This is a genomic window from Thalassotalea fusca (assembly GCF_053485835.1).
The window spans coordinates 1-57,671 of sequence record NZ_JBQRUN010000013.1 but is presented as its reverse complement, the minus strand read 5'-3'; the positions used below and the strand labels follow the sequence as shown (position 1 = coordinate 57,671).

The window sequence follows — 57,671 nt, the reverse complement described above, 5'->3', positions numbered from 1 at the left end:
CATTGTTTGATGTAGCTCCCAAACTCATGCCTGCGGCCGCAGGTTGCGTTGAAAGAATCTCTTGCACCGATGTATAACCACTTTGCTGAATAAAGTCGGCGTCAATGACTGTTACCGGACTCGCGGTTTCAACATCCGTGCGATTGATACGCGATCCAGTTACTTCAATACGCTCAACTTGTGCTTCCTCATCGGCAGCAAACGAGTGAAATGAATATGTTGATGTGGTAGCAACACCAATCATCAACGCCTTACTTATGCCTTTGTTTAACTTGCTTCTTGAAATCACAGGAGTACCTCGCATTTGTACCAATTGAATTAAATAATCAATCACTTGGCATTCGTTATCATTTGTCAGCCAACATGACTGTGATTTCAGTGTGCGATAGCCACAAACAAAAGTTCGTTATTTATTGTGGGGAAGTTGTTATTCCAGTAACCCAATTGTAATTAATTGAATAAATAGCGGAAAAACCAAACTAATTTGTAATGAAAACTAGACAATTCGGTAGCAGTTCCAAATCATCGGGCACAAAAAAACCGGCTAGTTAGCCGGTTTTTCATAATGGGATGTCTTATTAAATAGACATTGCGCCTTTCAGTTTATTCAACGCGTTTTTTTCAAGTTGTCGTACACGCTCTGCAGATATTTGATACTTATCAGCCAAATCTTGCAGCGTGCTCTTGTCTTCGTCTAACCAACGCGTTTTGATAATATCCTGACTACGTTCATCTAACCCCACCAGCGCAGAAGCAAGTTTTTGGTTAGCATGATCTTCCCAGTTTTGGTCTTCAACCATGGTTGCCAGATCAGAAGCTTTATCTTCAAGATATAAGGCAGGTGAGTAATTACCCGCGCCCGCACTGCTATCATCATCGTCAGAAGATAGTTCAAATGCCTGATCCTGACTGGTCATGCGCGATTCCATTTCAAGGACATCTTTGCGCGTTACACCAAGAGTTTCTGCTACGTTTTCAATTTCTTCGTTGCTGAACCAACCTAAGCGTTTCTTATTCTTACGTAGGTTAAAAAACAATTTACGTTGTGCTTTGGTAGTGGCTACTTTCACGATGCGCCAATTACGCAATACAAACTCGTGAATTTCAGCTTTGATCCAATGAACAGCAAATGATACTAATCGAACACCTACTTCTGGATTAAAGCGCTTAACCGCTTTCATCAGACCAACATTGCCTTCTTGAATTAGATCTGATTGTGGTAACCCATAACCTGAATAACCTTTGGCAACATGAATAACAAATCGTAGATGCGACATAATTAATTCTTGCGCCGCTTGTAGGTTATTTTCTTCGTGTAATTGAGTCGCCAACTCATGCTCACGCTCAGCACTTAGCATTGGAATGCTGTATGCCGATTGCACATAGGCTTCAATACTACCACTGTGTGGGACTGAAAGCGCCATTGATTGCATTGTTTCACTCATTCGAACTAACCTCTTCTTTATTACTGCTCGCGATTTTAGCACAACATCGTAGGTTATGCGAATATCGGGACGACCAACATTAACGTACTAGACAGTACGATACAACATGTGCTTTCATTAAAATGTTACGTATTGTTATCTACACTATACTTAGTTTGGCATTATTCGTTTATAAAGCAGATAGTTAACAACAAATCTAGCCTTTGTTAAATTTTTAATAATTTTGAGGAATCGCCTGTGTACTCATATGTCGCCCGACAACCCATTCTCAATACAGCGAGCGAAGTCATTGCTTATGAGTTGTTGTTTAGAGACGGTGAAGATAACCGTTTTCCTAACATAGATCCCAATCAAGCCACCTCGAGTATATTAACCCATAACCAACTGACCATGGGCATTGAAGATATCACAGGCGAATTGACTGCCTTTATCAACTTTCATCAAGACACCTTAATCAATAATTTCCCTACCTTTCTTGATCCAAAGAAAGTAGTCATTGAAGTTCTTGAAGACATAAAAATATCACCCGCTCTAATCAAAGCTTGTCGCTTACTAAAAGAACAAGGATATCGCCTGGCACTGGATGACTATGACTTTGATCCTAAATGGCGTGTACTCATGCCATATATTGACATCGTCAAAGTAGATGTAATGGAGATAAGCTTACTGAAAATCAGCCGCAGTGTACGTGAACTTGAAAATCATAATGTCACTCTTCTAGCTGAAAAAGTAGAAACTGCGAAGCAATTTGAACAATTAAAGCTGCTCAATTTCACCCAATTCCAAGGTTATTTTTTCGCTAAACCAGAGATTTTGAGAAGAAGAAAAATTGGCACTTCAGAGCGAAGCCTACTCGAATTGATAGAACAATCGAGCCAAAAGTCGCTCGATTTTGCACGCATCAACGAAATTCTTGAAACAGATCCTGGGCTGACCTATAAATTATTGCGCTTTATTAATAGCCCAACGTACGGTTGCAGTCAGGAAATTACTTCTCTCAAACATGCACTAGCATTTATTGGTGAGTCAGAATTACAGAAGTTTATCTCGCTATTAGCCCTATCAAATCTCAACAAAGACAAACCCAGCGAAATACTGCGACTTTCACTCGCCAGAGCTAAGTTTTGTGAGCAGATTTCACTCTATCGCCAAGATGATGAAAATCCGCCTAAAGCATTTCTTACCGGTATGTTGTCACTCATCGATGGCATCTTAAACTATGAATTAAATCAAGTACTCGATATGCTTCCAATACACGGTGATATTAAGGCGGCTATTCGTCAAGAAGACAATAAACTGCACCACTATTTGAGACTGGCTATCGCGTTAGAACAAGGAGATTGGGAAATTGCGGCACGTTATCAGACATTGCTCAATATTGGCGGGCGCGCGTGTGAAAACGCACATAAAATGGCATTTGAATGGGCTGACAATCTCCTAGAAATTAACTAGTCAGCCGTTGGCTCGATCGCACGTATGTGTTTTCTTACCGAAATATAGCTACCCGACAGCCCTAACGCTACCGCGAGTGAAGTCAGTATCATTAGTTCATTAAATGACAAACCAATCAATTGAAATTGGCTATGATAAAGGTCTGTCAGCTCTACCAACGCATAGCCAAAATACCAAGTTAGAATACTGACACAAAGGCTAGCCACTAAGCCGCCAATAACGCCATACCATACACCTGCATATAAGAATGGCCGTTGGATGAAAGCGTCAGTTGCACCAACCAATTTCATCACAGCAATGGCATCCCTCTGATTTAATATGGCTAAACGGATCGTATTGCCAATAATCAGCACCACAGACAGGCATAACAAGAAGCCAATGCCGATGACAATATTTTCGATCAGTGTTGCAATGGCTTGTAATCGCGTTAGCCATTCAACATCTAGCTTTCCCTGATCGACTTCGTTTTCACCTTCTAGCTTGAGTAACAATTCTTGTGCAGCCTGTGGCTGGCTGGCACGCTGCGTTGGCGTTACTAATACGGTCACTGGCAACGGGTTGGTATCAAGATACGCAAGTGCCTCGCCAAAGCCAGACATCACTTTGAAGTCGGCCAATGCCGATTCAGATGAAATGTATTGCACAGACGCAACTTCCGAGTACAGCTTGATTCGCTCAACAAAATGTAACGCAGCCTTCTCGCTGATCCCGGGCTTTAGAAACAAGCTAATTTCAGATGCAGAATCCCATTGTTCAGAGATCGCGTTAGCGTTTTTGACAAACAAATGTAAGGTTGCCGGCAAAGTTAAGCTAATCCCTAACACCATAATAGTCATCATAGAAGAAAAAGGGGTTCGCCATAAATCACCAAGACTGCCAATCGCTTGTTGCAAATGTCTGATAATACGCGCTTGAATTCGCTGAATGAGAGATTGTTTGCCGTTACGTGCAGCATTAATCATGAGTTGGTACCTGCAATCCTTCCATTAAGCCGTCGGTAATCATTACGCCTTGTTTTAACGTTAACGTACGATAACGTAAGCGCGCGATTAGCCCAAGATCATGAGTCGCGATCAAAACGGCGACACCGACGTCATTAAGCTCTTCAAAAAGTTTAATGATCTCTAAGCTCAGCTTAGGGTCTAGGTTTCCAGTGGGTTCATCTGCTAAAAGAATGGGGGGTTTATTGACAATCGCTCTGGCAATTCCTACACGCTGCTGCTCACCGCCAGATAACATGTTAGGTAAACACTTCATTTTGTCGAGCAAATGAACTTTATCTAATGCCGCTTCAACACGCGCTTTGGTTTCTTTGTGAGAAAATCCTTCGATAATTAACGGTAAAGCGACATTGTCAAATACGGTGCGATCCATCAGCAAATTATGATGCTGAAAAATCATGCCAATACCACGTCTTACGTAGGGAACTTGATGATAGTCAACTGAGCCTAAATGTTTGCCGTTAATATAAACACTGCCACTAGATGGTGTTTCCATTAGGCTCATTAACTTCAATAAAGTGCTTTTGCCGGCTCCCGAATGTCCAGTTAAAAACGCCATTTCACCAGCGCCCAACTCAAAGGAGACATTTTTCAGCGCCAGCGACCCACCAGGGTAGGTCTTACTCACATTATCAAAGCGAATCATCTTATTATTATTTTGCTCTTATTTAGTAAAGTGGTGAAAACTACTTCTCGGTAAATAGTGCCTCAATAAAATCGTGACTATCGAATGGCCTTAGATCGTCGATACCTTCGCCCACCCCTAAGTACCGAATTGGAATACCATACTTGTCAGCCACGGCAAATACAACACCACCTTTTGCAGTACCGTCAAGCTTGGTTAAGGTAATGCCAGTCAAACCAACCGCATCGTTAAACAATTCCGCTTGGCTAAGGGCATTTTGTCCCGTGCCCGCATCAATAGTCAACATGACTTCATGCGGTGCATTTTCATCCAACTTCTTAATAACACGCACCACTTTCTTTAATTCTTCCATCAAGTGACCTTTGTTTTGTAAACGTCCCGCGGTATCAGCGATGATCACGTCAACATTTCGTGCTTTAGCAGCGCTAATGGCGTCAAAAATAACAGATGCACTGTCTGCACCGGTATGTTGGGCAATAACAGGTATATTATTACGTTCGCCCCAGACTTCCAATTGTTCAACTGCTGCCGCGCGGAAAGTATCGCCCGCCGCCAACAACACTGATTTTCCTTGCGCCTGAAATTGCTTAGCCAGTTTACCTATTGTTGTCGTTTTACCGACACCGTTTACCCCAACCATCAAGATCACATAAGGGCCATCTTGCTCAGGCAACACTAGCGGCTGGCTCACGGGCTCTATGATCTTGCTTAATTCAACTTTCAATAAGTCGTATAACGCTTCTGCGTCTTTTAACTGACTACGTGACGCCGCTTCAGTCAATGATTCAATAATTTTAGTGGTGGTTTCTACACCAACATCTGCCAACAGCAAATGTGTTTCGAGCTCTTCGAATAACTCGTCATCAATTTTTTTGCCACGGAATAAATCAAAAATGCCGCCACCTAAGTTTTGACGCGTCTTTGACAACCCTTGTTTCAGGCGAGCAAAAAATCCAAGCTTCTGCTCTGGCTCTGGCTCTGGCTCTGGCTCTGGCTCTGGCTCTGGCTCTGGCTCTGGCTCTGGCTCTGGCTCTGGCTCTGGCTCTGGCTCTGGCTCTGGCTCTGGCTCTGGCTCTGGCTCTGGCTCTGGCAAGTCAGTGTTTGTCGCGTCTTGTTGCCCGTCAAGTGTACTTTCAGGCTTTTCTTCAATCGCTTGCTCTCGCGCTGGAATATCAATATCTGATTCCGTAGAGTTTTCCTCTACAGCTTCTTGCGTTTCTTTGTCTTCTTTGCGGCTACCAAAACCTAGCCAGGAAAACATACCTTTTTTCTTCGACATAATTAAACGTTACAACATTAATTCAGGTAATTGTTTGGTACTTGTACCAATCAAGGATAAAATTGCCCGTATAGTATCACTGAAATCTCTTACAACAAACCAAAGCAGCTCAAGATATGCGCAATAACCGTAAAAGTTCTGGCAGTAATCGCCCAAAATCCGCTCCTAAAAGCGCAGGTAGTGGCATGATCCGTATCATAGGTGGTCAACACAGAGGTAGAAAACTCAGTGTCATTGATGCCCAAGGGCTGCGACCTACCACAGATCGCGTCAAGGAAACCGTTTTTAACTGGCTTATGCCATATATTCACGGTAGTCGTTGTCTCGACTGTTTCGCGGGTTCAGGAAGTTTAGGGTTTGAAGCGTGGTCGCGTGGGGCAGAACATGTGATGCTGATCGAAAAAAATCCAACTGCGCACCAACAACTTGAGGCCAACAAGGCACTACTTGATGCCCAAAAGATTTCCATACAAAAGGGCGATGCCATAGCAACTCTCACAAAACCACCTGCGCAGCCGTTTAATATCGTATTTATCGATCCGCCGTTTTTCAAAGGCTTACTCGAAGAAACCTTACGCCAGCTCACGCTTGGTTGGTTAGCTGAAGATGCATTAATCTATATTGAAACTGAACGCGACGCGTCTCTCGATTGTATTCCGCAGGGGTTTACGTTGTTAAAAGAGAAATTCGCCGGTCAAGTACGCTACGCGTTATATCAGGTTTAGTGCCGTCGACGACGTTAGTCAACGACCTCAATACCTAAGTTGGATAAACCTTCTTCGGTTACCAGTTGACGAATCTTATCTAACGTAGCTTTGTTTTCTTTTGACGCCACTAAGATTTCGCACAGTTCCTGCTGGGTTTCTTGTTCCCATTGCGTAAGTGGGTGATCATCGATCATCGCTTGGCTCACTTCACTGTCGACTTCTTGAGCTAACACAAGCTCGACATAGAAATTGACGCTGTTCAGCGATAAACGCGAAACACTATGCGCCCCTTGCTCATCACTGTCTTGCATCGCCTGCAACAGGGACATCATCGCCATTGTGCAATCCAATGCAGGGTAAACACCAAACGAATCAAACATTTCAGGATCTGGCACCAGTGGTTCAAGTTTCGCCAGCTGCGCTTCATAGTTGAGTTTAACTTTTTGTGATTTGTCCAGCTTTTGCCATATCAGATTTAGCTGATTACGTAATATTTTATCGTCGCCAAACTCACTATTTGCACTGAATAGCTGATAATTCGGCAACATGCGCTCTAATAATGCAGCGCTAAAGGCATACTGTTGCCACAGCGACAACTTAGATAATGATTGAACAATTGACACAAATAAATCACTTTTTAAACGTTAACACCGCGCTAGTATAACGATTTTCTTTAGGAAGATTGCAATTTTTCCAGTTGTTTTTGCGCATATTCAAACCGTAAACGGTATTCTCTAATCTGATCTTCTAGTTCAGCGACTTTTTCTGTGAGTTCAGTCTGTAGTTCCTGGTTTTCATCGCGTAGGTACTTAATTGTTTCTCGCGCTTTGCTGTATTCCTCTTCTTGTTTTTCGCGATGTCCATCCACTTTATCTTGCGCTTGAGCCAACTGCTCTTTTGTTGCGGTAAGTTGTGCATTAAGTTTGTCAACTTGTGACTGATGCTGAGCTGACTCTTTCGCCAACTGTTGACTATGTTCAGTTACTTCATTGAGTTTTTCTTGTATAGCAAGCAATGACTGTGCAGTTTTATCGTGTTCCTCGTCCTTAAACTCTATACGCGATTTGAGCTGGGTGTTTTCGTCAGTCAGTGTTGTGATTGCTGACGTGAATTTACTTTTTGATTGAGCAGCGTCTTGTTCAAGTTGTGCTATTTTTTGTTCCGCTTGTTCCATTTGCTGAGTTATTGTCTGGCATTGTTTTGTTCGTTCTTTAAGTTCATGCTGCGTACTCGCCAGTGACTGTTTAAAGCGAGAAAGCTCTATTGTTGCTTCTTTGCCTTTTGAATCTGTTTCATTAAGTGCGGTTGTTAGCTCTTCCACTTTTGCTCTTAGTTGCGCAATTTGTTGGTCTTCGTCTGCCAACGATGCTTTTGATTGCGCGAGGGACTCCTCTAACTGGGTGATGTTATCCGAGAGTTGCGATTTTTCAGTTTGTAGTTGTTGTACTTTTTCTTCAAGAACATCATGTTTTGCCTGCACAGATTCTTTCGCAGCCACTTCCGTTTCTTTGGCTGTTGTCATTTCAGCTAATGCTTGTTGAGCCTGTGCTAACGTTTGCTTCAGTTGCTCTAGTTGCTCATTACCTTTATTGGCTTCTGTTAGTTCAGCTTCTCGCTCCGCTAATTTATCAATGAGTACCTGCTGTTCATCAGTCAATACGTCATTGTGACCTTGAATTGATGCAACCTGCGACTTCAGACTTTCACTTTCTAACTGCAATTCGTGAAATGCTTCTTTATCACTTGCAATTTGACTTTGTAATGCGGTTATCTCTTGAGTGAGTTTATCTATTTCAGCGGACTCTGATGCATGATTAGAAGAAAGCTCGGCAACACTCGTTGATAGCGCCTGTTGTTCAGCAACAAGCAGATCTTGCTCACTTAAGAGAGCTTGATATAAGGCATCCTTATCCGCAAGCTGCCGCGTTAAATCTGCAATCTGTTGATCGTGTTGCTCATTGCTTTGTTCTAACGACGACGATGCATGTTCGTTGCTGGATTTCTCAAGCGATAATTCCGCATTGAGTACATCAAGTTGGTTTTTAAGTTCAGAAATTTGCTGGTTCTGTATATTGAGCGTGGCAGCTTTAGCTTGTTCGTTTTTATTTAGCTTCGCATGCTGTTCTTGCAGCTTATCACGCTCGTCCTTGAGTTCCGCTAACGTTGATTCAAGCGCCGTTTTGCTACTTGCTTCTTCAGTTAACGATTTTTTTAAAACCTTAAGCTCACTGGAAAGTGACGCGATTTCATCAATTTTCTCTTTAAGCACCTGCTCAGTATCGGATAATTGCGCATTGCTAAACGCCTCTGCCGATTCAGCTGCCTGTTGATAAGTGGCAACTTTTGCTTCAAGGTCAGCGATACGCTTAGCATCAGATTCGACTTGGGTGTGTTGGTTATTAAGTTGCTGCTGGCTTGTTTCAATTTGCTGTTCGCTTTGTTTGGCAAGCTTTTGATAGGCCGGATGGTTAACGACTTGTTCTTCTGTGACTTCAATCGATGCTTTCTGAGATTCAAGCAACGACAGTATGCTTTCCTCAACCTGCACATATATGTCACCAGCGAGTTGTTGAATACGTTCATCAACCTCTCTAGAAAGTGGCTTTTCTCCTGCCATAAAGGCTCCACAAATGAATCAGCATTCTTTTAAACTAGCACAGCTTTTACAATTATTGAATAAAAAACAAACAACAAGGTGATATTTGTGTTGATAGGAATAGGGCTAAAGCGGGCGATATATCAGCGCAATAAAAAAAAGGAGCCGGAGCTCCTTTTTGACAAATCATTGATTATTGTTATTTCGCTTCAGCAGGCTGAAAACGAATACCTGTTACTTTCACCGGGTTTTCGCTTTGGTTACGCAATTGCGCTAAGCGATTTACTTGACCTGAAGCACATAGCATCGCGTGAATTGGTACATATAAACCACGCTTGTGGAAATCTAATACTTTATCGTCAGATAATGCGTTTAGTTTCTTTTCGTCAATGCTGTACAAACCAACAAGCTTCTTGTTTTCGTTATTGTTAAAGCTTACTTGTAACTCAAGCTCTAATAGTAAGTCATTATCAAGAAGTTCTTTGATGAACTGCTCAGTTGCCACTTCGTTTTCGTATAAACGGCCAAGCGCGTCACGAACATTTTTTAATTGTTCAGTTTCATTGCCTTCGGCATCAAATAGCGAGAAGTCACCTTCTTCACCAACGTATTTGCTATCTACGTCGATACATGCTGTCAGCGTGTTTTCTTTCTCTGGATCTAAGCCCAACGCAAATGGCAACATTGATACGCTTTGAGGTACAAAAATCGCGTTCCACTTTTCATTGGCATAATAAAGGTTTTCACCTGCTTCCAATCCCAACATCGCGACACTGCGGTAACGTGAAGATTCAGGATCTTTCACAAATACAATCGGGTAGCTAGTTGCTGCTTGCGCGTACTCACGAGCCGATACCGGCATGATGTGTTGGCCTTCAAGGTGTGACATGTCACGTTGATTGGCTACTTTCAAGTTCTGATGTTGTTCTTTTGAAATTGGTACAATATTTGTCATTATTTTTACTCTAATTATTATTCTGTCGCTAGCGCAAACGGTTTAATGAAAACCACAGATTTGTTTCGATAAGAGAAGTATGGAGACGCCAATGTAGGCTTTCAAGGGCAAAAAAACAAATTTATAAAAATAATGTGAAAGCGCGCGACTCCCGTTAGAATAATAGTTATGTATTCGACCCAGTAATTTTTGCGCCAAATTAATGAAAAACATTTTTCATATCAAAAGCCTATTGTTCCCAATTGTTGTCGGTATCTTCATCACCTCATTTGGCACACATGCAAAACCACGCACAGAAAATGTTTATGGTTTTTCGCTAGATGGTTACGCGCGTGTAAAAATTATTAATCGCACCGCTGTTGACCTTGCCTGTTTTGTCGCTATTGACGGCCATAAAATTAAGTTCAAGCTGGCTGCGTTGGCAGAATCTAAATGGTATAAGGCAACAGATAAACGGTTTAGGTATACCGATTTCCATACTTGGTGTGATTACATCGAACTACATCCTGAGTATCAAAAACGCTAAAAACTCACTATGCAAGAGCGTGTTGTTCAATGAGTTGTTTAAGTTCTGGCTTACATGAACCACAATTGGTTCCACACCTTAACTGTTTACCAAGCTGTTCAACACTGTTTACGCCTGCGATTATTTCGTTGTTGATGATATTTTCCCAGACATCAAAACAACTGCAAATCAACTTGCCTTGCGTAAAGTTATCATCAACACGTCCAGATAATAGTGCAGCTAGCAAAGACACTTCGAGTGTCTGTTGTTCAAACGCATAAGTTAACCAAGCCCAATTAATTGGCTGTCGCGTATCAGACAGACTTGCAAAAGCTTCAAGCCGCGAGTCTTGCCAACAACAAAGAGAAATAACATTACCGCATTGGCGATAACTCCATTCACCTTCAACACCAAGCATTTGTTGACACCAATCAATCGGATCCTTGATCGCCTGATAATTTGCAAATTCAGTTGTTGTTCCAAAGCTGGTTGTCGCTTGCTGCCCAAAATCAGCGCCACATTTAACTGCGGATCGGCTATGAAGTTGACCATATTGAGCAAATCGCACTTTGCTTAATTGTACTGCGGTTTGCTTAGTTTGTGCTTGTCCTGAAATAGGATCGGTAATACCTTGATATAAGCGATTAATTGCTGCGGCAGTGGTATTGTGATCACTCCAATGAATCGGTAAGAATAATTGTCCAACTGCCACATCATCGTTAATTCGAGTCCCGACAATCGCTTCGCCCAGAGGATTATGTAATTTAACCAGTTCGTTGTTAGTTATGTTAAGACTTTTCGCGTCTAAGGAATTTAAGTCTAACAACGGAAAAGGGCTGTGCTCAGTGAGCACTGTCGCTTTACCCGTGCGTGTCATGGTATGCCATTGGTCGCGCACTCGGCCGCTATTTAAAACGAATGGAAAGTTATGCTGTTGCTTCAATATGGGGAGTTGCGGCAACACAGGTATAAAACTCGCGCGACCGCATGAAGTCGAAAATTGGCCATGTTGATATAATCGCTTTCGCCCGTCAGGGGAATGTTCGTTAATCGGCCACTGTATTGGCCGTAATCTATCGTAAGCCGATTTAGACAATTCCCCTAAGCCAGACAGATCAAACTGACGGACAGATTCATGGTTTAGCGCCGATAACGCTACATGTTCATTGAAAATGTCATGGACATCTTGATAGTCAAATCCTTCAAACCCCATAGCTTGCGCAACATTTGAGACAATTTGCCAATCAGGCATCGCCTCGCCTGCGGGCTTTACTGCGCTGCGTTGGCGCGATATACAGCGCTCGGAATTTGTCACTGTACCGTCTTTTTCGAGCCACGGCGCGGCAGGCAATTTAATGTCCGCATAGGCCAAGGTGTCATTGTTATTCACACAATCAGACACCACGACCAGTTCACAAGCAGCAAGTGCGCGCTCAACCTTGTTTTTGTCTGGTAAACTCACCAGCGGATTGGTTGCCATAATCCATACTGCTTTGATTTTTCCCGCCAGTATGGCGTCAAACATATCAACCGCTTTATAGCCTTCTTGGCTGGCTATCGTAGGCGATTGCCAGAAAGTTTGTACTTGTTGACGATGTTCAGCGTTTTCCAGATCCATATGTGCAGCAAGCTGATTCGCTAAACCGCCCACTTCCCGTCCTCCCATGGCATTGGGTTGTCCAGTTATCGAAAACGGCCCACAGCCGGGCTGCCCAATTTTACCTGTTGCCAGATGGCAGTTAATTATAGCCTGACACTTATCAACGCCTGTAGCCGATTGATTGATGCCCATCGAATACATGGTAACGGCGGCGGGAGACTGACAAAAAAGCTGATAAGCGTGTAACAGCGCTTGTACATCAACCCGACAAAATGCCGCAACTCGTTCTGTCGTCCAAGATTTTATTGATTCAAGCGTTGTCGAAAAGTCACGCGTATGTGCCTGAATATATGCTTGGTCAATTGCGTTATGCTCATTCATAAAACGGAGCAAACCATTGAAGAAAGCTGCATCAGAACCAGGTGCTAACCCCAGATGTATGTCGGCCAATTGGGTTGTCGCCGTTTTACGTGGATCCAACGCAATAATCTTCATCTCTGGGTTAATTGCCTTCGCGCGTTCTATCCGTTGAAATAACACCGGATGCGTCCACGCCGAATTTGAACCAGCAAAAATCAGTAAATCAGTGACTTCCAAATCTTCATAACATCCCGGTACTACATCCTCGCCAAACGCACGTTTATATGCGGCCACCGCTGACGACATACACAAGCGTGAATTAGTATCGATGTTGGCACTGCCGATATAGCCTTTCATCAGTTTATTCGCGACGTAGTAATCCTCGGTCAACAATTGGCCTGAGACGTAGAATGCAACGGCATCTGGCCCATATTCAGCTATGATCGCGTTGAACCTTTGCGCAACTTGAGAAATCGCACTGTCCCATGGCATCCGCTGACCACGGATTTCAGGGTAGAGCAACCGACCTTCAAGCGATGTCGTCGCCAGCAAATTAGTGCCCTTAATGCACAATTGCCCATAATTAGCAGGGTGACTTTTCATACCTGACAGTGATAGCGAGGTCTCGTCATCAGCACTTGTTAATGAAGAACGAGTTAATTCCACACCGCAACCAACGCCGCAATAGGCGCAAGTAGAGTGCACTATATTTGCGTTGTCCATGCACTCTCCTGTGGTGACACCAGCAATTGCACCATGTTATCTCGCACGCGAACGCTATAGGTTCTTAGCTGAACATCATCTTGTTGCAAACATTGACCACTCGACAGTAAGAACTGCTGTTTAAATAGCGGAGAAGCGACAAATGCTGCGTGCGTTTGCTCACCATTGTCACTGTTTACAATTGCGGTACTGCCGACAATGCCACGATACAGTACATTGGCCTTGCCAATGGGATCATAATTGTCGATCGCATAAAGCGACGGTGAGTGTGCCGGCAAGTAGAAAAGGGCGACTTGGCGCTGATTAGCCAGTAACGCGCACACTCCCGCATTTTCAATTAACGCGTCAAGCGTACAGATTGCCAGCCATTGCAGTTGCTCTGTTTGTGCATTGTTAATGGTCATTAATGTGTCTGCCATTTTCTGCTCCTTATACCGTTTCACTATCGATTACGGGCACTTGTTCAGATGTTTGCGATTCAATAGTTTTTGTTGGAATGATGCCAACAGGGGTTGGTCGAATTTGCCCACGTTCATTGACAAAAGTTATCGATTCATCAGCCTGTTCAGAGTTAACAAACGTCTTAAAGCGTTTGAGGGCGTCAGGATCAGAGAGAGTGGTTTTCCATTCACATTGATAACGTTCAATGAGTATCGCCATTTGTTGCTCAAGTGATTCATTCAGTTTCAAGCTGTCATTGATTACAACATCTTGTAAATGCGCGAGGCCGCCTTCCATGTTTTCCAACCATACTGACGTACGCTGCAAGCGATCGGCAGTTTGAATGTAGAACATTAGCACGCGATCGATATAGGCAATCAATGTTTGGTCATCAAGGTCAGTCGCGAACAGATCAGCGTGACGTGGTTTCATGCCACCGTTACCGCAAACATATAGGTTCCAGCCATTTTCAGTGGCAATCACACCGATATCTTTACTTTGTGCTTCAGCACATTCTCGGGTACAGCCTGACACGGCAAATTTAATCTTATGTGGTGCGCGTATGCCCTTGTAACGATTCTCGATCAAGATCGCCATATTGACGCTGTCTTGTACGCCATACCGGCACCAGGTTGAACCGACACAAGATTTAACGGTTCGCACAGATTTGCCGTAGGCATGGCCAGTTTCAAATCCAGCATCAATCAATTGTTGCCAAATATCCGGTAACTGTTCTTTACGTGCGCCAAACAAATCTACCCGTTGTCCACCGGTGATCTTAGTGTACAAATTGTACTGCTTTGCCACATTGCCCAGCGTGATCAGCTTATCGGGAGTAATTTCGCCTGCGGCAATACGCGGCACTACCGAGTAAGTACCGTTACGCTGCATATTCGCCAGAAAGACATCATTGGTATCTTGCAGCTGCAAATGGGGCTTTTTCAGAATATAATCATTCCACACTGAAGCGAGTATCGAGCCAACTACCGGTTTACATACTTCACAGCCGAGTCCTTTGCCATGCGAAGCCAACAACTGTTCAAATGTCTCGATTTTTTCAATTTTAACGATGTCGAATAACTCAGTGCGGCTATAGGCAAAATGCTCGCAAAGGTCTTTGCTGACCGTGACACCACGTTGGCTTAATTCGGCATCGACTACATTTTTTAATAATGCTGAGCAGCCGCCACATCCAGTGCTCGCCTTAGTACAAGTCGTCACCTGTTTCACATCGCAGGCGCCTTGGTCAATAGCGCTGACAATGTCACTTTTGAGTACGTTATGGCATGAACAAATTGTCGCCGAATCAGGCAAAGCGTCCGCACCCAAAGCAGGCGCATCGGCTGACGAAAGTGGCAAAATCAAGCTTTCTGGAAATTCCGGTAGTTCAATACCATTAAGCATGTATTGAAGTAACGTATCGTATTCGCTATTGTCGCCCACTAATACCGCACCCAGTAAGGTTTTTTGGCTGGCATCAACAACGATTTTCTTATAAATCCCTTTCGGTTGATTTTCATAAAAATAGCACTGTGCACCTTCGGTGTTGGCATGTGCATCACCAATGGAACCGACATCAACGCCCATGAGTTTTAATTTGGTACTCATATCGGCACCGACAAAGCACACCGATTGCCCTTGAATGTGCGCTGCCGCTACTTTCGCCATTTGATAGCCCGGTGCAACTAAGCCAAATACGCGCGCTTGCCATACCGCACATTCACCGATGGCGTAAATATCGGGATCAGATGTTTGGCAGTAGTCGTTAATTGCAATGCCACCACGTGTGCCTAGCTCAAGCTCAAAGTCGCGTGCCAGTTGATCACTTGGACGGATCCCCGCAGAAAACAACACCAGGTCGGTTTCTAACACGCTACCATCACTGAAATTAAGTTGATAACGGCATTGTTGTCCGCGACTGATCGACGAAGTGGCTTTGTTGGTATGGACAGACACACCTAGTGCTTCAATTTTGCTTTTCAGCAGTCGACCGCCTCCCGCATCTACCTGCACAGCCATCAACTGCGGAGCAAATTCAACCACATGTGTTTTTAACCCCAAATTCTTCAACGCATTAGCTGCTTCTAAGCCAAGCAGGCCACCGCCTATTACCGCGCCCACTTTACTTTCGGCTGCACTCGCCTGAATTGCTTCTAAATCATCAATAGTTCGATACACCAAACAATGTGGTTGTTCATTGCCTTCGATTGGCGGTACGAATGGATACGAGCCGGTTGCCAAAACTAACGTATCGTAACCAAATACTTCGCCGCTTTGTGTGGTGACACACTTGGCCTGACGATCTATGTGTGTCACTTTGGCATCTGTTCTGAAGTCGACCTGCCATGCTTGATATTGCTCGGCACTGGTCATTGCTAAGTCATCAGCGGTTTTACCGGAAAAGTATTCCGATAAATGTACCCGATCGTAAGCCAGTCGTGACTCAGCCGATAATACTGTCACACAATATTGCGGATTATGCTGCTGCGCCAATTGTTCGACAAAATGGTGACCGACCATGCCATTGCCAACTACCACGATATTCTTTTTGTTCGACATTTTTAATCTCCCGTTGATTAGTTAGGCGGCCGCCACTTTCGGCTTGGTGGACGATACAGAGCCAGCGATAGCTTCCACTTTGCGCTGTTTTTCATATAAGAAGGTCAACACGGCTGAGCGGCATTGGTTATACACAGGGTCTTTAGCCAGCGCGATACGGTCTCTGGGACGTGGCAAGTCTACAGACAATATTTCACCTACCGTTGCCTCGGGACCATTAGTCATCATGACGATACGATCTGATAACAACACAGCTTCATCAACATCATGCGTTATCATGATCACGGTGTTATTTAACGTGTGTTGGATTTCCATTAGAGAATCCTGCATATGCGCCCGCGTGAGTGCGTCTAATGCGCCAAATGGTTCGTCCATCAACAGTACTTCAGGTTCCATCGCCAGCGCACGAGCAATCCCAATGCGCTGCTTCATGCCACCTGAAATCTCGTCTGGACGCTTGTGCATGGCATGCGTCATATGCACCAGTTCAAGATTGTGGGTGATCCAATCTCGCATTTCAGCTGATGATTTTTGTCGACCAAAAACCTGCTTAACTGCTAACTCTATGTTTTGGTAGGCCGTTAACCACGGCAGTAAGGAATGGTTCTGAAAGACAACAGCGCGTTCTGGCCCCGGTTCCGTCACTTCTTTGTTATTCAGTAGCACGCCACCTTTCGTCGCTTGGGTGAGTCCGGCCACAATATTGAGGACGGTTGATTTACCACAGCCTGAATGACCAATCAGTGAAATAAACTCTCCTTTTTTGATTTTCAAGTTAACGTCTTTTAGCGCGGTAAACGCCCCTTTTGGGGTGGGAAAGACCATATCGATATGACTAATATCTAGATGTACACTCATTTTCTATCTCCTCATTCATCTCGTTGGCTTAACGTTCTGCGGATGCTTTGTTCCATGACAACAAGCGCTGTAATTGCAACATGACCCGATCAAGTAGGTAGCCAATCAAGCCAATCACTAGCACAGCCGTCATGATGCGACTGAGCGATTGCGAACTACCATTTTGAAATTCGTCCCACACGAATTTTCCTAGGCCGGGGTTTTGTGCCAGCATTTCGGCAGCGATCAGCACCATCCACGCAATGCCAAGTGATAGCCTCAATCCTGTGAAAATAGACGGAATGGCAGCAGGTAAGACGATTTTGCGAACATGTACTAAGGCGGGCAATCGCAGCACGCGACTGACGTTTTGCCAATCTTGGTTGATCGAGGCGACACCAACAGAGGTATTGATAATCATCGGCCAAATGCAACATAGCGTCACAGTGACCAATGAATTGACAAATGATTTAGCAAACAGTGGTTCGTCACTGGTATACACCGCGCTTACAACCATAGTTACCAATGGCAACCAAGCGAGTGGTGAAACAGGCTTAAACAACTGAATGATAGGGTTTGAAGCCGCATATAGCGCTTTGCTCAGCCCGATCATGATGCCAAATGGAATGGCGATTAGAGCAGCTAAACCAAAGCCCGCCAACACGGTAAACAGGCTAGTGTAAATTTGATCAATAAATGTCGCCTTTCCTGTGTATGGTCTGATTTTCGCCTGATAGTTGGGATCTTTGGCTAATCGCGCTGCGTTTCGCTGCTCTTGACGTTGATAGAATGCTTCAGCCTTTGCTCGTTCGGCCTGATGCTCGTGATAAAGGTTTACTGTCTGCTGCGCTACCGATGCAGGATTCGGAAATTGACCAAGTGATGTTTGAATACTGCCAGCTGCGATTGTCCACACAAAGACGAACATCACAATGCCCAGTACAGGTACAATCGCCGAAGAGAGAGCGCTCCTGAGCATTGACAGTAGGTCAGACAATGCCCCGCCAAACTGACGAGGCGCGATAGAAAAATTAGCAAATAATGACATAGTGTCTTTCCGTAATATGTAACTTGTGAAAATTAGAAATTGAAATATTAAACGGCAGTTACTCAAGCGCCATATCAACATGCTCGTTCAATAATTGATTGGCCTGCTTGATACCGGCAGTCTTACTGATGGCAAACTGCGCCAGGTATGCATTAGGTTTATGGGCATCAAAGGTCTTGTCATCAATAAAGTGAGACTGCGCCGCTCTGTATCCGTCTTCCGCCAGCACGCTAGGAAAGTCTGACGCTTGTAACAACTTGTCATCGATCAACGACTGTACCGCTCGTTTAAATATCTCCGGTCGATAAACAGAACGCGCGATGTCCTTAAACCATTGATCGGGTTTGTCTTCACTGATTTGTCCCCAGCGACGCATTTGGGTAAGAAACCAAATCGCATCGGAGTAGTACGGAAAATTGGCGTTGTAGCGAAAAAACACATTGAAGTCAGGCATCAACCGTTTATCGCCACGTTCAAACTCAAATGTGCCAGTCATGCTACTGGCGATCACTTCAGCATCAGCACCAACATACTGTGATTGCGCGAGCAATTGAGTGGCCGCAACCCGATTGGCGTTGTTGTTTTCATCTAACCATTTTGTGGCGCGCAGCAATGCGCGAGTCAAACGAATGGTGGTGTATGGATAGCGTTTTGCAAATGCTTCGGTTAATCCAAGCACTTTTTCTGGATTGTTGTGCCAGATTTGCGCATTGGTGATCACTGGCACACCTAATCCTTTTTTGAGTGCTTGCTGATTCCACGGTTCGCCTACGCAATATCCTTTGATCGTACCCGCTTCCATCGTTGCAGGCATTTGCGGGGGCGGTGTTACTGAAAGTTGGACCTGAGCATCAATTAACCCTGAAGTATCTCCTGATTCTGGCGCATAGAATCCAGGATGAATACCGCTAGCTGCTAACCAATAACGCAGTTCGTAGTTATGTGTGGACACTGGAAATACCATGCCCATATTGAAATGCTTTCCTTGACGTTGATAGTCATCAATCACAGGTTTAAGCGCATCTGCCGTAATTGGGTGTTTAACCTTACCGTGCACGTCAGTGGGCAAGTGGGGCTTCATCTTTTGCCAAACATCATTTGCGACGGTAATTGCGTTACTATTGAGGTTCATAGAAAAAGGGGTAATGAGATCGGCTTTAGTGCCATAACCAATACGAGCTGCAAGCGGTTGGCCTGCCAACATATGAGCGCCGTCTAATCGACCATCCACAACACCATCAAGTAACACTTTCCAGTTGGCCTGTGCTTCAAGCGTGACGTATAGCCCTTCATCCTCAAAATATCCGCGCTCGTAGGCAACAGCGAGCGGTGCCATATCAGTGAGTTTGATAAAACCGAGCGTTATTTCTTCTTTTTCAGGGTAACCCAGCGCAATATTTGCAGAGGCAACTGCCGTATTGTTTATGAGTAGAGCATAGCAACATGTTAAACACGCATGCAGGCCTGTTTTGACTCGCTTGACGATCTTTGGCGTTATTCTGTGAAAGCTAAATTTGTGCAGCATTTTATTCTCCCTCCGTCTACCGCCAACATTGTTGCAAAGGTGCCAATGTGACGAGCAACGAAATAATTTACTTGCTACACAGTTATTCAGTGATCGTGCCAAAACACAAAACAAAACAATATCAATAACTTACTAGACAATGGTAAACATAGAGAGTATCGAATGCTTCATTGTTACGCACTAAAAGTGCGATTGTGGTGCAATAGCTCTAATTCGAGCTAAGCGCTTTAAGCGGAGAATCTTTCGCGGGAAATTGGCACAACAGGCAGCATGCGACAGGATGAATTTGGTGGTAACACAACAGTTATTACGTACTGTGTCAGCTTCACTGTTTGATGAGTTAACTCGCGGTGTTTAATTTCCGTGTCCACATCACATTTGAAATCAGAGAATATCGAGCCATGTGTTGCTTTGATCAGTGCTTCTTTTTGCGTCCAGTATTGGAAAAAAGTGAGATAGGGATCCTCCGAGTCTGCGATATTGGCTTGCTCATTGGGCATAAAAGCCAATTTCGCCATCTCTATCACAGGACGACCTCGGTTGAGCCATTCGATATCTATGCCCAACTTCGCGTCTGCAGCATTAAAGTCGAGGGCAATTGCCACCATATCATTCGAGTGGCTTAACGATAGCGACAAGGGGAGACGCTTGTCCTCACTAAACACCTGTAATGCTTGGAGTTGGGAATTGAATGCAACTTCCAATGTATGAAAGGGCACAGTAAGCACGCTAGACACATAGTGCTTAATTAATCCACGGCTTAACAAGAAGTGTAATTTCTGGCTGTTTTTTTTACGCCGCGATAGTTGCTGGCACTCGGTTGATGTTAAGCAGATGTTGGCTGCCAACACATCGAGCGCCCCGTCAAGCTGATCATTAATGGCCGCACAATCAAAAATCAATACCTGTACCTCGTCAAGGCTAATTAACGAAGGTAAATTTTCAAATGGCGATAAGCTAGTGCGATTGTTCACAATTAATTTTAATCATCCCAATGACGATAAGGGGCGCATTATAGTAAACTATATCGCTTAGCGTTGGAATGAAGCTAATAATGGAAGTTCGTATCGCTAACACTAAGGGCTGTTGATCTTTAAGGTATAAATTTTGTTCAACTAGAGCGTGTTTTGATCACGATGCTCGGTTTGTCGCATAATCGTTTATGTAAGAATCGAGCAGCAAGATTCAACAGCCCTAAAACTTATTTCGTTATCAATTTAAGGAAAAATAATGAAACAACTAATCATTGCTGCCATGATGCTTGTTTTGATAGCAGCATGTGCAAGAACACAACCAGTCCAGAACTTTAACAGCCAATCAATCATCTATGATGTTAGTAAAGAACAGGTCGAAAAAAGCATAATTTCGGCACTACAATACAAGAGATGGCGTGTAATTAAGAAAACTGATGACAGCATTTTTGCTGCAATCAATGTGCGTGATCACTACGCTGAAATTGAAATTAAATACTCACAAAAAGATTATTCAATTGAATATCGTAAGAGCCGCAACTTGCATTATCAGCAAGGCACACGCAAAGGTGACGTTATCCATAGAAACTACAACAAATGGATCATCTTGTTATCACAAGAAATCGATACCAATTTAAGCCGCGCGTAATATTGTAGACATTCGAATAAGTCCGGCTCGAAACCGGACTTATCATACCGCACTAATCACGCTACCCAGCGTTTGAAAATCAATGACGTGTTAATGCCACCAAAGGCAAAATTATTCGACATGACATAGTCAGTATCAATGGTACGCCCTTCACCACGAATATAATCTAATGGTGCACACTGTTCGTCAACCGCATCGAGATTTAACGTAGGTGCGAACCACTTATCGTTCATCATATGAATACTGGCCCATGCTTCAATCGCACCACATGCGCCTAACGTATGACCTAGGTAACTTTTTAACGAGCTGATTGGTATTGCGCCAAGTGCACTATAAGTTGCCACCGATTCTGCAATATCACCTTTATCGGTTGATGTGCCGTGAGCATTTACGTAACCAATATCGGTTGCAGTTAATTTGGCATCAGCCAAAGCCAATTGCATCGCTCTTTCCATTGTGTCAGCGGTTGGTTGTGTCACATGATTACCATCAGCATTGGTGCCAAATCCAACAACTTCCGCTAGGATAGTTGCGCCACGTGCTTGTGCACTTTCCAGCTCTTCTAAGATTAGCGTACCTGCGCCTTCACCTATCACTAAGCCATCTCTATTAGCATCGAACGGCCGAGGCGTTTGTTTAGGCTCAGTATTGCGTACACTGGTAGCAAATAACGTATCAAAAACGGCGGCTCCGGTAACGCAAAGCTCTTCTGCGCCGCCAGCGATCATCATTTTTTGTTGCCCGTACTTGATCGCTTCATAAGCATACCCAATACCTTGAGAACCTGAAGTACACGCAGAACTCGTTGTGATTGAACGCCCTTTAACGCCAAAAAACACACCAATATTGACCGGCGCAGTGTGACTCATCATTTGGATATAACTAGTTGCCGTTACTCCAGTCATATCCCCGTTCTTTAATAATTCGCCGAATGCCATGATCGGCGCAGGCGAACCAGAAGACGAGCCATAGGAGATACCAGTATCACCATTGGTCAGACTTGGATGACCCAGTAAATCTGCGTCGATTAATGCCTGCTCAGTGGCCGTTGTCGCCATCAAAGAAACACGTCCCATTGCACGTGTTTGCTTGCGCTTATAGTGGGCTGGTTTGACAAAGTCAGTGATAGGGGCTGCAATGCAGGTATTAAGCCCGTCGATATTTTGCCACTGATCCATCACTTGGGTGGCATTCACGCCGTGCTGGAGATTGTGTTTGAATGTTTGCCAGTCTGAACCTATTGCAGTAATACTCGACATGCCAGTAACGACAACACGTTTCATTATGCTAATCCACCATTTACAGAGATTGTTTGTCTAGTGATATACCCAGCATCTTCAGAGAATAGGAAACCAACAGTAGCAGCAACTTCTTTGACATTTCCCATGCGACGCATTGGCACCATTTTGAGAATTTCTTGTGTTGGTAAATCATCCGTCATGTCCGTCTCTATCAACCCCGGAGCAACCGCGTTTACCGTAATTTTCCGCTTGGCCAATTCAAGTGCAAGCGCCTTGGTTGCACCAATAACCCCGGCTTTGGCTGCGCTATAGTTAACTTGACCTCGATTACCTACCACACCTGATACAGAGGTCATCGCGACAATGCGCCCACCTTGACGAAGTTGGATCATTGGCATAACTGCTGGATGAATAACGTTATAAAACCCTGCAAGGCCGGTATTAATAACTACGTCCCAATCTTCACCCGTCATCGCGGGAAATGCCGTATCACGAGTCAAGCCTGCGTTGCACACTATGCCGTAATAAGCACCATTTTCACTAATGTCTTGAGTGATGACTTGCTCACATAACTCACGATCACAGACATCGAATTGTAAAATTGACGCCTGTTGACCTAATTTTTCAACTTCGGTCTTGGTTTGCTCTGCATCCTTGATACCTTGACGGCAATGTACCACGATATCAAACCCTTGCTCAGCCAATTTCAATGCAATTGCTCGGCCTATACCACGGCTTGATCCCGTCACTAAAACTCTTTTGTTCATGTTATTCCTCGATAATTGCCGATGCATCATCAGGTTGAAAGGTATTTACCTTTGCCTGGGCAATAATCTTATTGTTGTGTGTAATTTTACAATCAAATACGCTAAGTCCAGATGGTTCTTGATAAAGTTGTTCAACGAAAATATCCAATCGTGTCCCCTGACAAAAAACACTTTGCTCAGTTTGAAACTTACGACTCCCCAACAAGAAACCTATCTTCACCTCTTGGTTATTATCTAACGCATTGGCACCCGCAAAGGCCGCTATGGTTTGTGCCATATATTCAATACCGATATAACTGGGCACACCGCCAAGTTCTTGATTGTAAAAAGGCGAGTCAGCGGAAATATCCACCCAACCGTGCGCTTGCTCACTGTCATACGCTTGTAAGCCTGAAATGAGTACCATTGGCTCACGATGACTAATTAACTGCTCAAGACTGTAGTTATGCACTTGTTTTTCCTAAAATTAAACTACAATTGTTACCGCCGAATGCGAAAGAATTCGATAGACAAACATTTACCGTTTTTCGCGTAGGCTCAGTGATTATATTAATTCCAGCCAAATCTTGATCGAGCTCTTGCGTATCTACATTCATCGGCAGCCCATTTCCTTGATTTTGTGGCTGCATTATCAACCAGCAAAGGCCCGCTTCAAGCGCTCCCGCAGCTCCCAATGTATGACCTGTCATTCGTTTAGTCGAACTGACCAGCGCATTATCGCCAAACGTTTGATAAATAGCAGTTGCTTCCATCGCGTCATTTTTAGGGGTGCCCGTTCCATGTGCGTTGATGTAATCAATTGCTGAGGCCAACAGATTGGCATTGTCCATTGCTGCTTGCATTGATTGCATAGCGCCTAAGCCTTCTGGATGTGGTGCCGAGATATGATAAGCATCAGAACTTTCTCCTGCACCGAGCAGAGCTACGTCAGCTGGCTGTTTACTCATAACGAAAAGCGCAGCCGCTTCGCCAATGTTTATGCCGTCACGCGCTTGACCAAAAGATTGGCATTTATCAGCCGACAAGGATTCTAGCGCATTAAAGCCGTTGATTGTTAATTGACAAAGCGAATCAACACCGCCACAAATTACTAAATCGGCAACGTCACTTTCCAGCATCATTTTAGCGGTAGCTAATGCCTTTGCCGATGAACTGCAAGCAGTGGAAATGCTATACACAGGGCCTTGTGCGCCACTCAATTTGGCAATAAAATCGGCGGGTGCGGCCATTTCTTGTGTCGCATAATCATAATGTTCCGGCATCTCACCGTCATTTAGGTATGAACGACGTGCAAGCTCCCCCTCTCGTATGCCAGAGGTACTCGTACCAATAACAACAGCGATACGTGAATTACTTACACCTTCACTCAGCACCTGAATGCTAGTCGCTATTTGTTGATACGCAGATAAAGCCAATTGATTATTGCGGCTATGCAATTGACGTTCGAATGATTCAAGGCTCGGTAGCTCACTATTCACCTGACCTACCCACACAGATCGACCCGAAACTTCCAGCGTTGTCGACATAGATAACCATTCTGATTGTGGTAAGTGATTATTGGTCATTGCCGCCAGTACGCTGGCCTTATCATTACCTAGGCTACAATTTATACCTAAGTCATTTAAGTAAGCCTTCATTATTATTCTTCCATATCAGTTAGTTGCAACTGATAATGCCTTTCTAAATGTTCAAATTGAGTGCTTTTTTGGTCTTTATGAATACGAACAACGACTTCATCGTTGACGACTAGCTCTCGCATTTGTTGCCTTTCATCTGCCGTAGCGCGTACTGACCCGCCCAGCAACTGTGACGTTAAAGCATCGATAGGCCAGTGTGTTAATTGAATATCCGCTAAAACATACATCGGATTAAGGTCGGGTAGGCTGATATACGATCGCAATGCTACTTTACCTAGCGCATCCATTTCCAATTCGAACAGGGGAACACCTTGCACACTCACCGCCACCATGATCAATCTGTTTTGTTCAAACGCCACCTGCACCAACATTTGGTGAGATGTTTGGCCGTAACTGATGGTCATTAGCTGAGACAAATTTTGGCCGACCAGTGATTCAGGCGGCAAGGTGAGTTTAAGCCTTACATTAGTGGCAATATCCACCGTCGAAACAGATTGCTCTTTCAATGTTGCACAACCGCTTACCAGCAGTAAATATGCGCTAACACAGAGGGTAACAAAAACCTTGCTTACTGACATAAATCGACCAATACTTTAAAACGACGTTCACTTTGCGCAACGTAAGGGTTCGCTTCATCCCAGGCATAACCCGCTAATATCGAACTAATCATTTCTCTTACCGCAGGTTCTTGCTTAGGGTAAAAGATCACGTCCTGAAAGCCGCCATCATACCAAGCTTTAACGAATGTTTTGAAGCAATCGACCCCTTTGCGTAGTGGCAGTTCAAATTCGTCAAGAAAGTTTACCGACTCACCTTGCAAGTGGCGATGAACAACAGGCGCGATTAGCGAAGCAGAGCACATGGCAATGGTGACGCCAGATGAGAAGACCGGATCGAGAAACTCACCGGCATTGCCTAACAAAGCGTAGTTTTTTCCCGTCAATTGTTGCACATCGGCTGAATAGCCTTTCAATGTATTTACTGGTACATGCCAGTGCGCATTTTCAAGCAAAGCCTTAAGATTTGGCGTTTCCGCTATGGCTTTTTTAAGAATCTGTTCACTAGATAGCGCATTATCAAATTGCTTTGACTCACCCACAACACCTAAACTCGCCGTACCATCTGAAAATGGGATTAACCAAAACCAAATATCCGCACATTGAGGATGTACCGTGATCAATATTTTATCCCGATCAAAATGTTCATCTGAAATATTGTCTTTTACATGAGTAAAAAAGGATTGTCGTTCAGGAAAATCAGACGGCTTTTCCAAGTCAAGTAAACGAGGCAAAACTCGGGCAAACCCACTGGCGTCCAACAAGAACTTTGCATTCAAATGGTAACAATTTCCGTTTTCGTCGCGAATAGTAAGCGTCGGTCTGTCACTTTTTACATCCACCTCATCAACTTGTTGACCATAACGTATATCAACACCAGCACTGCTCGCACCATCGGCGAGCAATTTATCAAAGTCTGCACGCTTTACTTGATATGTTGTCCCCGGTCCGTCACTAAACTTCTGACGAAAGTCAAAGTGCGTATCAACACCATTTTTGTGGAAGGCCGCACCATTTTTGTGTTGAAAAGCCAAATCGCTTGCATGTTGGTGAACTAACTCATCTAGCCCCGCCTGTTGCAAAAACGCCATACATTGCGGCAACAGGCTCTCACCAATAGAAAAACGTGGAAAGTGCTGCTTTTCAATGACAACAACTGAATAGCCCAATTTACGTAGCATTGCGCCTGCAACCGCCCCTGAAGGCCCTGCGCCGATGATGGCGATATCAATATTTTCTTGGTTCATAGACGCTTTTCATAATCCTTGCTGGTAATTAGTGGAGCGGTGAAATATATGCTCACGAGGCCAATCATGACGCTCAGGCCAAATCCGAAAATTGCTGGTGTTTGGCTAAACACCAACAGGCCAAAAACAAAAATAGAAGACAGTGCAGAGAGCGTGATTGCGATCACATTCATCGGTGCCAACTGACGTTTGCGATAAAAAATGAGGTAATCGATCGACAGCGCCAAAATCAACAGCAACGCTAGTACATTAAATATATTCAGTGAACCTTGCACTAAGAAACTAAAAGACAGCGAAAACAACACGGTAATACCAATAATCGACATACACTTGACCATGAAGCCAAAGCCAAATTGCCATAACAGGACGATCAGGAAAAGGGCAATCGCCAACATAAACCAATGCATTAGGTTTTCACGAGAGGTCGTTAATATGGCAGATATTTCTTTTGATTTTTCTACCAACTTGATCTGAGGCAAATAAGGTTCAATTGCTGTTACCAAGGCCGCTCGTTCGATATTTGCTACCTGCACCATCGAAAAAACAGCCTCACTGCCACTAAAATAACTATTAGCAATTAATGGGGCGATTGGCGATTGGCTAGCCTCAGCTAACGACAACGTTTCAGTCGGTTCAAAGCTAATATCTTCTGTTAGTAAGGCGTTGATTTCGGCAAACAATTGCTGGTTAACTTGCTGAGTAAGTAGTTGATAGTTGGCTTGTTGTCTTTGCTCGGATGGCACCCAATTACTTGTAGCCGTTATGCTCGCCTGACTGGACAGTTGATGTATTGCCGTGGCGAGCGACTGTTCCAGTTCCAAAAGTGTTTCATCGTTTTGTGCAGTCAGATAAAGTTGATAACTGTTGTTGCCTAACAGCAAATCACGGTGAACACGTTCATTATCGAGCAATTTGTCACTACTCGTGGTCATTAACGCAATGTTGTCGTTAAAAGATAATGGGTTAAACCATAGAGAAGCACAAAGCATAATAGCGATGCTCATGATGGCAAGCTGTAAACGCCGACGATTAACCTGAAGAAATAGTGCAATTCTACTTCCAAGCGCAACCAGCGTTTGGTGTCCATTAATTTGCTTAGTGAGGCCCGGCACGATAGCGAATACGGAAATGACCGCGCCAGTCAAACCAAATATGATAAACGTTGCCACCTGAGCAAAAAAGCCGATAGGTGTAAAAGCAAACAGCGCATATCCCACCACAGTTGAAATAAACCCGAGCCAAATTGATGATCGGACTTCAAAGGAGATAGGGGAGGCCTGTTCTTGCTCTTCACCTGTCAGTGTTGCACGACGCTCTATAATATCGGTCAAGAAATGGAAACAATAATCGATGGCGATGCCAATCAAGGTGATGCCAAAAACAAAGCTGATGATATGCACATGATCAAACAACAATACCATTGCCAATAACCCGCTTAAAAAGGCATTAAGCAAAGTAACAGCGACCGCCAACAGTGCCGAAAAATGGCGGAAGCAATAGATAACCAACACCAACATCGCAAGCAAACTGAGCGAACCAAATAAGGTCATTTCATACGATGCCTGACTCGCATTTTCAGCATTGTGAAACAGTGGGCCGGAATAACGAATTTGCACCTGTGGAAAAGTCGATTGTGTCGTTGAAAGCTGTTCGAGAATAGCGTGCGCGTGACGCTGAGACGCTTCAACACCAATAGCGTCTGGCGGCAATTGCACAATTAGAATGAGGACATCTTGGCCAGCTGCGCTTTTGACAAACCGCCCCTCTTTTATGGTAATACCATTACCTGTCGTAAAGGACTGCTCGATGAAATTACTTATTGTTAGGCTAGGATCTTGATCAAACGAAGCTTGTACAAAAGGATTTAATGATTCACTCAGTTTTTCAAATATGCCTGAAGACAACGAATCCCCTTGTTCCAACACCTGTCGATCCTGACCAGACAAGATCATGCCGCGATACTGGCTGTAAAAGCTGACAATATCGGTGAGCGAAGGGATGTCTTCCTGAGTGCTTTTCCACTGTTGTCGCTTGGCAAAATCTGCTACTTGATCGTAAGCTCCTTCAGCATCTTCGCCGACAAATGACATAACAATTTTCGACTGATTAGCACGAAAAAAAGCATTTTCCGCCTGTTGCCAGTTAACAGAACTATCCTGCGGTAATAATGACAAAATATCTGCTTCGAATCGTATGCGATCGGTGACCAGTAAACCAAGTAGAATAATGATGACCGATAACAATTGTATATATGCCAAACGTGTGCGTAACCTCGTTTGGTTTGGTGCTAATAGTGAATGCCAGATAGTCATAGTGATTCTTATTATTCTTGTTTAAACGAACGGTCTAGTTCGTCTGCATGTCGTCGTAATGTAACGCAATTTCAGTCTTATTCTGATGTTTATCAAGCAATTCAAGCGTCGCTATTCTTCCTTGACCACACAATGTCACTGAAGACATCAACTGACTTAAGTTGTCGTCAGTTGGCTCAAGCAAAATACAGTGCTGTTGTGATGTTGTATTCATTGCGAAATAGGGCGCCAACGCTTCAAACTGCCCTAACATGAGTTGCTTTAGTAATCGTGCGTACATTTCGCCTTGATTGATGTGCGTTTGCTCTCCAGCGCCATTTTCAAGCAACATCGTATTCTCGGTGATGACAATCGCACTTTTGACAGGCTTTAATGTTTGCCAACGCAAGCCTTGCTGGTCAATGTTAAACTCGCCTGACGATACAAAAGGTTTTGCTAAGCGCTTAAAATACTTCTTCTGACTAAATTTGCCTTGCTGCGCTGTTATTTGATTAACAGCTAACAAAGTTCGAGCGTCAGCAGCCGATATTGCTTGGCCAAATGATACCCAACTCACGCCAATACCAAGCACCAACAAAACACGCGACAAATAAGTCATCATAATACCTCGGCAAGCTTTTCACGCAGTATTGCTGGGCTTTCAAACTGCATTTCTTTTGATTGAACACACACCGCCACTTGCGACGTCGTTGCTTTGGTAAGCACTTTTCCCGATGTTGCATCTTCAATAAGGTAATCAATTTTCAAATTGTGCTCATATTCCTTTAAATACGCATGAATTCTAATGCGTTGAGCAAATATGGCTGAACCGACATACTTAATGCGCATGTCTACTATTGGCCACATAAAACCTGAGTCATGCATATCTACATAGTCATATTGAAACATTCTTAACAATTCGCACCGGGCAAATTCTAAGTAACGCGCATAATTACCATGCCATACGACCTGCATCGGATCACAGTCATGAAAAGGGATCTCGTACTCAACATTCGCTGACAATATGGCATTCTTGTTATTCATATAACTTCCAACGCTCCTGTTGAATAGCACCTACGGTAAATCTTAGTACCGACTCAAGGGGTCTATCTTCAACCAGATTATCAAAAAAGTCAGTGATGTCATCATACATAGCCATCACATCCGTTGACAACGAATCATGTGCCAACTCGTTAGCCTGAATGCGTAATCGGATCCCCTGAACCGCGGCGAGTAGGGTACTGGCCAATACTTGCTCTGTCAGCTGCAATACACGCAATGCATCACGTGCAGCAATCGTGCCCATGCTCACTTTGTCCTGATTATGACACTCAGTAGAACGAGAAAATACGCTAGCCGGCATCGTCTGTTTTAGCGCCTCAGCCGTGTATGCCGATGCGCCAATTTGAACCGCTTTAAACCCATGATTTATGTACTTACGCTGATCACAACTTGCCGATAGATTCGAAGGTAAGCCATTGTTGTAACGCGTATCTACCAATGATGCAATTTGACGATCAGCCAAGTCAGCTAAGTTCGCCACAGCAGTTTTCATGCTATCCATTGCCATCGCTATGTGACCACCGTAGAAATGGCCACCATGAAGCACATGCTCACCCTGACCATCAATAATCGGATTGTCATTGGCCGAGTTCAGCTCATTTTCAATGAGCGTACGGAAAAAAGGCAAGCTATCTTGCAAAACACCTATAACATGCGGTGCACAACGAATCGAATAGCGATCTTGTAAGCGGTCGGCATTACGTGGATGTTCATAATGGTTAAGATCTTGTCGAATCCATGTAGCGACCTGCTGCTGGCCTAAGTGTGGTTTTACAGAAAACAAAATGTCATCAAAATGGTGGCTATTGCCCTTCAATGCCAAGCTAGCAAAGGCAGTAATTCGGCTTGCTAATCTAGCCAGATAGTCTGCGCGCTTATGCGCCAAACAGGCTAGCGCAGTCATGACAGCAGTGCCATTCATGATCGCCAAACCTTCTTTTGGTCGCAGTGAAATAGGCTGTAAGTTCAGTTCAGCTAACACTTCATGGCTCGGCTTGATTTCACCTTGATAATATACGTCTCGTTCACCCAGTAGCGCGCCAGCGACATATGATAGCGGCGTCAAATCACCACTTGCACCTACCGATCCTTCTTGAGGGATCACAGGCACAATGTCATGCTCAATAAATGCTACGAGTAAATTTAACAGTGGCCAGTCAACACCAGAATAACCCTGACTAAGTGAAGCTAGTCGCGTTGCTAAAATAGCGCGCCCTTGTTCTGGAGAAAATACATCCCCCATGCCGCATCCGTGAAAACGTGTCAAATGCAGCGGGAGTTCTTTGACCAAATCAAGCGGAATATCAACCGTAACCGAATCGCCATAGCCAGTAGTTACGCCATAAATAACGCCATCTTCCTCGAGTAAACTGTCTAAGAATTTGACAGCAGAATTGATCTTCTTGGCGAAGTGCTCGTCATTGCTAAGCTCAACAGTGCTTTTCCCTGCGGCAATCCCTACAATATCTTCAATTGTCAGACGGGCCTTACCAAAAGTAACAACATTACTACTCACTTACGTTTTTCTCCATTGATTGCTTACGCTCAGAACTGGCATCTTGTTGCCAAAAGTCATAAAAATTAAACCATTGTAACGGATACTTAGCCGCATGGTAACTTAACCTAGTCGCATATTGCTCTACTAACGACGTAAGTACTTGCTCACGTTGTTTTCTTGGTAATGAAATACCATCAGATACATGCTCAAAAATCACTTGATAGCGCGATTTATCTTTCAGGCAAAACAGCCAATAAACCGGACAAGATAACAACGCTGCCAAAATAAACGGCCCTTGAGAAAACGGAGCAGGTTCTCCTAGAAAAGGTGCGTAGATCACTCTACCAGCAACGGAAACACTCGTACGGTCACCAACGATCACGATGATTTCACCTTGGTCGACTTTCTCTTTTAGACTGATAGCGAGCTCTGGTCCAATATTCGTCAATTGAATCAGATTAACGCTTACGCTTTGGTTAACTTGTTGAAGTATTTGATTAAACTTGACCGCGTTTTCAGTAAACACCAACACATTAATCGGTGTATTGTAGCGCCCTTGACTTAATGCCCGACACACTTCCAAGTTGCCTAAATGAGAACCAATAAATACCGCACCGCGTTGCTGTTGGGCGATATTTTCCATTACACCTGATGGATGGTAATCAATGCTTGATACTGAAATTTGCCCTAACCAGGCATCCAATTTATCAAACGCCGCATCAGCAAACGAACAAAAGTGTTTCAGGCAATCAAACCAAGTGACATTAGCTTCAGCGGCTGGATTCCCTTGACTGGTATGTACCTTAATCAAAAATTGGCGAGACGCCTGTCGCATTGCTTTACCGGTCAGAAAAAAATAGAAAACCACCGGAAAGAGCAGCAACCAAAGTACGCGCCGGCCTAACAGGCGATATACCCAAAACAAAACTTTCATGCCTAAGAGCGAACCACGTTCGGCAACCGTTGACCAATGTTTAGCCATTAAGCAAACCACCTTTTCATATTACGTAGTAGCAATTTAGGCATACGAATCAAGGCACCTAAGCATAATCGAGTATGCATCCACGATATGCGTAAATTGTCATCGAATGCATTAAAATGGGAAACGCCATCTTCTGGATAAATTACCTTCGTCGGCAAGAACTGGCAATCAACACCTTGCCAATAGAGCCGCACCATCACCTCAATATCAAAATCCATGCGCTTACCAAGCGACACCCGGTTTAGTAGCGCATGACAAGCCGCCAATGGATACACACGAAAGCCACACATGGTGTCTTTCAGTTGAAAGGAAAATGTTTCGATCGTCACCCAAAAATGGGTGATATAACGAGCAAAATAACGCAGCTTCGGAACTGAATCATCGTAAATTGGGGCTCCTGAGACTAATGCACTGGGATGTTGCTGCGAAACTTGGATTAAACAATCAATATCATGCAAGTCATGTTGCCCATCTGCATCTACCTGAATTGCATGACTATAACCCTGATCATAGGCGTACAATAATCCCGTTTGCACCGCACCACCTTTACCCTGATTAACTTCATGCGTTAACACCTGCACCAAAGGCTGCTGCTCAGCGACTTGCATGATTGTTTGACTGGTTTGCTCATCGCTGGCGTCATTAATAATGATGATCGGGCGGCCTTGTTGCGCTAAGTGAGCAACTAAATCAGGAAAACCATTGGTATGATTGAAATTAGGTATGACAAAACAGTACGACATTATGCCAAATCCAATACCACGCGCCCAGAAGCGTGTACGCCTTTTTCAGACGCATAACGGAAAGTAAATTTGTTACTTTTGGTTTGCGACAAGGCCAGCGTCAGTGTCGTATTTGGTGTGATAACTTCCTGAAATTTTAGTACTTCTACGTCTTTGACTTTGGCACAGGGCAAATTTAATTTTTGCGCACCTAGTTCAACCGCCCAATTCAATTGAGCGACACCGGCCAAAATCGGCACATTAGGAAAGTGACCTTTAAAATAATCCAACTCAGCATCAACCCATAGTGTTAGTTCCACACCTTCGTCTGTTACTTTCTCATCAATTATTTTGGGATGAATATGCTCTAATTTACTCAAATAACTTCTCCAACGTCGCCTGCTCAATTTTGCCTTGCGCATTGTATGGTAACTCATGAACGTAGCGCCATTTTCTAGGTCTCACTACAGACTCAAACTTCTCAGCCAACCAGTGATTGAGTTGACGATTAAACACAAAACGACGCATTGACTCGATTTGCAACTGGCCTTCTTCTGATAATCCAATTACCGCGGCGAGTTCCTGTCGTTTACCATTTAGCACAAGTACTTTCGCCTCGGCAACCCACGTATGCTCCATGAGTAAGGCCTCTACTTCACTCAGGTTTATCCGTTTTTCTTCGAGCTTTATCGTACGATCAACGCGACCACATAATTTAAAACGCTGACCGTCGATAAGTTCGATTTTGTCATCCATCAACATCGAAGCCTCAGCAATATAGGCAGAACGCAATAACAACTGACCACTGTTATTGACACTAATATCGATATCTTTGAATGGCTGCCATAAAGGTGCAGGTACGTAGGTAACTTGACGAAAAGCGATCCCTCCAGACTCCGTACTACCATATACCTGCGTCACACCAACATTAAGTTGTTGATATAGTTTTATCGCATCGTCGTCAGCCAACGGTCCCCCAGAAGAGAACACGCGCACCAGTTTGTTTTTTTCAGCAGCAAAATGATTGTTTATTGCTAGGCGCTTAAGAAACGCAGGGCTGGAAACCAAAACACAGCGTTTAACACGCTGTAATTGTGCGAGTCCTTGTTCGGGAAACTCAATCATTGGCCAAATCGGCACAGCTAACTTGAGTGGCACTAATAGCTTGAACAATAAGCCGTAAATATGGAAGTGAGGCACAGTCGATAAGTACGCATCTTCAGTGCCTAAATCAAATGTGGTAATTAGTGTGTCGCATTCGCGATTAAGATGTTGCCAACACTTTTCAATAATTTTGGGCTCGCCCGTTGAACCTGAGGTAGAAAAATACACCTTACCCGATTCAGGCCAGCAACATTCAACATTGGTCGGCTGGTTCAAACCTATTCGCTCATCCAGATTATCAAGTCCATCGATACTCAACATTGATCCTGCACAAAAACCAACCCGAGGCGTTAACGCCGCCAATGTTTGTGGTTGACCATTTTGTGGCAAATATATGTCAAACCCTGACAACGACAATGCATAGAATTTCACTGCAAATTGGTAAGTATCAGACTCAAACAACAAAACTTGTTTGTTATTTTCAATACCGCTTAACTGGCTGTAATAGCGTGATAAATCAGCGAGAAACTGCTCACCTGAGATAGATGCCTGTTCAGTGACAAATAGAGTTGATTGCGAGCGTAAATGATCGAGTGTCATGACATTAGTGCTCAGCTTTCACTTTTTGGCGCACACACCATTCAATGAGCATTAAAGTTCCCATTAAGATATAGGCTATAAGTCCGTTATAGAGAGTCCACACTGACAAATCGCCTAACCACATGGTAGCGGTAGAAACCATCGCATTAACAGCAAAGAAGATTGCCCAGACGACTGTTACCTTTTCGGTATATCGAACGCCTTTTTCAGATAAATCAGGTTCTTGCATACGAGCTAATGTTTCGATTACACATGGCTTTTTAACTAACGACCAAGTAAAAACTGTTAACATTACCAAGTTCACAGCAATGGGATACACCATTACGCCAATTTCAATATCAAACAACACGGTGGCGCTTAATATGCCAATGGCAATGAACGTAACCGCATTCATCCAAGGTGCTTTCGTTGGGGTATGCCGATACAACCAACTTCTCACAATGAAGACCCCAGCAAGCAAAGCCGCCAGTAATTGATGTGCCATTACTTGCAAGCCCACGTATACAACGAATGGGTACAATACAGCCAATAGGACAGTAAGAATTGTAGCGACTTTTTTCACAAGAATACGAATTGCTCTATGGAGTTATGAACGAACCAGACTAAGAAAGTAAGCTTTCCATTGCTTCGATGACGTCACCTACTGTTCTCACCTGTTTGAACACTTCAGGCTCAATTTTCTTACCAGTAATGGCTCGTAGCCTTACTACTAAATCGACGGCATCAATGCTATCAAGATCGAGATCTTCATATAAGTTAGCTTCTTCAGTGATATCGTCTCGGTCAATCTCAAAATCTTCAACTAAGACATCACTTAGCATATCGAGAATTTCTGCTTTCGTTTTCATTTCGCTGCCCTATGCCTGTGTGTTTGTCTGAATAAATTCGCTCAAGCTATTCACCGAACGAAAGTGACGTTTAGTTTCTTCTGAATTTGCATCAATTTTCACGTCGTACGCTTTTTTCAACGCAAGACCCAGCTCAAGGGCGTCTATACTGTCTAAACCTAAACCATCAACAAATAATGGCTCATCATCTTCGATGTCTTCAACGGTCACATCTTCTAAATCTAGGGTTTCTATAATGAGCGCTTTTAAGTTCGCCTTTAATTCTGTCATTCTACTGAACTTCCTCTAAAAAAAATTGTTCTAAATCTCGTGTGAAAACTCGCGCACTTTTACTCATTGATTCGCTTGGCAGTTCCTCAATTGATGGCACGTTCGTTTTCAATGCAACAACAACATCAAAGCGTCGTTCGGGCACGTGGTACCACTTTTCGGATTTAGTGAGTGTCGGTGGTTGAATATCAATCGCGACACACGTTGGCTGTATTTCGCAGCGCAGTGCAATATTGGCGGCACCACGTTGAAATTTTGGTTTAGCACCCGGATTGGTTCGAGTACCTTCTGGAAAAATAATCAAATTATTGCCATTGGCTAGCGAGGCCTGACAATCTTTAATAACGCCATCAGAATCAGCATTACTAATATAGCCTGTACTTTTAATCACTCCGCGCATGAACGGATTGCGCAAGAGGTGTGCTTTAACTACGCAATCTGCATTAGGGATTACTGAAATGAGTACCACTACATCAATTAATGAGGGATGGTTTGCTAATATAAGCTGCCCACGTAATTGCTTGAAAGCCTCTTGCTGCTTAACGGCGAATGTTGCAACGCCGACGAACGCCATGAAACCCACAAAGAATTTAAACGTATAATGCACTGTTTGTCTGGCGATAACTTGACGTTTATGCCCGTCGCGAATCATGAGTTGCTGAACAGGAAATACCAGCAGCGCCAAAATAAGGCCGCCAATCCCAAAAAGCGTAAAAGATAAGCCTGTAGCAAACACTCGCCATAACTTATTGACTAGCTTAAACATGAGACCTCTCCACCTGCCATGAGCATTGGGCACCATTCAAAGCTAGCTGCTTGTTACCGCTCTCTGATTGAAACCAGTCGGCAAACGCCAGCGATAATGGCAAAGAATCTTCACCTTGAGTGTTAGCAACAATAGGACAACTGCTAAAATTAACGGCGGGTTGCTGATCGCTCGGCAAGGTCAGTAAACACGATACAGCATGGTCAATTTGTGTTTCGTCCGCATAAACTTCATAAGGTGTAGGTAGCACTCTATCGATATGGACTAACAATATTTGTTCACTCATCCCAGACTTTAATTTGCAATAAGCATCAAGCATTGCCATCAAAAACGTCTCTTTGCCCGCTGATATAGCGGTATTTGGCGCAGTATTGCTGGTGAAAATGGAATGCAAACCAGCCACAGCATTATGAACAGATAGGCTGAAAGTAGTGGGAGAAAGCGATTCGTCGCTAGCCAAATCCGCAAGTAATTCACTGGTCTTATGTAAATCACCATGCCGACTTGAAAATACTGTATCAACCTTGGAATTAGATTCTCCCATCGTTGATTGTGCACAAAATAACCCAAGCTTTGCAAAGGTGCTCAAGCGCCTACGTTGCATCGGCTTTAACCATTCCAGCTTAGGTTCTGAAGATTTGTCCAATATAAATTGCGCGTGACCATTCGCTAATGCATCGCTTATTGTTGATGCACGATATTGATTTAATTGGGATATATGTAAACTGAAATCCATTATTATTATTGTTAATACGGTTTGAACGAGAACGTGTATGTAACTTCCGATATTAATACCAATCGGTATAAGCGCACTATTGTACTAATTTATTAGGCTAGATGTAAAAAAATTGTGTGGTTTTTTTGTGTGATTTGTGTCGAAAATTGTCAGATTTGGCTGCTAAACATCATGAAATGCAGCGTATTGAAGATTGACGGTCAATACGCTTCGTTTCATGAGAGTGTATTTTACTGCAATTCCCAAATTTCCCAGCTTTCAAAATAATATTGTTTGGCCAGTGTCATTGCTGTTTGTTGGTGCTGTTGTGCAAGTCCAGATTCACCATTCGCTTGCCAATAAATACGCATTTGTTTATGCCACCCCGGCATTAATTGGCCTTCTGGATTTACGGCGTCTAACAACTGTTTCGCCCGCTTATAATCCTTACGCTTATTAAATCCCTTAGCCAATTCGATCGAGACCTGTGTTAACGATTCAGGGAACTGTTTTTTAATATCGAGCAGCACATTATCTACCTGATCTAATTGCTTTGACCAAAACATATACTTAGCAAATTGATATGCTTGCAGCCATTCAAACTGAAAACCAGCCCATTGATTACGGAGCTTGTCAAAATGCGACAATACCTGTTTATAATCTCCCATCTCCAACATATCTGTGCCGTCGGTAGCAAAATCGGGCGCTAAAAACACTAGCCCATCGTATAGGGCAGGCAAGGCAGTGGAAAAATGGTTTTCTTGTGGGTAATGCTTAAACTGCCAAGGCAAATCATCAGCCGCGTACTGTTCAAAAACCTCTACAACCTTGTCTACCCCCATTTGCTGCTCACGTGCTACTGAGAGAAATACAGGCGCAGAAATTTTCCCTTGCTCCAGCAGCGGTTTGAGCTTTTGAGGTAAGCTATAATCGTCAAACCATGCACTCGGACTCATTGATAAAAATGCGTTAAACGGTGTGTCTGCTTGCATCATACTAAACATCGTAAACAGTCCACCAAGGGAATAGCCTGCAAGCGCCTTTTTATCGTTAGTATGAAACTCACCGTCAATAAGTGGCACAAGTTCATCTTTTAAGTAACGTTGAAAATTAGCAGCACCACCAAACGCGGGGTCATCTTCAACCGGCCAAGTGGTTTGCATCAGGTAATCATCATCCCCTTGGTTTGCTATGCCCACGACGATCATCGGTGGAATTTTTCCCATACGCGTTAAATTTTTGATCACCGCAGACACATGCTGAAATTGAAAATCGGCGTCAATGACATACAAAGTAGGGTATTGACGTTTGTTCATGTGGTAGCGTTCCGGCAAAGCAACCTGATAACGTCGCGTTTGGCGCAGTATTTCTGATTGGTGTTGATACTCATGAGCAGAAACGATTGGAACTGGTTGATTTTTATTGTCCATTTTCGCGTTAGAATCATCAAACCAAGGCGAACTCATCGCATTGGCTAAGCTTAACCCCCATAATGCCAGTGAGAGGCCAATGTTTCGCCATAACGTGCTATTTGTCATAAATCATTTCCCTAATTAATTCGTTCACTCCACCTTATCAGAAAAACAAAAACCTAACGCAAAGCGACAGGGAAGACTTGGTGAAGATTTGGTGAAGTTTTTTCAAATCAAGTAATTATCAGTAAAAACAATGGTTGACTCATATCACCTTTAACCCGATGATAATTCACGAAACGTAAAATACCACAAGGACGAATATGCCATTAATTCATCAGGAAAAACGCCACGTACTTAATGATCTTCTCGGCAATGTAAGTCAGTTTCATCCACATTATGGTGATCGGTTGGCTATGCATTTACCTATGACGTTAATCGCGCTATATCAACTAGGTGCAAATGAAGATAAGTTAACAACGACCTATCAAAACAGTATTGGTAATTTGTCACTAATAGAACCTCTAGAACAACCGGCAAGTCATTTTGAAATAAATGAGGCGCTTGGCGACAGTGCATCATATGAACGCTACCTTGCGTATTTTCGTCAGCAATTGGCCACTCAAAGCGTTGAATTCGTACTAACACACACATTACCAGTGTTAATTCCCGGTATGGCAGCGTCAGCCTTTCACGCTATGATCCGTTTAGCCTACGCACTTGAAGCCAATCACACCGACGAAATAGCGATTGCTTTGGCTTATTGGAGTGCGGAATACCAAGCATTTGATCTCAATCAACAGCGCACATCCCTTTCGTTAACAGAGATACTCAGCTCAGTTGTCAACAAAGGTGAAAGCTATAACTTCTCACCTGGCATTATTGTTGATCGAATGAACGAGATTGGCGCTTTGCTAAAGAACGAACAAACGGTCATTCAGCCCAATAACCTATCATTAGATGATGTAAGACAGTTTGCACTAACAGCATTTTATGCCGAAGATGATTTCACGCTATTACATACGGTCACAGGATGCCATGCACTCTCTCAACTGCTGCCATACATTACTAATAAAGAACAAGCCATTCGCGAGCTATGGCAAGCCATAGTAGTTGCTTATCTGAGTACAGGTTTACCCTTTGCCCCACAACAAATTCCTTTAGCTGAAGATAAGACCCGAGATTTTGAACAACTCAAACCTCTCGCATTGCGCTCTGATGACTCCCATGAGATTAAATTGTTTTATACCTGCTATCAGGCATATGTGACGTACAACGAGCCCGGTTATTATTGGTTGGCAAAGCGAGCGCTAACGCACAAAGGCTCAGATTAGTTCTAACCAAATACTAATGCGTGTATATCTCCATGCGAGACGCTTATTTTTGGGAATGTTTATACACGCCATCCCAGTCATTTTCGGGCGGGTTGTTAAGTAGGTACTTTAAGCGCTTCTGATAAACATCGCTTAATATTGGATAAGGAAATTCGCCACTCAACTCATCTAACACTTGGCTTGCTTGATGAAATTTACCTGAAAAATAGAGTGTTAGTACCTGATTAAAAGTGCTCCACAGCTGCCTGAACTCTGTATCAAGCGAAGGTGACAGCGGTAGATATAGAGTGACAGGCACTGATTTTCCTTTTACATGAACTTTATCAATTAGTACAAAATCTTCGCTCGAATAAGTTGTATTTGGTTCATTGAGCACGGCGCTTTTTGTGAATTCACTAATTAGCAACGGGACGCCATAAAATTTAGTTAAACTTTCAATGCGAGCACCAAGGTTTGCGGCGTCCCCAAGTACAGTGTAGCTGAGACGATATTCAGACCCCATATCACCAACATTCATCATACCGCTGTTAATGCCCACACCAATACTCACAGAGGGTAAACCTTCCTGCGTAAACTGTTTGTTGAGCTCAACCAAACTCACCTGCATGGCAAACGCTGTTGCGATGGCATGATTAGCTTGTTCTGCATCATGCAATGGCGCCCCCCAAAATGCCATGACCATATCACCAACATATTTATCGATGGTACCTTGATGATTGAATATATCTCTCGTTAATGGTGAAAACACCCGGTTTAACCACATTGTTAATTGTTCTGGTGAAAGTGACTCAGACAGGCGCGTAAAATTTCGAATGTCTGCATAAAGAACAGTTATGAACTTATTTTGTCCTTTCATATCAAGAACTTCTGGTTGAGTCAGCATTTCCTCAATATGGGTTGGCGAAACATAGCGATCAAAAATGGCTTTGACTTGCGTTCGCAATTTGTTTTCAGACAGATAGCCATAACTGATGAAGTAACCACTAAGTGCAAGCGTCATGATGAATGAAGAAGTTAATGGTAAATCAACCATATTCCAGCGCCACAAAGAGAAATTGATAATAATAATTAGCATTAAAACAAAAAGGGCAAAACATTCGCTCTTAACCGCGCCTAGCCTGGGTAGCACCAATATCAAAGTTAACGCTATCGTCACCAGAATAAGAAAAACCGCTCCTTGCCACCAATCAGGTCGAAAAGGTATCGTATTCGGTGACATGAGAGCATCTAACACCGTCGCATGTATTTCTACCCCCGGAAATAACAGACCTACCGGTGTTGTGCGCAAATCTGCCAGCCCAATCGCCGAAGTGCCGATAAACACAATCGCGTTGTCAAATCGGTCATCATTAATACGACCCGCAAGCACATCTGCTGCTGAAGTATAGGGATAATAGTAAGGAGAATGACGAAATGGAATTAACAGCTGACCGTGCTTGTCTGTTGGAATACGCGTCTGTCCAATTTTAACGGCTGATAACATCGTATTTTTTGGTGGCTGCCACTCTAATTCGATGTGTTCTGCAAAGCTGTACGCTCTAAAAGCATCGAGTGCCAATGATGGATAGATATTTCCTTGGTTAGTGACAACTAGAGGTGCACGCCTAACAAATCCATCATTATCAGGAACAACATTGACGAATCCTTGCCCAATAGCATGACTAGCGAGTTTTCCAATGTTCGATGAGTATCCTGAAAATCGATGGAGCTTATGCTCATTACTGGGTGGATGACCCAATAACTCACCATCTAGTAATACCCCTTTAGTAATTTGTTGCTCTTGGTGAAACAAAGTCGCCAGTACTACTTCATTCTCTGAGATGCTTTGACCAAAGATAGCGTCACCGTCGAGTTGTGTCGCAAGCGACTGGACTTTGTCTTTAACGGTAGGATCTGTTAGTAAAGTAATGACGCTTTCCGCTGCATTTGCTTCAGCTTCAGAAAACAAGATGTCAAATACGATGACGATTGCACCACGATGGGTTAATAAACGTGTTAGTTCAGCAAACTGCTTTCGAGGCCATGGCATACGACCAAATTGTTCAAGGCTGATTTCATCAATATCAACTATTTGAATATTGGTAACACTGTTAGGCCAAGCGGGCAACATCGTTAAACGAAAGTCATATATTATGCCGTCTAGTCGTTCAAGTGCACCACTGAACGGTTGAATCGGCACAAATTGCCAAATCAACAATAGCAAAGCAATCATAGTCCCTACGGATTGCTGGCGAAATATTCGTTTGTTTTTGTTATTCACATGTTTGTTACCACTTTATTTTCATCCACTTAATCTGAATGTTCTCACTTGTAGCGGTTCTTATAAATTGGCGATTTCTTTACGAGCAATTATGGATTAAAAACTGGTTTATCTATCACGAAACTAAAGGGGGTGACGCCGCCTATAATTACCGATCCCGGCGTAAGCCCGACTTGGCCGACACTACATGGCTGACCTTGATTCAACCCTGTACAGACAGCAGAGGTTGAAAGGAAGGCACTAAAAGACAGGCTAGTGACATTAGTCGCCGGAAAACTGGCCACCACATTACCACCTGAATCTGGCATAAGCGTTAAAGTAAAAGTAGCCCCGCCAAGATTGTTAAAGACAACGGAATCATTGCCCGGTGAAATGGATTCAGCGATCGTTGGAGTAGGTCCTACACCGCTATATTCATACACCATGTAAAAGTCACCCTGCGCTCCCGGTTGAAACTCACTATCACTATCCTCACTATAGCGCCCCGAGAGCGTACATTGGGTATCCGTTGTCCTTACACAGTCTCCGAGGGTATAACGAACTTGACCAATACCAGAACCCGGTGTTTTCTCACCAAGTCCTTCTAATGTTAAGTTTCCGGTAGTAGAGAATGAGCTTCCCTTAAGGATCGTTGGCACAAAAATCACATCAATCGTCACCGTCGCCACATCTGAAGCCTGCTCAGGATCGGTTATCCGATAGTTAAAATTATCTTGTCCATTAAAGCCACTATTGGGCTGATAGGTGAAACTGCCGTCATCGGAGAGCGTGACTTGTCCATTTGATGGCGCTACCTCAGGTGAGGTATTAACCGTTAAGCTATCCATATCTGGATCGGTGTCATTACCTAGCAATCCCGGAGCAGATACTGTCAAGAGGCTATCTTCGTTAGTTTGATAATTATCAGATAGCGCCAGAGGCGCATCATTTACCGCTGCAATATCAATCGTTGCGATTGCTTGCGCCGTGTTGCCCTGACTGTCTTCTATTTCATAAATAAAGCTATCTGTACCATAAAAATTGGCATCGGGCACATAAGTGAAATTACCGGCGATATCTATAGTCAGCACACCATTACTGACCGTTTCGATGAGGTTATCAGTTAGGGTAATCGTGTCATTTTCAGGGTCAAAGTCGTTTGCCAATAGAGCATCTGCATCACTTGCATTAACAATTAAAGTCGTGTCTTCGTCCATTTGATAGTTATCGTTTACCGCTACTGGTGGCTGATTCGCATTGCCAACTTCGATATCAACACGTCCGTCACCACTGAGACCTTCCTCATCTTGAATTTGATAAACGAAGAAATCATTACCCGTAAATCCAGCGTTTGGCGTGTAAGTAAATCCACCATCGGCTTGTAATGCCAGTGAACCATTCTGTACATTTTCAACTGGAGTAAGTATCAACGTAATAACGTCTCCATCTATGTCCGAGTCGTTTAGTAAAATGCCTGGAGCGGTAACTACCAATGGGGTATCAAAAGGCGTCGTGTATGCATCATCTAAGGCAACAGGAGGATCATTTAAATCGTCAATACTAATCTGTACACTTCCTTGTGATAGCCCTCCTTGCCCATCTTGGACTTCATATGCAAAACTGTCTGTTCCAGTGAAGTTTGGCGAAGGAGTATAAACAAAACTTCCATCCCGATTGAGCTGCAATTCGCCATTGCTTGGGAATTGAATAGGTAACGGAGAAACGCTGAGCAAATCGCTTTCATTATCTGAGTCATTGGTAAGCACATTACCGATTAAAGGCTGATTTTGCGGCGACAAATAACTCTCTTGTTGTACAACTGGCGGAGTATTGGGTTGTCCTGATGGAACTGCAATGCGAAGCTCTGAGCTAAATGCACTTTCACCACTGCCATCAACGCCTGTGAGTTGAATGTAATAACTCAAGTTGGGGTCTAAACCAGAAAAGCTCTGTGGCCCACCATTAACAGCTAACTTCGCCTGACCTTGTAATTTACTTTGGTAATTATCAGTGGTCACTCCCTCTTCAGCAGCCAGTACCACATTGTAACGAATAATCTCTGCCGCATTCTGCCAGCTGATATCGATACTCTCGCCATCAATGGCTCGAACAACAGTTACATTCGAGATCCTTCTCAATTGCCAATTAACCGTAACAGAGTCCACCATCATTTGGTTACCCAAATCATCTAACACCCACAGCCCAAGTGTCAGCGGCCCAACGTACACACCAAAGCTAGCTGGATTGATATTTGTTTCAGTTTTAGTAAATGTTCCTTGAGGGCAATCATCCCCCGGTTCGCACAACAGTTTTAATTGCTCATGCTGATTGAAGCTTAAGGCCACCATAGTAAGACCATCAGGATCAGAAGCTTGCACAGAGGCCAGCAAATTTCCGTCGAATACCTCATTTTCAAAAGGGTGGATGAACTGACCACTGGCATTTGCTCCGTGCAATGGTGCAACAGACTTTTTAGCTCGTTCACTAGAGATGGGGGAGAAAGTCGGAGGGGGCGAGGTCGGTTGTACCTCTGCCTTACGTGCACTCTGCTCCTGACCACATCCGCTCATTACAACCAAAGAGAATAAAAGCAATTTCCAAAACATATGTCTGTTCATATTCGCTTTCCCCAATTCCAGCCTTATTAGGGCTGTACTTGCTCACCCAACAGGAAGGTACCGCCAGCATTAACAGTAGCGTCATTGATTTCTGACAACGATAAGTCACCAAAAATTTGAGTACCATTTTCAACAAACACGCCTGAAATGGAACCATCAGCCAACTCATTGCCGTGAGTCGCGAAATTAATATTGATGTCTAGATTGGTTTGACTGAACACCCCGTTAAACACAGCAAACCATTCCCCCTGACTATCAAAAAAAGACAATTGCCCTGTAGGTATGCGAGATTGATCAAAATCTACTGTCATGGTCATCGTGGCATTGTCAACATTACCCACCGTACTCACAAAGTTATGCATCAACAAACCAAATGTTGCTGTTCCTGTTCGCGAAAAACCATCGTTCGAAAGTGCTAAATCACCATAACTAAAATCCGCATCTATCCATTCATCGGATAACTGATCATATTCCGTAGATACATCGCTTGATTCACGCACATAATAAGTATAAGAAGAGTCTTCAACTGCCTTTTGATGAACACCGATAACATCAGCTGCAGGAGCAGCATCAGGATCCAGCTCCGTTGTATGACCCATCGCAATAGCTTTGGGTACTGTTAATAGAAACTCAACTTCACCATTGGCTTTAACTCTGGCAACACTATATTCATGCGTTGAACCTAGACTAAATTTCATCGGATTAGCGCCAACCGTCACTTGTACGTCTATAGCTCCTTGCCAAACAGCAAGCAATAGATCTTGTTCGACGAGTTGAGCGCTGTAGTCTGTTCCTCTAACGCCTATGCTCGCTACTGGCGTATTCAGGTGATAATCACTGCCATTGCGATCCAATTGCCCTGTTACCGTACGCAATCCTCCTTTAAGTAAGGTAAGGACAATAGATGCTTGCGCAGACACTGGATTGAATTCGTAGTTTGCTATTGCCAATTGCGTTTGTTCTTTCAATGAAAGCAAACCACCATCTACCATTCTCAATTGTGTTCGACTATCAATCTCAGTTTGTACTGTGTCCTGAAGAAATACTGGCGCTCTTCGTAGCAGTGATCGCTCTTGTTCATTCATCAAGGCTTTTACCGACCCTATTGCCATGATCGCTTTTCCAGCATTGACTTGACTGGGTGTAGCAAATACGAATGTATTCACAAGGCTAAATAAGACGATGCTATATATAAAATGTGCTCTCATCTGACACTCCTAGAAGCTATAACGAATAGCAGCCATTACTTTGCTTCGCTCATAATCGTATAGCGCGATGTTACTATTGTGCTGCATATGGCTAGCGGTCATATTTACCATCCAATTCTGTGTAATGCGGTAACTAAGCTGGGCTTCCATACGTAAAAGCTCCGTTTTTCGAGTGGTTAAAAACAAAGGTTCTGGTGCTCGATGCTCGCCATCTAAGTAATCAACCTTCCCCAACAACGCCCAATCTCTGTTTATCTGCCAATAAGCTTGGTACGTAGCACCCCATAAATTCCGTCCAACATGTTCTCTTCCTTGCTCACGGGCATCTTCACCCGCTACCCTCAACACCCATTTATGGTGGAATTGGTCGCTTTTGTAATCAAACCAAATAGCGGCGATATATTGATCTTTGTCTCTACTTCTCGATGATGGGTATTGTTCTTGCGCATAGGAGAGGCTTGCCCCAATATGGCTTTTTTTAGATAGGGGATAGGCGCTGTTGATTACTACACCTGAATAATCAAGATATTCGTCACCATCAAGTCGCAATGGCCGATAGAATGCGCTTAAGTCGAACTCAACGGTTTGCCACTGCAACTGATAACCCGCTATTAAACTCAAGTAAGTACGATCCCACGCAAGTGAGTCAGCATATTGCGTTGTCTTTCCATTTATCCCAGCGTACCAAGAACGTAGCTGACTAATCGGCTGTACGTATAAGAGCTGAGCCTGTAACTCTGTATAACTTGAATTAATTTCTCGGCTCTGATCAACCAATCGAATATCACCTAACCAGGGGACATTTATAAATTCTTCCTCTATACCATTATTCGCATTTGAATCACTTCCTATGCCAGCCGCAATCCAATTTTTCCAATGGCTTGATTGCTGTTGTAGCTGGCGCTGTATGATGAGCAAATAATGTGTCACATTATCGTTAAGTTGATGGTCAATTTGGTATTGCTGCAATATTTGAAATTGGCTTTGCGCCGCAGACCATTGGCGCATATCAAAATAGGTTACTGCCAAGTAATATCTGGGCAAATATGCGCTAGGCTGTCTATTCAAAATGCGTTCAAATCCGAACAAGGCTAGTTGGATGTTACCTGTCGCTTTGGCCGCCATTGCGAGGGCGTAATCGAAGGCTGGCTCACCTTCCCAGTCGGCCATCGAACTTTCTGCTAGTTCGAATGCCTTTTCAGCTTCTCCAGACTTTAATAACATCAATATTTGTTGCTGTGGATTTTGACTGCTGGCGTGTGCAGAAAAACTCAAAAGTGCAACAAGTATAATAAGAGGCCAATTGATACCACGCGAGCCAACGTTGTTTAAAGAAATAGTGCGTTTATTTACTGTGTTTGATCCGAGCATGATTATAAGTATTCACACAAGTGCTAGTTTTGAGTATAGAAGTAAATCATACCTTTGCTCGTTAAGTTGTTAAGTTTACATATATTGATATTTGAATAGGTTATATAGCTCAGTTTTTACATGTTATCTGTTATCGAACTTTGCTCTAATTTGGCTTAAGAATTTGCGACCAACGGGTATTTTATGGTTGTTGATAACTAAGTCGAAATCAGCCGACGAGCGACGAAGTAATTGGTAGGGTAAGGTGGGTAATATTAAATAAGATTTGTGACACCGTATGAGTCTTTGCTGCCCCAATGCATCTTCAATCGTTTGTAAGTTACAATCGATAAGCGTGTCAGAAAATGTGGCTCCTTTGATCGTATGAACTTCCGCATAGTTACCACTCGCTTTAATAAATAGCGTGTTAGGAAGCAACGACACTACTTGTGCAATTTGCGGTGTTAAACTCGCAGGTACTAAGTTTTCACTCATATTTTTCTTCAGCTGCTCAATATCTAACTGAGCTAGTGCCAACTCTTTCTTCTTCGTATTTAACTCAGCGTCAACCTGGTTAAGTTCTTCAATTTGTTGTCGGTGCCAAACCACAAAACCAACTCCTAGGAGGAAAATTTCCATCATGGAAGCAAGTTGTATACTGTGCCAGCTCACCTGCCAAGGCATGATAGCTACCATCGACAATGCTTGCGTAACACCAACTATGACGAATACCGTCAATGCACACAAATAATATGCCGCCTGTTTTCTTCCGCGTCGCCAACTGGTCAATGCACCAGCAAAGCTAACGAATAAAACGATCAAGCCAACAATCACTGTCATCGCATAAATAGCTTGATAGAGTGCGTCTGGTACGTTTCTAAAAAACACGCAATACAGCAACCAAACGAAGCTCAAATAGCGCCGAGACCAACGCAATATTTGGTATTGTGGCTTACTGATCACGCGCAGTTGTAAGTATTGCGAACTAAACATTGCCAAGGCAATTAAACACATCATCCCTAGTGAATTAGCAGTAAAGAATGGCAGAGCGTGAATCGTAGGAACTATGGCGAGCAGCCAACCTTCACCCGCACTAATCCATAAAACGGTAACCAAGAGTAAGAATGAATAACTGGCATAATTTAGTGATTGAGCAATCAATGCGATAAACAGGCTAGCCAATATGACTAAACCCGCCATTCCGTAGTACGCACCACTATAAGCAGAATTTAACTGAAGATTATCAATAAGTTGCTGCTCGGTTAAGATAGCAATTCGTCCCCGTAAATACTTCCCTGACAATTCAAGGTACATCGCCTTATCCGCTGACACTTCGGGCAGCGACAGCCAAACTAACTTGCCATTGGAAGACGTTGGTTTTAGTAGCTGTCGAACGACCTCACCTTCTTGCTCATACACTAGATACATTGGCGTAAAAATATTATTGCGGGAAATACTCAGCTTGTATGTTCGGTCATCAACTAGGTGGTCATGCTGTGCCGATATTTTTATTACAGCGTGAGGAAGCGAGCCTAAATTGAAATATCCGTTACCTAACACCTCGCCCGAGTTAGACCAATCTACCGCTAACGGGAAGTTCGGTAATGGCGATTTAGCTAGGGAAAACACGAAAGGTTGCGCATAAACATGCGCATCTGACTGCTGAGTTTGCCGCTCAAGAAATGAAAACGCCATCACTACACATGTAATAGCAATTAAAACAATACTCAAAGACAACCACTGCTGATAGTTTATCGTTTCATTTCTCATGACGTAATTATTATCGCTCAAATATCAAACAACCTTGTTTGATTTGTGTATACACTTCATCATTTTATCAGTAGTAGGGCAACAGTTTTTTCTTTTATTTTTCATGCAAATAAACCCTATTCATATATGTTTATTCTACGGTTTATCCTTTATCAACTTAGATTCACCAATGTCCTCTTTTGTTCTCTTTAGCACACGGTAAACTTTCATACGATCACTCGAATTTAAACAAGAAAGGATATTGGTATATGAACTACACATTGCTATTGCGCATATGTTTGCTGTTGCTAGTGTTATTCACAAGCGCTTGTGGTAGCGAGAAAAAAGACAGCACAGTAAAAACAGGTCCCAAAGCAACACTGACAGAAACCCTCGATACCTTGCTCGCCGCCAATATAGCCGATGATGAGCCCGGCATGATAATCGCAGTGTGGCAAAACGGTACTTTGTTATACCAAGGCATGAAAGGCTTAGCCCGTGAAGGTAAGGTGATAACCGAAAACACAGGGTTTCGCCTAGCTTCAGTGAGTAAAACCTTTACCGCTATCGCTGTGTTAAAGGCTTATGAACAAGGACTTATCAATTTAGAAGACTCTGTTTTAGATTATATGCCTGAACTAAACCCTTCTTGGCGTGGCATCACCATACATCACTTGCTTAGCCATCAATCGGGTATTCCTGATTTTGCCAATGATTTTCAGGCAGCCAAAATACTCCCTAATGGGATAACCAACGCCAACATTGTCCATTATTTTGTAACCAATCCATCGTTGGAATTTTCCCCAGGCACGCAAGCGGACTATAGCAACACAGGTTATGTGCTTTTAGCAGAGATCGTCGCAAGAATTTCAGGCGAATCGTTTGCAGCGTATTTGGACGTAAATGTTTTTAGCGAACTCGGAATGCAAGACAGTTACTTATATAACGAAGATACTCCTTTAGGTTTTGAGTCGGCTTTGAATATGGCATCAACAGAACATATTTTTGGTGTAAATTTCTTCGCAACTGGCACCGCCAGCCAAATAAGTTCAATGCAAGATATAGTGACTTTTGTACAGGCGTTATTGAATGAGCAGATATTGCAGCCAGAAACGTTGAACCTCATGCTTTCTAGGCACGCTGAGCTGTTTGATGGCTATGGTTATGGTGTTATTTACTTTAATCCTTTACTCGATATTTATGGCCACACTGGCGGTAATGATGGATTTAGGACCATGTACGCAATAAACAAAGAGAAAAATGCATTTCTGATCACGCTTGGCAACGGTGGCGACACGATGCCCGAACAAGATTATATCGCTGATTTAGTTGGTGAGTTTTTGGAATAACCGGCCGATTGCAAAGAATTTATACAATCATCAACATTAGCAATTTAAAAACAAGTAAAAGCAGTGGCTATAAAAACCACCGCTTTTACTTGTTTTTAACAGACTTTTAGTCGATTAGATGTGATCTAATATTGGTGACCACGTTCTACTTGCTTGTACTGGTAATGGGTTATAAGGCGTATCCTGCTCATACTTTTGCTCAAGTAATGCAGCAACTTCATTTGCAGCATCTGTGTAGCCAACACTCATGAGTAAAGCATGTTTGAAGTTAAGTAAGTGCTTGTCATTAACATCAACACCTAAAGCCAAGCGACTATTAACCAACGCTAACCAATTAGAATATCAAGTAGCTTAGTGTACTATCATGCCACGAATGGCTATTTTATCAGACCTTTTCGTTTGCCAGCTTCAATCCGAGAACGACAAATACAGTTCCCATCGCCTTGTTCAGCCATTTTGTAAATACATTGCCACTGCGAAGCTTTTTAGTTAACGCAGTTGATGAATTAACTAAAACAACATTCACGAGCAGGCCGATCACATTCGCGGTAACACCTAGAATTAATAATTGAATAGTAGGATTAAGTCCTTGGGGCGGAACGAATTGTGGTAAGAAAGCCAGATAGAATAAGGCAACCTTTGGGTTTAGCGCATCACTTAAAAATCCTTGCCAAAATATCTCTCTACTTTTAACCGACGTAGGACTTGCCTCGTCAAGACTAAATGCCCCTTTATTACGTAGTGCCTGAATACCTAAGTATATTAAATAAGCGGCGCCAAGCCATTTTAGAATTGAGAATGCCAAAGCAGATGTAGCTAAAATAGTAGAGATACCAATAATGGCAGCGATCAAGTGCACGTAAGCACCGACATTTATCCCCAATGCGGCGATATAACCAGCTTTTTTTCCTTGAGCGACGCTACGTGCCAATAAGAAAGCCATATCGGGCCCGGGAACAACACACAAAATGATACTTGCAATAACAAACATCAAATAGCTTTCTAAAATCATTTTTACCTCAAAATTCCGTTTACTGCATCACACGATTGGCCAGTAAAAAACTTAATATTTAACTTTTTTTACTGGCCTTTAGTGCATACAGAAGTGGAACTTGTGCGCCTTTATTTAACAGTTGATATCCTTTACCATCAACATATTCAAGGCCATCGAAGCATTTATAAGGGCTATAAGCAAACTCATTAAAGTACTCTATGGTAAGGCCCGCAGTAATAAGAGCATTAATAACCTCGCTTAATGAGTGAGGCCAAGTTATGACGGTCGATTCTGTTCCATCACAATTCTCAGTGTAGGTACCTTCGCTTTCTATATCTGGCTCGCTGCTAGGTAAGTAGGAGTACCCGCTGAGCAGATCATTAAAAGGGTGAAACTCGACCATATGAAATTCACCGCCAATTTCTAGTGAATCAGCAATGAGCTTAGCCCATTGCGACAAATCAGGTAACCAACAAAGTACGCCATATGAAGTGAAAACTATGTCAAACTTTTCTACATTATTTTCGCCAAACTGATAGATATCCGAAGCAACGAATGTAGCACTTAAACACAACTCTTCTGACAATTTAGTTGCCTGAGCAATGGCTTCTGTTGATAAGTCGACGCCAGTTACAATGGCCCCCATTCGAGCCCAAGATAGGGTGTCTTGTCCAAAGTGACATTGCAAATGCAAAAGCTTTTTACCGGTAACGCTCCCCACCTGCTCAAGCTCTATCAAATTAAGAGATGACTTACCGTTTTTGAACGCTTCAACATCGTAGAATTTTGACTCAATATGTACCTTGGTTCTTTTATTCCATGATTCTTTATTTATGCTGATGTAATCAACCATATTTTCCACCGAATTAATCATAAAAAGCCGAGTGATTAAACACTAATTTGTGCACCGTGAAACCATGAAAAATAAACAGGTTATTAGTTTCCAAGGCATATTTATTGAAACACCTAACGAAAAGTTGTCTCAACTGACCATATAGTAATTCATATACACATTGCTACATTATGTATCAACGTATTTTCTATTACAAGAGCGCATGTAATAGGAAAGCTTTTTGAAAAAAACTGTTCAAAAATTGTTTTTTAATCAGGATTATTTACCTTGTATATCATAAGCAATGGAAAGTAAAAGACCCTATTCTAGAAGAGAATCGGCTTTATCACGTGCTTTAGTTATATAGTTCGAGTAGTTATATATTGGTTACTCTATTGCGAGAATTGTTACTGATAAATACAAAAATCCCTCAAGTAATGAGGCATTAAACTATGGGTGTCTTAGTTATTTTTATTAGTTATTCATTTTTGAAGAACAAAAGGCCGACTACAAATACGAATGAGTCGCATATGTCACCGATCCCTTTTATTTCCGATGTATTTTATGCTGGTTAAAGGCTTATCTAACCCGCTCATAAACCTTACCTTGCTGTTGCAACAAGAAGTGTATCATCGAAACAACATACATTTGCACTCTTAAATCTTGTTCACAGCGAAACGACTAGCAAAATTTCAGCACACTCTCTAATTACTCAAAGGATATCAGAAAAACAATTTCTACCATGAATTACATTGATTCGTTGAACTCGGTTATCCGCAAGGCGATTAAGAAACGCCAGCTGTTCCTGCATGATGATTCAGCTAAATGAGTTGTTTACTTAGTGATTGAGCAGGAATCTAAAAAATAGACAGTGCCAATAAGAAATTGGAAATCGGCCTTGAATCGATTTATGATCGAGTTCGAAGACCGATTGAAAGATGTGATTTAAAACTGGCGATTACACAAAATGTGTTACAAGGTTTAAATAAAATGATCTAACATTAAGATTGCTGAGAACGAGCTCTTGCAACAAACGCTAAAACAATCAAACTGAATAATGCCAGAGTGTTTGGCTCGGGAATGTCTACCACATTGTTGGTCACTTCTTTTACTAATGCATGTCCAAGAGTACTTCTACTTACATCTTTTGCAAAAGAACTTGTAGTGTAGTATTCATCTGCTTTTACACCATTAACCCAGTTTTCAAAGAAAACTACGTGTTGACCAGCACCACCTTCATGACCGATAAACGCCCCCATGTTGTAAACAACTCTATCTTTCAGGTCATTTAATTGAAATAAGTTGACCCAAGCGTCCCACTTAGCATCGAAAGCAACTTGGTGATATGTTTGATGACTCACTTCATTGTCAGCAGGAATTGTTAGACCAAAGAAATCGTTAACCATGCTTTCAACTTCAAATACCGTCGCATAACGCCACCCATCTAAAGTTGCATGCTCTTGGGTTAACGCTGTTACGTCATTGACTGACAAGTTTGCAGTTACATTCCATCCCAACCACTCTAAATTTGTTGAGGTATCGGTTACTGTATTATGGATAATACCATTATTGTTTACACTTGTACTAATAAGACCACCAAAGGCCTGTTGAGTGAAAAATACTGAAATAAGAAGAATCAAATTTACTAATTGTGTTTTCATTTATACTACTTCCTTAAATGAATGATGTTGAGGCATAAATTGCCGTCGCGAAAAAGCAAAATACATGCCAGTACAAAAATAAACATTATTAGCAAACAGTTAAATTAAGATATTCTTAAAAAAAATTGATTGTGTAAATAAAGCTGACACATCGAGAATGGAATACTATTGGTAGATGATAAAAGTATGGCCGCTTTGGCTTCTGTAATGTGTTGGTTGCCTAGGTGAAAGATCAATCCCCCCCGAATTACATTGATGAAAAAGCAGCGCCATATAGACGCCGCTTTGATTGATGTGTATTAGTTATGGAATTTTGTTGTAGTCCATATCTAAAGGTGATGGCCCAGCAGCCGGACCAATTAGCTGTTCAAACTGAGCTCTCAATCGTTCTACACGTGCTCTATCGCGCATAAATTTACGAAAATCTTCCGGATCCGTATTGTGATGGAACAAAGTTTTTTTACCACCATCAGCTTCTACATCTACACGCACAGGAAATTGTAGCCAGTCCTCTTGGAACTCCTTCGACAATATCCAACTCATATAAAGCTTAGCCGCCGCTGGGTTTTCAGCGCCTTTTAAAATTGCCGCATTTTGCACCCACGTTAAAAAGGAGTCATTTTCCGGAAAAGCAACTTTGACATCTGGCATACCCCAGCGATCAACAAACGGCCAGAATGTGGTAAAACTAACCGGGTATTTCGCTGCAGCAACGGCCACATAAGGCATAGCGGTACCACGGACCCAGACAGGGTCTTGTTCAATCAATTTATGGATATAGTCCCAACCGTATTGTGCGATCAGTCGCTCAAACTGATATAGAACAGCATCGTCATCATGTGGGTAAGTTAAGACGATTTTTCCTTTAAATTTGGGGTCTAAATAATCCAGCGCGTCACGCGGTACATCTTTACCAGAAACCATTGATGCATTGTAGAGGTTGGTAAATGTAATTCCGTATACTCCAGTCCACGTACCATCAGGATCTCTAAATACCGGATAAACCTTATCCCAATCACGTGGTTTATATGGCAATAATACACCTTGCTCTTTCCAGTAATCGAAATCATGTAAGGTTTGCAGTTGAATGATATCTGGTAACTTACCGCCTGTTGCCAGTGCATAGTCAACTTTGGCGTTATGATATTTGCTGAGATCTACCAATATCTCTATGTCCATTTTTGGAAAGCGTTTTTTAAACAGACTTTCAATATGGTATTGCTGATCGGGCTTGTCGCCACCCGCCCAAACAACTAGTTTTCCACCTTCTTTCAATGCATCCTGATATAGCGTATCAAGAGATTTTGATTCAATATCTAATGGTTCAGCGCTAACAACAACACTAGACAGTGCAACGGCACCAGCTAAGCAATATTGCACACATTGTTTTAGCCAACTGGCTTTATGATTGATTTTCATTGTCGTTCTCCTTATGAGAAATTGATTTAATATCGTTCATGCTTAAGTCTCAAAGCTATTACACAAACGATTACTGAAGCTTGCTTAAGGCATAGTCATAAGCGCGTTTAGTTATGGTTTTAATTGTTTTCAGGTCTTCCTCATTACGTGGTGCGTACACCATGATGGTATGAGTACGAATTTGACCTCTAGCCAGTAGTGGATGCTCTTCTCCCCACCCTTTATCAATGACTTCTTTGGCATCTTCAGGCGTAAGCACCAGATGCTGGCTTCCTGGATTTGGTTCTGGATGAATATGAGTAAATTCTCTATCCACCATTACCGCTGCCTGATTAATCGGTCCAACATCTTGTTTGATGTAAGCGCCAGGCGTGCCAGCCACTGAAATCATGCTGTGTTTACATTCGATGTGCTCCAAAGAAAATAGCCAGTCAGCTAACTTGGCGACTATTTCTGGCGATGAATTTTGATCATATTGAGTGTGTGGAATTACGTTGTCAGTCAATGGCTTATCACCAGGACGCACAGGCAATGTAAAAGTCATATATGTTCCCCTTGGTTTCTCTATCTTGCGATGCTTTTGAGGTTAAGCGCCGCGTTAAACACGTAGAGTTATCCTATTGAGATAGGCAGGAGAGATAAATGCAACTAAGTAGAAATCAGTTGTTCCAAATTTGCATGAATCAAAAAAATATCCTCGAACTGATCATAAACAAACGAGCTAGAAGAAAAGGTAGAGTGGAATGTAGAAACAGCTTAAAGCTTAGTGCCCATATACTTCTGAAGTTCAGTAACAAATAGCTTCAGGGTTTTGCGCATATGAATGTCGGGCGGGTAAACAACAGACATTGGGAATGGCTCAAATGTTGTTTCTGGTAACAACCAGACTAATTCACCTCGCTCAATAGCATGATCAACAAAAAGACTAGGCAAATAAGCAACTCCTAGCCCTCGACAGGCCATATTGGCGATCATTTCGCCATCATTAATCACAATGTTACCCTTAACCTGAATAAGCGCTTCTTCGTCATCAACCATAAACCGCCATTGTTGATTGTGGCCTATCACCGAGTCAATTAAGCAATTATGGTGGAGCAAATCTTCAGGCTGGTTAATTTCAGAATATCTTTTAAGGTAATCAGGGCTAGCAACCAATCTGCTAACGGTTTCCCCTAAAGGTTTGGCTACCAAATTTAAATCGCCTAAATGGCCAATTCGGATCGCCAGATCCACACCTTCTTCAATTAAATTTACGAAACGATCAAGAACAAGTAGGTTCATATTTATCGTGGGGTATTTTTTGGAAAAGTCTTCAATCATGGGGGTAAGAACAGCACGTGAAAAATAAACTGGAGCGCTGATTTTTAAGGTACCAGACGGCACAGTTTGAGCATCTTCCGCTAGCAACTCCATCTTACGAAGCTTTTCCAGAATCGTTTCAGCGTGTTCAAGATAGACCTCTCCGGAATCCGATAGCTTCAAACTTCGCGTTGTGCGCATAAATAGAGTGACGCCTAGGTGACTTTCTAACTGACTAATATAACGACTGACAGCTGAAGGCGTCATTTCCAGTATATCTGCGCCAGCTGAGAAGCTACCAGCGTGAGCAACCTCTTTAAATATATTTAGGGCTTTAAATTTGTCCAAGCTCCCTCCGTAATACAGCACAATATCTAATAGCAGTATCGTTGTAACTCACGACTAAGGTCAATATTGAATTGAGATTGACGTTCCAGTTCAATAGCTCGGAACGTAAGGGGCCTTAAACCTTCTTTATACCAATCCTCTTTGAAATATGATCTAATTAGCATCAGCAAAAAATAACAACTCGTGATTTATGACTCAATTGACTTCTGACGCTTTGCTCAAGCTCTCTAAAAGAGAAAAGAACCCGCACAAA

General features: G+C 43.0%; 53 protein-coding genes and 1 pseudogene (1 of these 54 running past the window's edge). 7 read left to right on the top strand and 47 right to left on the bottom strand.

What is annotated here, in order from left to right; all coding sequences use genetic code 11:
- Both ACSLUK_RS14940 and rpoH read right to left on the bottom strand, forming a co-directional pair.
- Window positions 1–244: the 5' portion of a TonB-dependent receptor plug domain-containing protein gene (locus ACSLUK_RS14940; RefSeq protein WP_448549515.1), read on the bottom strand. 2,177 nt of this gene lie to the left of the window's left edge; only the first 244 of its 2,421 coding nucleotides appear in the window; it begins with the start codon at window positions 242–244; its stop codon lies off the left edge, out of view.
- 334 nt (window positions 245–578) lie between these two features.
- Window positions 579–1,445: an RNA polymerase sigma factor RpoH gene (gene rpoH / locus ACSLUK_RS14935; RefSeq protein WP_448549472.1), complete on the bottom strand. Its 867-nt coding sequence runs from the start codon at window positions 1,443–1,445 to the stop codon at window positions 579–581.
- Window positions 1,446–1,682: 237 nt separating this feature from the next.
- On the opposite strand from rpoH, the gene ACSLUK_RS14930 reads away from it, so the two are divergent.
- A complete protein-coding gene (locus ACSLUK_RS14930) occupies window positions 1,683–2,897 on the top strand; it encodes an EAL and HDOD domain-containing protein (protein ID WP_448549471.1) in 1,215 nt (404 codons plus the stop codon).
- Here ACSLUK_RS14930 and ftsX read toward each other — a convergent pair.
- The 3 genes from ftsX to ftsY are packed head-to-tail and all read right to left on the bottom strand — an operon-like array spanning window position 2,894 to window position 5,823.
- A complete protein-coding gene (ftsX, locus tag ACSLUK_RS14925) occupies window positions 2,894–3,859 on the bottom strand; it encodes a permease-like cell division protein FtsX (protein WP_448549470.1) in 966 nt (321 codons plus the stop codon). The genes ACSLUK_RS14930 and ftsX overlap by 4 nt on opposite strands.
- A complete protein-coding gene (gene ftsE, locus ACSLUK_RS14920; protein ID WP_448549469.1) occupies window positions 3,852–4,544 on the bottom strand; it encodes a cell division ATP-binding protein FtsE in 693 nt (230 codons plus the stop codon). The genes ftsX and ftsE overlap by 8 nt, the downstream gene beginning before the upstream one ends.
- Before the next feature lie 40 nt (window positions 4,545–4,584).
- Window positions 4,585–5,823, bottom strand: coding sequence for a signal recognition particle-docking protein FtsY (ftsY, locus tag ACSLUK_RS14915; protein ID WP_448549468.1), 1,239 nt, complete (start codon window positions 5,821–5,823; stop codon window positions 4,585–4,587).
- 116 nt (window positions 5,824–5,939) lie between these two features.
- On the opposite strand from ftsY, the gene rsmD reads away from it, so the two are divergent.
- Entirely contained in the window at window positions 5,940–6,548 is a 609-nt protein-coding gene (gene rsmD, locus ACSLUK_RS14910) for a 16S rRNA (guanine(966)-N(2))-methyltransferase RsmD (protein WP_448549467.1), read from the top strand.
- Between the two features lie 14 nt (window positions 6,549–6,562).
- Here the strand turns inward: rsmD and ACSLUK_RS14905 are convergent, their stop codons facing one another.
- The 3 genes from ACSLUK_RS14905 to ACSLUK_RS14895 all read right to left on the bottom strand — a co-directional run bounded on the left by ACSLUK_RS14905 (window position 6,563) and on the right by ACSLUK_RS14895 (window position 10,081).
- Entirely contained in the window at window positions 6,563–7,153 is a 591-nt protein-coding gene (locus tag ACSLUK_RS14905) for a YjaG family protein (protein WP_448549466.1), read from the bottom strand.
- A 50-nt stretch (window positions 7,154–7,203) separates the two neighbouring features.
- Window positions 7,204–9,147, bottom strand: a complete 1,944-nt coding sequence (locus ACSLUK_RS14900; RefSeq protein WP_448549465.1) for a hypothetical protein — start codon at window positions 9,145–9,147, stop codon at window positions 7,204–7,206.
- Window positions 9,148–9,325: 178 nt separating this feature from the next.
- Window positions 9,326–10,081 carry a SapC family protein gene (locus ACSLUK_RS14895; RefSeq protein WP_448549464.1) on the bottom strand — a complete coding sequence of 252 codons (756 nt, stop codon included), beginning with the start codon at window positions 10,079–10,081 and terminating at the stop codon, window positions 9,326–9,328.
- A 202-nt stretch (window positions 10,082–10,283) separates the two neighbouring features.
- On the opposite strand from ACSLUK_RS14895, the gene ACSLUK_RS14890 reads away from it, so the two are divergent.
- Window positions 10,284–10,607, top strand: a complete 324-nt coding sequence (locus ACSLUK_RS14890) for a hypothetical protein (protein WP_448549463.1) — start codon at window positions 10,284–10,286, stop codon at window positions 10,605–10,607.
- Between the two features lie 7 nt (window positions 10,608–10,614).
- Here the strand turns inward: ACSLUK_RS14890 and ACSLUK_RS14885 are convergent, their stop codons facing one another.
- From ACSLUK_RS14885 to ACSLUK_RS14855, 7 genes are all read right to left on the bottom strand, one after another.
- Window positions 10,615–13,269, bottom strand: coding sequence for a nitrate reductase (locus tag ACSLUK_RS14885; RefSeq protein WP_448549462.1), 2,655 nt, complete (start codon window positions 13,267–13,269; stop codon window positions 10,615–10,617).
- The gene (gene nirD / locus ACSLUK_RS14880) at window positions 13,251–13,688 is read right to left on the bottom strand and encodes a nitrite reductase small subunit NirD (RefSeq protein ID WP_448549461.1); all 438 of its coding nucleotides are present in this window, start codon (window positions 13,686–13,688) and stop codon (window positions 13,251–13,253) included. Before nirD ends, ACSLUK_RS14885 begins: the two co-directional genes overlap by 19 nt.
- 10 nt (window positions 13,689–13,698) lie before the next feature.
- On the bottom strand, window positions 13,699–16,269 hold the full coding sequence (gene nirB, locus ACSLUK_RS14875) for a nitrite reductase large subunit NirB (RefSeq protein WP_448549460.1): 2,571 nt from the start codon (window positions 16,267–16,269) through the stop codon (window positions 13,699–13,701).
- 21 nt (window positions 16,270–16,290) lie between these two features.
- Window positions 16,291–17,127 (bottom strand): ABC transporter ATP-binding protein, encoded by an 837-nt coding sequence (locus ACSLUK_RS14870; protein ID WP_448549459.1) that lies wholly within the window; start codon window positions 17,125–17,127, stop codon window positions 16,291–16,293.
- Window positions 17,128–17,155: 28 nt separating this feature from the next.
- Window positions 17,156–18,154: an ABC transporter permease gene (locus ACSLUK_RS14865; RefSeq protein ID WP_448549458.1), complete on the bottom strand. Its 999-nt coding sequence runs from the start codon at window positions 18,152–18,154 to the stop codon at window positions 17,156–17,158.
- Window positions 18,155–18,212: 58 nt separating this feature from the next.
- Window positions 18,213–19,679, bottom strand: a complete 1,467-nt coding sequence (locus tag ACSLUK_RS14860; RefSeq protein WP_448549457.1) for a CmpA/NrtA family ABC transporter substrate-binding protein — start codon at window positions 19,677–19,679, stop codon at window positions 18,213–18,215.
- A gap of 227 nt (window positions 19,680–19,906) precedes the next feature.
- Window positions 19,907–20,653 (bottom strand): 4'-phosphopantetheinyl transferase family protein, encoded by a 747-nt coding sequence (locus ACSLUK_RS14855; RefSeq protein WP_448549456.1) that lies wholly within the window; start codon window positions 20,651–20,653, stop codon window positions 19,907–19,909.
- A gap of 256 nt (window positions 20,654–20,909) precedes the next feature.
- Here ACSLUK_RS14855 and apeA point away from each other — a divergent pair, with 256 nt between their 5' ends.
- A complete protein-coding gene (gene apeA / locus ACSLUK_RS14850) occupies window positions 20,910–21,299 on the top strand; it encodes an ApeA family protein (RefSeq protein ID WP_448549455.1) in 390 nt (129 codons plus the stop codon).
- Window positions 21,300–21,355: 56 nt separating this feature from the next.
- Here the strand turns inward: apeA and ACSLUK_RS14845 are convergent, their stop codons facing one another.
- The 20 genes from ACSLUK_RS14845 to ACSLUK_RS14750 all read right to left on the bottom strand — a co-directional run bounded on the left by ACSLUK_RS14845 (window position 21,356) and on the right by ACSLUK_RS14750 (window position 39,144).
- Window positions 21,356–22,582: a beta-ketoacyl-ACP synthase gene (locus ACSLUK_RS14845; RefSeq protein WP_448549454.1), complete on the bottom strand. Its 1,227-nt coding sequence runs from the start codon at window positions 22,580–22,582 to the stop codon at window positions 21,356–21,358.
- Complete coding sequence (gene fabG / locus ACSLUK_RS14840) at window positions 22,582–23,307, bottom strand: 3-oxoacyl-ACP reductase FabG (protein ID WP_448549453.1); 726 nt, start codon at window positions 23,305–23,307, stop codon at window positions 22,582–22,584. Before fabG ends, ACSLUK_RS14845 begins: the two co-directional genes overlap by 1 nt.
- Window position 23,308: 1 nt before the next feature.
- A complete protein-coding gene (locus ACSLUK_RS14835) occupies window positions 23,309–23,758 on the bottom strand; it encodes a hotdog family protein (protein ID WP_448549452.1) in 450 nt (149 codons plus the stop codon).
- Entirely contained in the window at window positions 23,751–24,944 is a 1,194-nt protein-coding gene (locus ACSLUK_RS14830; RefSeq protein ID WP_448549451.1) for a beta-ketoacyl-ACP synthase, read from the bottom strand. The genes ACSLUK_RS14835 and ACSLUK_RS14830 overlap by 8 nt, the downstream gene beginning before the upstream one ends.
- A gap of 2 nt (window positions 24,945–24,946) precedes the next feature.
- The gene (gene apeN, locus ACSLUK_RS14825; protein WP_448549450.1) at window positions 24,947–25,522 is read right to left on the bottom strand and encodes an ApeN family LolB-like membrane protein; all 576 of its coding nucleotides are present in this window, start codon (window positions 25,520–25,522) and stop codon (window positions 24,947–24,949) included.
- Window positions 25,513–26,748 carry an NAD(P)/FAD-dependent oxidoreductase gene (locus ACSLUK_RS14820; RefSeq protein WP_448549449.1) on the bottom strand — a complete coding sequence of 412 codons (1,236 nt, stop codon included), beginning with the start codon at window positions 26,746–26,748 and terminating at the stop codon, window positions 25,513–25,515. Before ACSLUK_RS14820 ends, apeN begins: the two co-directional genes overlap by 10 nt.
- The gene (locus ACSLUK_RS14815; protein WP_448549448.1) at window positions 26,745–29,060 is read right to left on the bottom strand and encodes an MMPL family transporter; all 2,316 of its coding nucleotides are present in this window, start codon (window positions 29,058–29,060) and stop codon (window positions 26,745–26,747) included. The genes ACSLUK_RS14820 and ACSLUK_RS14815 overlap by 4 nt, the downstream gene beginning before the upstream one ends.
- Window positions 29,061–29,094: 34 nt before the next feature.
- Window positions 29,095–29,661 (bottom strand): LolA family protein, encoded by a 567-nt coding sequence (locus tag ACSLUK_RS14810; RefSeq protein WP_448549447.1) that lies wholly within the window; start codon window positions 29,659–29,661, stop codon window positions 29,095–29,097.
- Window positions 29,658–30,083 carry an acyl-CoA thioesterase gene (locus tag ACSLUK_RS14805; protein WP_448549446.1) on the bottom strand — a complete coding sequence of 142 codons (426 nt, stop codon included), beginning with the start codon at window positions 30,081–30,083 and terminating at the stop codon, window positions 29,658–29,660. Before ACSLUK_RS14805 ends, ACSLUK_RS14810 begins: the two co-directional genes overlap by 4 nt.
- The gene (locus ACSLUK_RS14800) at window positions 30,076–31,617 is read right to left on the bottom strand and encodes an HAL/PAL/TAL family ammonia-lyase (protein ID WP_448549445.1); all 1,542 of its coding nucleotides are present in this window, start codon (window positions 31,615–31,617) and stop codon (window positions 30,076–30,078) included. Before ACSLUK_RS14800 ends, ACSLUK_RS14805 begins: the two co-directional genes overlap by 8 nt.
- The gene (locus ACSLUK_RS14795) at window positions 31,610–32,581 is read right to left on the bottom strand and encodes a lysophospholipid acyltransferase family protein (RefSeq protein ID WP_448549444.1); all 972 of its coding nucleotides are present in this window, start codon (window positions 32,579–32,581) and stop codon (window positions 31,610–31,612) included. The genes ACSLUK_RS14800 and ACSLUK_RS14795 overlap by 8 nt, the downstream gene beginning before the upstream one ends.
- Entirely contained in the window at window positions 32,581–33,324 is a 744-nt protein-coding gene (locus ACSLUK_RS14790) for a glycosyltransferase family 2 protein (RefSeq protein ID WP_448549443.1), read from the bottom strand. Before ACSLUK_RS14790 ends, ACSLUK_RS14795 begins: the two co-directional genes overlap by 1 nt.
- The gene (locus ACSLUK_RS14785; protein ID WP_448549442.1) at window positions 33,324–33,683 is read right to left on the bottom strand and encodes an ApeI family dehydratase; all 360 of its coding nucleotides are present in this window, start codon (window positions 33,681–33,683) and stop codon (window positions 33,324–33,326) included. The genes ACSLUK_RS14790 and ACSLUK_RS14785 overlap by 1 nt, the downstream gene beginning before the upstream one ends.
- On the bottom strand, window positions 33,676–35,007 hold the full coding sequence (locus tag ACSLUK_RS14780) for an AMP-binding protein (protein WP_448549441.1): 1,332 nt from the start codon (window positions 35,005–35,007) through the stop codon (window positions 33,676–33,678). Before ACSLUK_RS14780 ends, ACSLUK_RS14785 begins: the two co-directional genes overlap by 8 nt.
- 4 nt (window positions 35,008–35,011) lie before the next feature.
- Entirely contained in the window at window positions 35,012–35,569 is a 558-nt protein-coding gene (locus ACSLUK_RS14775) for a COG4648 family protein (protein ID WP_448549440.1), read from the bottom strand.
- A gap of 40 nt (window positions 35,570–35,609) precedes the next feature.
- A complete protein-coding gene (locus ACSLUK_RS14770) occupies window positions 35,610–35,855 on the bottom strand; it encodes an acyl carrier protein (protein WP_448549439.1) in 246 nt (81 codons plus the stop codon).
- Window positions 35,856–35,864: 9 nt separating this feature from the next.
- Window positions 35,865–36,125, bottom strand: coding sequence for an ApeE family acyl carrier protein (apeE, locus tag ACSLUK_RS14765; protein WP_448549438.1), 261 nt, complete (start codon window positions 36,123–36,125; stop codon window positions 35,865–35,867).
- Window position 36,126: 1 nt separating this feature from the next.
- The gene (locus tag ACSLUK_RS14760) at window positions 36,127–36,891 is read right to left on the bottom strand and encodes a lysophospholipid acyltransferase family protein (protein WP_448549437.1); all 765 of its coding nucleotides are present in this window, start codon (window positions 36,889–36,891) and stop codon (window positions 36,127–36,129) included.
- Window positions 36,884–37,627 carry a beta-ketoacyl synthase chain length factor gene (locus tag ACSLUK_RS14755; RefSeq protein WP_448549436.1) on the bottom strand — a complete coding sequence of 248 codons (744 nt, stop codon included), beginning with the start codon at window positions 37,625–37,627 and terminating at the stop codon, window positions 36,884–36,886. The genes ACSLUK_RS14760 and ACSLUK_RS14755 overlap by 8 nt, the downstream gene beginning before the upstream one ends.
- Before the next feature lie 230 nt (window positions 37,628–37,857).
- Window positions 37,858–39,144, bottom strand: a complete 1,287-nt coding sequence (locus ACSLUK_RS14750; RefSeq protein WP_448549435.1) for an alpha/beta hydrolase — start codon at window positions 39,142–39,144, stop codon at window positions 37,858–37,860.
- 197 nt (window positions 39,145–39,341) lie between these two features.
- On the opposite strand from ACSLUK_RS14750, the gene ACSLUK_RS14745 reads away from it, so the two are divergent.
- Window positions 39,342–40,352, top strand: coding sequence for a questin oxidase family protein (locus ACSLUK_RS14745; protein WP_448549434.1), 1,011 nt, complete (start codon window positions 39,342–39,344; stop codon window positions 40,350–40,352).
- A 43-nt stretch (window positions 40,353–40,395) separates the two neighbouring features.
- Here the strand turns inward: ACSLUK_RS14745 and ACSLUK_RS14740 are convergent, their stop codons facing one another.
- The 5 genes from ACSLUK_RS14740 to ACSLUK_RS14720 form a co-directional block, all read right to left on the bottom strand.
- Window positions 40,396–42,612: a CHASE2 domain-containing protein gene (locus ACSLUK_RS14740; RefSeq protein WP_448549433.1), complete on the bottom strand. Its 2,217-nt coding sequence runs from the start codon at window positions 42,610–42,612 to the stop codon at window positions 40,396–40,398.
- An 89-nt stretch (window positions 42,613–42,701) separates the two neighbouring features.
- Window positions 42,702–45,209 carry a cadherin-like domain-containing protein gene (locus tag ACSLUK_RS14735; protein ID WP_448549432.1) on the bottom strand — a complete coding sequence of 836 codons (2,508 nt, stop codon included), beginning with the start codon at window positions 45,207–45,209 and terminating at the stop codon, window positions 42,702–42,704.
- A 26-nt stretch (window positions 45,210–45,235) separates the two neighbouring features.
- Window positions 45,236–46,417 (bottom strand): FecR family protein, encoded by a 1,182-nt coding sequence (locus tag ACSLUK_RS14730; protein ID WP_448549431.1) that lies wholly within the window; start codon window positions 46,415–46,417, stop codon window positions 45,236–45,238.
- A 9-nt stretch (window positions 46,418–46,426) separates the two neighbouring features.
- Window positions 46,427–47,788, bottom strand: coding sequence for a tetratricopeptide repeat protein (locus tag ACSLUK_RS14725; RefSeq protein ID WP_448549430.1), 1,362 nt, complete (start codon window positions 47,786–47,788; stop codon window positions 46,427–46,429).
- A 123-nt stretch (window positions 47,789–47,911) separates the two neighbouring features.
- Window positions 47,912–49,537, bottom strand: a complete 1,626-nt coding sequence (locus tag ACSLUK_RS14720; RefSeq protein WP_448549429.1) for a 7TM diverse intracellular signaling domain-containing protein — start codon at window positions 49,535–49,537, stop codon at window positions 47,912–47,914.
- A 248-nt stretch (window positions 49,538–49,785) separates the two neighbouring features.
- Here ACSLUK_RS14720 and ACSLUK_RS14715 point away from each other — a divergent pair, with 248 nt between their 5' ends.
- Window positions 49,786–50,865 (top strand): serine hydrolase domain-containing protein, encoded by a 1,080-nt coding sequence (locus tag ACSLUK_RS14715; RefSeq protein ID WP_448549428.1) that lies wholly within the window; start codon window positions 49,786–49,788, stop codon window positions 50,863–50,865.
- 114 nt (window positions 50,866–50,979) lie between these two features.
- On the opposite strand, the gene ACSLUK_RS14710 is transcribed toward ACSLUK_RS14715, so the two are convergent.
- The 3 genes from ACSLUK_RS14710 to ACSLUK_RS14700 all read right to left on the bottom strand — a co-directional run bounded on the left by ACSLUK_RS14710 (window position 50,980) and on the right by ACSLUK_RS14700 (window position 52,712).
- Window positions 50,980–51,189 carry a hypothetical protein gene (locus ACSLUK_RS14710; protein ID WP_448549427.1) on the bottom strand — a complete coding sequence of 70 codons (210 nt, stop codon included), beginning with the start codon at window positions 51,187–51,189 and terminating at the stop codon, window positions 50,980–50,982.
- A gap of 61 nt (window positions 51,190–51,250) precedes the next feature.
- Entirely contained in the window at window positions 51,251–51,877 is a 627-nt protein-coding gene (locus tag ACSLUK_RS14705) for a LysE family translocator (protein ID WP_448549426.1), read from the bottom strand.
- Between the two features lie 58 nt (window positions 51,878–51,935).
- Window positions 51,936–52,712: a class I SAM-dependent methyltransferase gene (locus tag ACSLUK_RS14700; RefSeq protein ID WP_448549425.1), complete on the bottom strand. Its 777-nt coding sequence runs from the start codon at window positions 52,710–52,712 to the stop codon at window positions 51,936–51,938.
- Between the two features lie 664 nt (window positions 52,713–53,376).
- Here ACSLUK_RS14700 and ACSLUK_RS14695 point away from each other — a divergent pair.
- Window positions 53,377–53,640 (top strand): annotated as a pseudogene (locus ACSLUK_RS14695) (transposase); the annotation flags it as partial.
- Between the two features lie 52 nt (window positions 53,641–53,692).
- Here ACSLUK_RS14695 and ACSLUK_RS14690 read toward each other — a convergent pair.
- The 4 genes from ACSLUK_RS14690 to ACSLUK_RS14675 all read right to left on the bottom strand — a co-directional run bounded on the left by ACSLUK_RS14690 (window position 53,693) and on the right by ACSLUK_RS14675 (window position 57,418).
- Window positions 53,693–54,352 carry a PEP-CTERM sorting domain-containing protein gene (locus ACSLUK_RS14690; RefSeq protein ID WP_448549424.1) on the bottom strand — a complete coding sequence of 220 codons (660 nt, stop codon included), beginning with the start codon at window positions 54,350–54,352 and terminating at the stop codon, window positions 53,693–53,695.
- A gap of 303 nt (window positions 54,353–54,655) precedes the next feature.
- The gene (locus ACSLUK_RS14685) at window positions 54,656–55,771 is read right to left on the bottom strand and encodes an ABC transporter substrate-binding protein (RefSeq protein ID WP_448549423.1); all 1,116 of its coding nucleotides are present in this window, start codon (window positions 55,769–55,771) and stop codon (window positions 54,656–54,658) included.
- A gap of 70 nt (window positions 55,772–55,841) precedes the next feature.
- A complete protein-coding gene (locus tag ACSLUK_RS14680; protein WP_448549422.1) occupies window positions 55,842–56,315 on the bottom strand; it encodes a luciferase domain-containing protein in 474 nt (157 codons plus the stop codon).
- A gap of 212 nt (window positions 56,316–56,527) precedes the next feature.
- The gene (locus ACSLUK_RS14675; protein ID WP_448549421.1) at window positions 56,528–57,418 is read right to left on the bottom strand and encodes a LysR family transcriptional regulator; all 891 of its coding nucleotides are present in this window, start codon (window positions 57,416–57,418) and stop codon (window positions 56,528–56,530) included.
- Between the last annotated feature and the right edge of the window lie 253 nt (window positions 57,419–57,671).

Coding starts and splice junctions, on each gene's coding strand:
- ACSLUK_RS14770 (WP_448549439.1), bottom strand. CDS start 35,855: ATGAAAACGAAAGCAGAAATTCTCGATATGCTAAGTGATGTCTTAGTT.
- ACSLUK_RS14730 (WP_448549431.1), bottom strand. CDS start 46,417: ATGAGAGCACATTTTATATATAGCATCGTCTTATTTAGCCTTGTGAAT.
- ACSLUK_RS14725 (WP_448549430.1), bottom strand. CDS start 47,788: ATGCTCGGATCAAACACAGTAAATAAACGCACTATTTCTTTAAACAAC.
- ACSLUK_RS14885 (WP_448549462.1), bottom strand. CDS start 13,269: ATGGACAACGCAAATATAGTGCACTCTACTTGCGCCTATTGCGGCGTT.
- ACSLUK_RS14720 (WP_448549429.1), bottom strand. CDS start 49,537: ATGAGAAATGAAACGATAAACTATCAGCAGTGGTTGTCTTTGAGTATT.
- ACSLUK_RS14680 (WP_448549422.1), bottom strand. CDS start 56,315: ATGACTTTTACATTGCCTGTGCGTCCTGGTGATAAGCCATTGACTGAC.
- ACSLUK_RS14715 (WP_448549428.1), top strand. CDS start 49,786: ATGAACTACACATTGCTATTGCGCATATGTTTGCTGTTGCTAGTGTTA.
- ACSLUK_RS14895 (WP_448549464.1), bottom strand. CDS start 10,081: ATGACAAATATTGTACCAATTTCAAAAGAACAACATCAGAACTTGAAA.
- ACSLUK_RS14685 (WP_448549423.1), bottom strand. CDS start 55,771: ATGAAAATCAATCATAAAGCCAGTTGGCTAAAACAATGTGTGCAATAT.
- ACSLUK_RS14820 (WP_448549449.1), bottom strand. CDS start 26,748: ATGAACCAAGAAAATATTGATATCGCCATCATCGGCGCAGGGCCTTCA.
- ACSLUK_RS14815 (WP_448549448.1), bottom strand. CDS start 29,060: ATGACTATCTGGCATTCACTATTAGCACCAAACCAAACGAGGTTACGC.
- nirD (WP_448549461.1), bottom strand. CDS start 13,688: ATGGCAGACACATTAATGACCATTAACAATGCACAAACAGAGCAACTG.
- ACSLUK_RS14755 (WP_448549436.1), bottom strand. CDS start 37,627: ATGGATTTCAGTTTACATATATCCCAATTAAATCAATATCGTGCATCA.
- fabG (WP_448549453.1), bottom strand. CDS start 23,307: ATGAACAAAAGAGTTTTAGTGACGGGATCAAGCCGTGGTATAGGCCGA.
- ACSLUK_RS14890 (WP_448549463.1), top strand. CDS start 10,284: ATGAAAAACATTTTTCATATCAAAAGCCTATTGTTCCCAATTGTTGTC.
- ACSLUK_RS14735 (WP_448549432.1), bottom strand. CDS start 45,209: ATGAACAGACATATGTTTTGGAAATTGCTTTTATTCTCTTTGGTTGTA.
- ACSLUK_RS14705 (WP_448549426.1), bottom strand. CDS start 51,877: ATGATTTTAGAAAGCTATTTGATGTTTGTTATTGCAAGTATCATTTTG.
- ACSLUK_RS14805 (WP_448549446.1), bottom strand. CDS start 30,083: ATGAATAACAAGAATGCCATATTGTCAGCGAATGTTGAGTACGAGATC.
- apeA (WP_448549455.1), top strand. CDS start 20,910: ATGAAACAACTAATCATTGCTGCCATGATGCTTGTTTTGATAGCAGCA.
- ACSLUK_RS14860 (WP_448549457.1), bottom strand. CDS start 19,679: ATGCTGCACAAATTTAGCTTTCACAGAATAACGCCAAAGATCGTCAAG.
- ftsX (WP_448549470.1), bottom strand. CDS start 3,859: ATGATTAATGCTGCACGTAACGGCAAACAATCTCTCATTCAGCGAATT.
- ACSLUK_RS14810 (WP_448549447.1), bottom strand. CDS start 29,661: ATGATGACTTATTTGTCGCGTGTTTTGTTGGTGCTTGGTATTGGCGTG.
- ACSLUK_RS14780 (WP_448549441.1), bottom strand. CDS start 35,007: ATGACACTCGATCATTTACGCTCGCAATCAACTCTATTTGTCACTGAA.
- ftsY (WP_448549468.1), bottom strand. CDS start 5,823: ATGTCGAAGAAAAAAGGTATGTTTTCCTGGCTAGGTTTTGGTAGCCGC.
- ACSLUK_RS14900 (WP_448549465.1), bottom strand. CDS start 9,147: ATGGCAGGAGAAAAGCCACTTTCTAGAGAGGTTGATGAACGTATTCAA.
- apeE (WP_448549438.1), bottom strand. CDS start 36,125: ATGACAGAATTAAAGGCGAACTTAAAAGCGCTCATTATAGAAACCCTA.
- apeN (WP_448549450.1), bottom strand. CDS start 25,522: ATGTCAGTAAGCAAGGTTTTTGTTACCCTCTGTGTTAGCGCATATTTA.
- ACSLUK_RS14750 (WP_448549435.1), bottom strand. CDS start 39,144: ATGACAAATAGCACGTTATGGCGAAACATTGGCCTCTCACTGGCATTA.
- ACSLUK_RS14690 (WP_448549424.1), bottom strand. CDS start 54,352: ATGAAAACACAATTAGTAAATTTGATTCTTCTTATTTCAGTATTTTTC.
- ACSLUK_RS14745 (WP_448549434.1), top strand. CDS start 39,342: ATGCCATTAATTCATCAGGAAAAACGCCACGTACTTAATGATCTTCTC.
- ACSLUK_RS14845 (WP_448549454.1), bottom strand. CDS start 22,582: ATGAAACGTGTTGTCGTTACTGGCATGTCGAGTATTACTGCAATAGGT.
- ACSLUK_RS14865 (WP_448549458.1), bottom strand. CDS start 18,154: ATGTCATTATTTGCTAATTTTTCTATCGCGCCTCGTCAGTTTGGCGGG.
- nirB (WP_448549460.1), bottom strand. CDS start 16,269: ATGTCGAACAAAAAGAATATCGTGGTAGTTGGCAATGGCATGGTCGGT.
- ACSLUK_RS14795 (WP_448549444.1), bottom strand. CDS start 32,581: ATGGCTAAACATTGGTCAACGGTTGCCGAACGTGGTTCGCTCTTAGGC.
- ACSLUK_RS14870 (WP_448549459.1), bottom strand. CDS start 17,127: ATGAGTGTACATCTAGATATTAGTCATATCGATATGGTCTTTCCCACC.
- ftsE (WP_448549469.1), bottom strand. CDS start 4,544: ATGATTCGCTTTGATAATGTGAGTAAGACCTACCCTGGTGGGTCGCTG.
- ACSLUK_RS14700 (WP_448549425.1), bottom strand. CDS start 52,712: ATGGTTGATTACATCAGCATAAATAAAGAATCATGGAATAAAAGAACC.
- ACSLUK_RS14760 (WP_448549437.1), bottom strand. CDS start 36,891: ATGTTTAAGCTAGTCAATAAGTTATGGCGAGTGTTTGCTACAGGCTTA.
- rsmD (WP_448549467.1), top strand. CDS start 5,940: ATGCGCAATAACCGTAAAAGTTCTGGCAGTAATCGCCCAAAATCCGCT.
- ACSLUK_RS14790 (WP_448549443.1), bottom strand. CDS start 33,324: ATGTCGTACTGTTTTGTCATACCTAATTTCAATCATACCAATGGTTTT.
- ACSLUK_RS14830 (WP_448549451.1), bottom strand. CDS start 24,944: ATGAAGGCTTACTTAAATGACTTAGGTATAAATTGTAGCCTAGGTAAT.
- rpoH (WP_448549472.1), bottom strand. CDS start 1,445: ATGAGTGAAACAATGCAATCAATGGCGCTTTCAGTCCCACACAGTGGT.